This is a genomic window from Haladaptatus sp. HS23, from assembly GCF_056892285.1.
The window spans coordinates 1-57,671 of sequence record NZ_JBXGLH010000019.1 but is presented as its reverse complement, the minus strand read 5'-3'; the positions used below and the strand labels follow the sequence as shown (position 1 = coordinate 57,671).

The 57,671-nt window shown below is 55.7% G+C and carries 40 protein-coding genes (1 of these 40 running past the window's edge); 12 read left to right on the top strand and 28 right to left on the bottom strand.

The features are described from left to right. Window positions 1-678, bottom strand: partial view of a ParA family protein gene (locus AC1XDK_RS27485; protein ID WP_483353206.1) — the 5' portion only. The gene continues 123 nt to the left of window position 1, outside the view; the window shows 678 of its 801 coding nt (coding positions 1-678); its start codon is at window positions 676-678; its stop codon lies beyond the left edge, outside the window. Between the two features lie 518 nt (window positions 679-1,196). Beyond that, a complete protein-coding gene (locus tag AC1XDK_RS27480) occupies window positions 1,197-2,432 on the bottom strand; it encodes an orc1/cdc6 family replication initiation protein (protein ID WP_483353205.1) in 1,236 nt (411 codons plus the stop codon). A gap of 880 nt (window positions 2,433-3,312) precedes the next feature. Here AC1XDK_RS27480 and AC1XDK_RS27475 point away from each other — a divergent pair. Further along, on the top strand, window positions 3,313-3,549 hold the full coding sequence (locus AC1XDK_RS27475; RefSeq protein ID WP_483353204.1) for a hypothetical protein: 237 nt from the start codon (window positions 3,313-3,315) through the stop codon (window positions 3,547-3,549). A 57-nt stretch (window positions 3,550-3,606) separates the two neighbouring features. Here the strand turns inward: AC1XDK_RS27475 and AC1XDK_RS27470 are convergent, their stop codons facing one another. From AC1XDK_RS27470 to AC1XDK_RS27450, 5 genes are all read right to left on the bottom strand, one after another. After that, complete coding sequence (locus tag AC1XDK_RS27470; protein WP_483353213.1) at window positions 3,607-4,542, bottom strand: ImmA/IrrE family metallo-endopeptidase; 936 nt, start codon at window positions 4,540-4,542, stop codon at window positions 3,607-3,609. A 296-nt stretch (window positions 4,543-4,838) separates the two neighbouring features. Then, window positions 4,839-5,849 (bottom strand): DUF6610 family protein, encoded by a 1,011-nt coding sequence (locus tag AC1XDK_RS27465; protein WP_483353203.1) that lies wholly within the window; start codon window positions 5,847-5,849, stop codon window positions 4,839-4,841. Between the two features lie 232 nt (window positions 5,850-6,081). Continuing rightward, on the bottom strand, window positions 6,082-6,357 hold the full coding sequence (locus AC1XDK_RS27460; protein ID WP_423746988.1) for a DUF7389 domain-containing protein: 276 nt from the start codon (window positions 6,355-6,357) through the stop codon (window positions 6,082-6,084). A 168-nt stretch (window positions 6,358-6,525) separates the two neighbouring features. After that, window positions 6,526-7,017 carry a DUF7995 family protein gene (locus tag AC1XDK_RS27455; protein WP_483353202.1) on the bottom strand — a complete coding sequence of 164 codons (492 nt, stop codon included), beginning with the start codon at window positions 7,015-7,017 and terminating at the stop codon, window positions 6,526-6,528. 828 nt (window positions 7,018-7,845) lie between these two features. Then, window positions 7,846-8,022, bottom strand: a complete 177-nt coding sequence (locus tag AC1XDK_RS27450; RefSeq protein ID WP_483353201.1) for a hypothetical protein — start codon at window positions 8,020-8,022, stop codon at window positions 7,846-7,848. 138 nt (window positions 8,023-8,160) lie between these two features. Between AC1XDK_RS27450 and AC1XDK_RS27445 the strand changes: the two genes are divergently transcribed. Continuing rightward, on the top strand, window positions 8,161-8,850 hold the full coding sequence (locus tag AC1XDK_RS27445; RefSeq protein WP_483353200.1) for a hypothetical protein: 690 nt from the start codon (window positions 8,161-8,163) through the stop codon (window positions 8,848-8,850). Between the two features lie 459 nt (window positions 8,851-9,309). On the opposite strand, the gene AC1XDK_RS27440 is transcribed toward AC1XDK_RS27445, so the two are convergent. The 8 genes from AC1XDK_RS27440 to AC1XDK_RS27405 all read right to left on the bottom strand — a co-directional run bounded on the left by AC1XDK_RS27440 (window position 9,310) and on the right by AC1XDK_RS27405 (window position 17,979). Beyond that, window positions 9,310-10,059 (bottom strand): DUF6339 family protein, encoded by a 750-nt coding sequence (locus AC1XDK_RS27440; protein ID WP_483353199.1) that lies wholly within the window; start codon window positions 10,057-10,059, stop codon window positions 9,310-9,312. A 31-nt stretch (window positions 10,060-10,090) separates the two neighbouring features. Further along, window positions 10,091-11,161: a hypothetical protein gene (locus AC1XDK_RS27435; RefSeq protein WP_483353198.1), complete on the bottom strand. Its 1,071-nt coding sequence runs from the start codon at window positions 11,159-11,161 to the stop codon at window positions 10,091-10,093. Then, window positions 11,161-13,050 (bottom strand): hypothetical protein, encoded by a 1,890-nt coding sequence (locus tag AC1XDK_RS27430; RefSeq protein ID WP_483353197.1) that lies wholly within the window; start codon window positions 13,048-13,050, stop codon window positions 11,161-11,163. The genes AC1XDK_RS27435 and AC1XDK_RS27430 overlap by 1 nt, the downstream gene beginning before the upstream one ends. A gap of 138 nt (window positions 13,051-13,188) precedes the next feature. After that, on the bottom strand, window positions 13,189-14,712 hold the full coding sequence (locus AC1XDK_RS27425; protein WP_483353196.1) for a DUF8048 family protein: 1,524 nt from the start codon (window positions 14,710-14,712) through the stop codon (window positions 13,189-13,191). Further along, complete coding sequence (locus AC1XDK_RS27420; RefSeq protein WP_483353195.1) at window positions 14,709-15,485, bottom strand: hypothetical protein; 777 nt, start codon at window positions 15,483-15,485, stop codon at window positions 14,709-14,711. The genes AC1XDK_RS27425 and AC1XDK_RS27420 overlap by 4 nt, the downstream gene beginning before the upstream one ends. A gap of 278 nt (window positions 15,486-15,763) precedes the next feature. Next, the gene (locus tag AC1XDK_RS27415) at window positions 15,764-16,033 is read right to left on the bottom strand and encodes a DUF8139 family protein (RefSeq protein ID WP_483353194.1); all 270 of its coding nucleotides are present in this window, start codon (window positions 16,031-16,033) and stop codon (window positions 15,764-15,766) included. Between the two features lie 184 nt (window positions 16,034-16,217). After that, entirely contained in the window at window positions 16,218-16,853 is a 636-nt protein-coding gene (locus tag AC1XDK_RS27410) for an HhH-GPD family protein (protein ID WP_483353193.1), read from the bottom strand. A gap of 10 nt (window positions 16,854-16,863) precedes the next feature. Next, window positions 16,864-17,979, bottom strand: coding sequence for a DNA cytosine methyltransferase (locus AC1XDK_RS27405; protein WP_483353192.1), 1,116 nt, complete (start codon window positions 17,977-17,979; stop codon window positions 16,864-16,866). A 192-nt stretch (window positions 17,980-18,171) separates the two neighbouring features. Here AC1XDK_RS27405 and AC1XDK_RS27400 point away from each other — a divergent pair, with 192 nt between their 5' ends. From AC1XDK_RS27400 to AC1XDK_RS27390, 3 genes are read left to right on the top strand one after another with little or no spacing between them, the layout of a single operon-like run. Then, a complete protein-coding gene (locus AC1XDK_RS27400) occupies window positions 18,172-20,073 on the top strand; it encodes a hypothetical protein (RefSeq protein WP_483353191.1) in 1,902 nt (633 codons plus the stop codon). After that, complete coding sequence (locus AC1XDK_RS27395; protein WP_483353190.1) at window positions 20,070-21,107, top strand: hypothetical protein; 1,038 nt, start codon at window positions 20,070-20,072, stop codon at window positions 21,105-21,107. Before AC1XDK_RS27400 ends, AC1XDK_RS27395 begins: the two co-directional genes overlap by 4 nt. 1 nt (window position 21,108) lies before the next feature. Beyond that, window positions 21,109-21,798 (top strand): DUF6339 family protein, encoded by a 690-nt coding sequence (locus AC1XDK_RS27390; protein WP_483353189.1) that lies wholly within the window; start codon window positions 21,109-21,111, stop codon window positions 21,796-21,798. Here the strand turns inward: AC1XDK_RS27390 and AC1XDK_RS27385 are convergent. Next, the gene (locus AC1XDK_RS27385; RefSeq protein WP_483353188.1) at window positions 21,782-22,264 is read right to left on the bottom strand and encodes a DUF8169 family protein; all 483 of its coding nucleotides are present in this window, start codon (window positions 22,262-22,264) and stop codon (window positions 21,782-21,784) included. The genes AC1XDK_RS27390 and AC1XDK_RS27385 overlap by 17 nt on opposite strands. A 343-nt stretch (window positions 22,265-22,607) precedes the next feature. Between AC1XDK_RS27385 and AC1XDK_RS27380 the strand changes: the two genes are divergently transcribed. The 5 genes from AC1XDK_RS27380 to AC1XDK_RS27360 all read left to right on the top strand — a co-directional run bounded on the left by AC1XDK_RS27380 (window position 22,608) and on the right by AC1XDK_RS27360 (window position 27,809). Continuing rightward, window positions 22,608-24,485, top strand: a complete 1,878-nt coding sequence (locus AC1XDK_RS27380; RefSeq protein WP_483353187.1) for a hypothetical protein — start codon at window positions 22,608-22,610, stop codon at window positions 24,483-24,485. Window positions 24,486-24,487: 2 nt separating this feature from the next. After that, window positions 24,488-25,477: a hypothetical protein gene (locus AC1XDK_RS27375; RefSeq protein WP_483353186.1), complete on the top strand. Its 990-nt coding sequence runs from the start codon at window positions 24,488-24,490 to the stop codon at window positions 25,475-25,477. Beyond that, the gene (locus AC1XDK_RS27370; RefSeq protein WP_483353185.1) at window positions 25,474-26,193 is read left to right on the top strand and encodes a DUF6339 family protein; all 720 of its coding nucleotides are present in this window, start codon (window positions 25,474-25,476) and stop codon (window positions 26,191-26,193) included. Before AC1XDK_RS27375 ends, AC1XDK_RS27370 begins: the two co-directional genes overlap by 4 nt. A gap of 1 nt (window position 26,194) precedes the next feature. Further along, window positions 26,195-27,250, top strand: a complete 1,056-nt coding sequence (locus tag AC1XDK_RS27365; RefSeq protein ID WP_483353184.1) for a ribbon-helix-helix domain-containing protein — start codon at window positions 26,195-26,197, stop codon at window positions 27,248-27,250. Between the two features lie 136 nt (window positions 27,251-27,386). After that, window positions 27,387-27,809 carry a hypothetical protein gene (locus tag AC1XDK_RS27360; RefSeq protein ID WP_483353183.1) on the top strand — a complete coding sequence of 141 codons (423 nt, stop codon included), beginning with the start codon at window positions 27,387-27,389 and terminating at the stop codon, window positions 27,807-27,809. A 486-nt stretch (window positions 27,810-28,295) separates the two neighbouring features. Here AC1XDK_RS27360 and AC1XDK_RS27355 read toward each other — a convergent pair whose 3' ends face one another. From AC1XDK_RS27355 to AC1XDK_RS27335, 5 genes are all read right to left on the bottom strand, one after another. After that, window positions 28,296-28,739 carry a phospholipase D-like domain-containing protein gene (locus AC1XDK_RS27355; RefSeq protein WP_483353212.1) on the bottom strand — a complete coding sequence of 148 codons (444 nt, stop codon included), beginning with the start codon at window positions 28,737-28,739 and terminating at the stop codon, window positions 28,296-28,298. 440 nt (window positions 28,740-29,179) lie between these two features. Next, on the bottom strand, window positions 29,180-31,129 hold the full coding sequence (locus AC1XDK_RS27350) for a Zn-binding domain-containing protein (protein ID WP_483353182.1): 1,950 nt from the start codon (window positions 31,127-31,129) through the stop codon (window positions 29,180-29,182). Between the two features lie 2 nt (window positions 31,130-31,131). After that, on the bottom strand, window positions 31,132-34,839 hold the full coding sequence (locus AC1XDK_RS27345) for a helicase-related protein (RefSeq protein WP_483353181.1): 3,708 nt from the start codon (window positions 34,837-34,839) through the stop codon (window positions 31,132-31,134). 173 nt (window positions 34,840-35,012) lie between these two features. After that, a complete protein-coding gene (locus AC1XDK_RS27340) occupies window positions 35,013-37,502 on the bottom strand; it encodes a hypothetical protein (protein WP_483353180.1) in 2,490 nt (829 codons plus the stop codon). A gap of 344 nt (window positions 37,503-37,846) precedes the next feature. Further along, entirely contained in the window at window positions 37,847-38,704 is an 858-nt protein-coding gene (locus AC1XDK_RS27335) for a DNA-binding protein (protein ID WP_483353179.1), read from the bottom strand. A 649-nt stretch (window positions 38,705-39,353) separates the two neighbouring features. On the opposite strand from AC1XDK_RS27335, the gene AC1XDK_RS27330 reads away from it, so the two are divergent. Both AC1XDK_RS27330 and AC1XDK_RS27325 read left to right on the top strand, forming a co-directional pair. Then, on the top strand, window positions 39,354-40,655 hold the full coding sequence (locus tag AC1XDK_RS27330) for a metallophosphoesterase family protein (protein WP_483353178.1): 1,302 nt from the start codon (window positions 39,354-39,356) through the stop codon (window positions 40,653-40,655). Then, a complete protein-coding gene (locus AC1XDK_RS27325) occupies window positions 40,652-44,149 on the top strand; it encodes an AAA family ATPase (protein ID WP_483353177.1) in 3,498 nt (1,165 codons plus the stop codon). Before AC1XDK_RS27330 ends, AC1XDK_RS27325 begins: the two co-directional genes overlap by 4 nt. 927 nt (window positions 44,150-45,076) lie before the next feature. On the opposite strand, the gene AC1XDK_RS27320 is transcribed toward AC1XDK_RS27325, so the two are convergent. The 7 genes from AC1XDK_RS27320 to AC1XDK_RS27290 all read right to left on the bottom strand — a co-directional run bounded on the left by AC1XDK_RS27320 (window position 45,077) and on the right by AC1XDK_RS27290 (window position 56,816). After that, on the bottom strand, window positions 45,077-46,582 hold the full coding sequence (locus AC1XDK_RS27320) for a primase-associated protein (protein WP_483353176.1): 1,506 nt from the start codon (window positions 46,580-46,582) through the stop codon (window positions 45,077-45,079). Next, window positions 46,579-47,478: a bifunctional DNA primase/polymerase gene (locus AC1XDK_RS27315; protein ID WP_483353175.1), complete on the bottom strand. Its 900-nt coding sequence runs from the start codon at window positions 47,476-47,478 to the stop codon at window positions 46,579-46,581. Before AC1XDK_RS27315 ends, AC1XDK_RS27320 begins: the two co-directional genes overlap by 4 nt. After that, a complete protein-coding gene (locus AC1XDK_RS27310; protein WP_483353174.1) occupies window positions 47,475-51,449 on the bottom strand; it encodes an ATP-binding protein in 3,975 nt (1,324 codons plus the stop codon). Before AC1XDK_RS27310 ends, AC1XDK_RS27315 begins: the two co-directional genes overlap by 4 nt. A 272-nt stretch (window positions 51,450-51,721) precedes the next feature. After that, window positions 51,722-53,941 carry a VirB4 family type IV secretion system protein gene (locus AC1XDK_RS27305; protein WP_483353173.1) on the bottom strand — a complete coding sequence of 740 codons (2,220 nt, stop codon included), beginning with the start codon at window positions 53,939-53,941 and terminating at the stop codon, window positions 51,722-51,724. A 2-nt stretch (window positions 53,942-53,943) separates the two neighbouring features. After that, entirely contained in the window at window positions 53,944-54,750 is an 807-nt protein-coding gene (locus tag AC1XDK_RS27300) for a TraC-like domain-containing protein (protein ID WP_483353172.1), read from the bottom strand. A gap of 240 nt (window positions 54,751-54,990) precedes the next feature. Beyond that, entirely contained in the window at window positions 54,991-55,380 is a 390-nt protein-coding gene (locus tag AC1XDK_RS27295; protein ID WP_483353171.1) for a hypothetical protein, read from the bottom strand. A gap of 275 nt (window positions 55,381-55,655) precedes the next feature. Further along, a complete protein-coding gene (locus AC1XDK_RS27290; RefSeq protein ID WP_483353170.1) occupies window positions 55,656-56,816 on the bottom strand; it encodes a site-2 protease family protein in 1,161 nt (386 codons plus the stop codon). Between the last annotated feature and the right edge of the window lie 855 nt (window positions 56,817-57,671).

Genomic DNA, 57,671 nt, shown 5'->3' with positions numbered 1-57,671 from the left:
CCGCCGGATGGCTACGCGGTCAGGGACCTGGAAGACATCATGCGGAGCATCGTTAAAGAACTCAAGCATCTGAGCCGTGTCATTGTTCTTTGTACCCTCGACTGCGTTAATAACTATCCCCAAGATTTCGATCGAGTTGATTTGCCCAGGAAAGCTATTCATCAAATACGAGATTTCCTCGTTCATTTTCTCGACGGCTCTGATCGACCGACGAGTTGGTTCAACGGGGAGAAGTGCTTTTTCGGATGCAATAAGTGCATTATCAAGGATCTGACTGAGATCCGGCGGACAATCGATGAGAATGAAATCGTACTCGTGGTCAAGCGCATCAAATGCGATTTTAAGACGCATTTCGCTATTAGCAACCTGCGTGACGAGCATGTCCTTGAGTGCATCCATCGCCTTGTTTGCAGGGATGACGTCGAACTCCTGGTGTTCACGGATGATCTCGTTAATCTCGTCCGTCCGTGTTGGATCAACCATGACTTGATGAAGTGACGGGATCTTCTTATTATACAGATCTCGAAAACCGGTGCCTTCGGTAAGTGTTCCTTGTGGATCGGCATCAACAAGAAGAACATCAAACCCTCGATCGGCGAGCGCACCACCGACGTTAATTGTCGTTGTTGTTTTTCCAACGCCACCTGCTTGGTTGGAGACAGCGATTATTTGAGTCATGTATCTTCCGTATCTGATGTGACTGACGCCACTAATATAACGTTACGTCAGACATATCTGATGTATCTACCATATCTGGTGTATCTGTTGTATCTGATACTGCTGATGAGAATACTGATTCAGAAGTCGTGGAGAAGCCGAAAATGGTCGAAAACATCCTCACTGAATAGGTTACTGTCGATTTTCGTGATGAACGACCACCGACACCCTCCTTGGCTTCCTAAGCTTTCGTCGGGTCTAATCGCTCTATTCGGAGATTTGCATTAGGTAGGTAGCATCGGACATACTGGTCTTTCCATAGTTTTCACCCTCCGGTGCGTCCGAAGCTAACTTACAAATCAGTGCTATGGAGAAGAGAGGATTAGTATAGAACACACCACTAGGTCCGAAGCTATTGTGCAAATCAGTACACGAATCGACCACTCCACTGTGTCCGAAGCTATTTGGTTTGGATGTGGTACTCGAATTCGGAGAGGATCTATTCACGCGAAAGCCTCGGGGCTTGACCCCAAGTCAGTTTACCTCTCAAGTTTACTGTTGCTTCGTGCCTGCTGCTGCACAGCAGTAACGACGTTCTCAAAACGAGGCTCTTCCTCGAGAACATCGATGACACTGTTCAATGGAATCGAAAGCTCGTATTCGTGATATCGGCCAGCATTGAGCCCTTCATTCCGTTCATACACAGTGACAAGCCCTAACATTGACAGATCCGAAAGGTGAGCACGGACACGGCGCTCAACGATTGTATCCGCATCGATCTTATCAGTGATTGTATTATAGCGAGCGTAGAGGTCACGAGTACGTACTGGTGTCTCGCCTTTCGCCGCATGGCTCGCCAATGAGAGAAGAACGGCGTGCCCTTGCGTAGTGAGTTTCTGCATTCCTTCAATGACTTTTGACTGGTCGAGTTCCTCCTTCGCTCCCCGAACGTGATTTTCGGTGACTTCCTTTTCACTATTATCGGCAGCACGTTTGCCGGCGAGGTAGAGAAGACGGAGTGCTTGCCGAGCGCTGCCAGTATCCTGAGCAGCAAACGCCGAACAAAGAGGGACGACATCGTCATCGAGAACCTCGTCGTAAAACGCTTTATCGACACGAGGATAGAGAATACTATTGAGTTCGTTTGCATCATATGGTGGAAAGAGGATTTCCTCTTCACAGAGTGTGTCGCGTACTTTTGGTGAGAGATTTTCTTTGAACTGGAAATCATTTGAGATCCCGATAACGAGTGGATGGGCGTCTTCAACATACGTATTAGCCCGTGCTCGAGGAAGACCATAGAGGATGTCATCGTCCGAACCGATGTTATCAATCTCGTCGAGGATAATGAGAACCGTTCCACCAATACGATCGAGCTCGTTGTAGAGCATGTTAAAAACGGCTTGCTGACTGTATCCAGTCGTGCTGATTTGATTTTCCGGCGCACGAAATTCATTCACGAGCGCGACGGCAACCTGATATGACGAAGAAAGGTTCTCACAGCCGACCCAGGCAATCGAGAGTTCAACATCATCGTATCGTTCTGCATCTTCTTGGAGATGATCGAGTATATACCGAGTCGCGACGGTTTTCCCAGTTCCCGTCTTTCCATAGACGAAGATATTGGATAGAGGACGGTTGTCGATTATGGGCTGAAGTGCTTGGCGGTATTCTTCAAGTTCTTCCTCGCGCTCGCGAATTTCGTCCGGCTGATATTCCTCATCAAGAACCATCGCGTCGTCGAATACCGACGCGGTTCGCTCGAACATTCCCATGCATGTTGTCTCTCTTTCAGGCATTATAAACCTAAGCGTCCGGAGCGTCCAGTGCTCGTTTCTTTTAAATACACTCCCCCTCCACTACGTCCGATGTTTTTCGTATTACTAGGGGCACCCTTGAGAATGATGCCTTTAGAAGACGAAACATTTAACACTCAATCTATACAACCATACCCGTAATACAGCTAGGAGTTATGGAGATAAGGAGGTGACTCCTCCTTATCGAATTGCGATATGTTGTTGACGTTTCAATGCTTCTCGGTTGTAATCGTCTTAGAGAGGTGTCTGCGTCATTTCGTCACCACTGTTCTCGAAAAGCTCCGGACATAGTGGAGGGGGAGGGGTTTGTTCATACGATACTCATCCCCGTTTAGACAAGCTTCGGACGCGATGGTCCACTGATCAATCCATAGGTTTCGTCAACGAACCTCATCCTGTCACTGGAAAAGCTCCGGACGCAGTGGAGTGTGTCTGACGTGAACCTTGGTTAGCTTCGGACTCTTCGGAGGGGTCTGCCAGCTTTACTTAGATAATTTCGGTTCTTCACGAGGGAATACGAGAGATTAGCGAAATCGTTTGAGTAGTGCGTGTTTAGAAAGTGGCTATCGGTTAGTATATAATACTAACCGATGAGCGCATAGTACGTCGCAACTCGTCTTTGTGAGCCAGCGTTTCACTTCCGCACTATTTGGCTGAACTCTTTATTCATCGCCTTTGAAGAGGAATCTGCAGTCACTGTAACCTAGTGTACGGCGTGGCTCCTGTGCCCCTACCCATCCTGCCACGCCGTTTGTTCCCCTTGTATTCACCACCAACGAGGCGAGTGTCATTTTGTCCCAAGGCTTTACGTCGGTAGTTCCTGTCTTTGATTGTATCGATGATTTCGAATCGGCGATCGCCACTCACACCACTTGCGCAAGAATCGCTTGAGACACTCGCAAACGCATTGCCGAGTGACGGAGAACTCACGTACGAGCAAGCGTACGCAACCCTCAAGGATCGTGAAGAGCTTGAGCAGCCAGCGGCCGAAGATATCATCGAACGACTCTACATGCGGGGCCACATCTACGAAGTCGAAGGAAAGATCCGGCTGACGGATTACCGACCTGAATAGCGAGGATGTCCTCGGTCGCAAAGTCATATTCGGCACTCCAATTCGACGGTGCCAAACTCACTCCCTTCTCTGTTCGACTACCTCAATAATCGTCGCTGCCGTCGTCCGGATTCGTCCAAGTCGATCTTGAATCGCGTCCGAATCATCGTCCTGCCATGCTGCGAGGTAGAATGCTGAGCCACTCGTATCTAATCCGACGTACCGACCGACGATGTACGCGACGGCTTCTGCTTCGACCTCACGTTTCGATCGCTCACACTTATCCTCAACATCGAAGTGCAGCAGTGCGTGCGCGTATTCATGAATCAGTGTCACCGCGAGATCCGCCTGATTTACCCGATCTTTCACTTCGACGATGGGCTGGAGGTCGTACAGACTCCGCTGTTTGCAGACGCCCTTCGCCTTTCCGTGTTCCCAGTCGTCAGCGTCGACGATACGAACCGTCACATCGAGCTCATCAGCTGCATCTTGGAGGGGGGACACGAGATTTTCGGCATTTCCGGTTGCTTCGGTCTCGAGCTCAGGAAGTGGTTCACCCTCTGTTTGAGACACATCGAATACGGCCGTGGGTTTGAATCCGACTAGTCCTTTCGACCACGCTTCAGGTGGTGTCTCATCATATTCACACTCACTTTGCTCGTGGTAGCTCGGTGAGTTCTCGCAGTTGGGACACTGCTTTGTGATGATCGGCGCCCAGATCCAGATTCCGTTCTCGCCTTCCTTCACATGGCGGTCGAACTCAGATCGCCACGTATTGTACCCAGCGACTTTCGTCGCGTTTGGACACTGGAGCGTGATCAAGAGCGTATTCCGATGGGAGTAGTCATGGAATTCCGACTGGACATCTAGCCACTCTTGGAACTGTTGACTCGCTCTTGCCTCGTCAGTCAATGTAGTGAGGTCGTCGATCCAGAGTTCGATCGTGCTGTGCATCTCGTCACGTCGGGTGTCGTAGTCGTCGAACGACACCGCTGAGAAGTCACTCGTCGCCATGAGTTCGTACTGGAGCACTCCACTTCGGACTGCCCCGCACCCTTTCGGGGCCAAAAAACTGCTGTGTCCGAACGAGATACATCGGGCTTCGATCGCTTCTTCAGCACAGACGTGCGTCGGGTTTACAGAAGTCATCCGCCGATTCGGCGCCGCTGTTCGCCGGGAGAATCTACTCAGTGATACGCAATTCGTCGTCGACGGCGTAAAGATATCCGCGGAGCAACAACATTTCGAGCAGATCGTCAGCCTGCCTACTCAAGTGAGTGGCTGGTAGACAGGACACCCCACTCATCGCGTCACCCGGGTGGGAAATACACGCTCTGGTCACCGGCGACCTCCTCCAACTGGTTTCGATGCCGATGCGTGAAGTAACAGTCGTAGCTGCAGTACCCACAAATCATTCCCGTATCGTATTCGGCGACGAACGGCCCACGCTCGGTTGTCCAGACATTCGTCCCGCAGTCGGTACAAGCTGAGTTCTCGAGATCATCCGGTGTCGGTCCATGATAGTCGAGGGCAAATCCATCCGCCTCTGGCGTCGACTCAGGCCAGATGCCGTGTGCTTGCCAGAAATCACGAACACGACTAAGGCTATGGCGGACGGTCTTTCGGATCGTCACATGATCGGCGTTGCGACCACTGTCGTCCCAGCCATCGGACGTCCAGAACTCGCCGAACTGCGCACCTCGATGCAACCCGTTCCAATCCATGCCGACGATGTCAGCCGGTGGATCGCCCGATAGCGTCGGTTGCGTGAGTTGGTCGATGACGGCCAACTGTTTGGGTGGGCTTCCGCCAAGGATGTGGATACGGCGGCCCCGCCAGTCGACCGGATCGGAGAACTCGTGAGCGAGTTTGTCAGCATATCCACGCGAGTAGCCGAGGACAATATCATCTGGAATTGCGTCGATTGCCGCTCGGCATTTCGGGACGATGACGAACTCCGTGTTGGGAACGCTCGCTTCGAGCTCTCGAATCGTGCGAACGTACGTCCGTGCTTCCGCAGCGTCGTAGGCATCGCCGATGACGCCAACCGTGGGTTCGTACTCGAAGACACGGTTGATGTATCGGTCGATATCTGGATTTCGAAAATCGTTGTCGAGCATCCCTATTGGACACTCAAGGACGTCGAATTGCGATTGTTGGTACGTACAGTCCTCGCGAAAGCCAGGGAGGAATCCGAGATGTAATGCGTCCAGTGCGAACGGTACGCGGTGGAGAAATGCTACGTACTCTGCCTGGCGAGCGTCGGTGTACGTTTTTGTAGCACTGTTGCTGGTCGTCGCTAAGGTTTCGTGAATCGACACAGGAGGTCACCTGCGGGACAAGTGCGCCCCGCAGCTCTCACGGGGCGAAAAAACGGGGTCTGTGACTCTTAACCAACACAGGCTAGAGAATTGGCAGAATGTTGGTTAATTCTCGCACAGGCGACGGTCTTCGCGAACAGTTTCGACTGGTCGCTGACTGCCGATTGTTCTCCGTCTGGCCGGACAACAACGCCGAACTGATTTCCCTTCGAAAAATCGGCTCTCGGGGACGCTATTCGGGCTCGTCCGGTTGAATCTGCCGCACGTCATCGGCAAGCTCGTGAACGTACGCTCGAAGCGTCTCCATGTCTTCACGCGCTTCGTCCAACGTTCTTGCCTTTACTTTGGCCGTGATCTTGTCCTGATCTCGCGTGCCAGTTCCACGAGAGAGCTTCACCGTGAGTGAAACACCGACGTCAGTCCGTTCAACGTACTCTGTCTCTGGTGATCGCTGGCAATTTGGATTCGATTCGACGTCTGTCTCAGGTACTGGGTTGGTCTCAGTCATGTGTACTCCGCGAGGGTCTTTGTCTGCCCTCGCTCCCTTTTAGGGGGTGAAAACCGTTCTTTTCGCTTGACTCGTAAAGGAGGACAGTTGCTCGACTTAACCAACGTCGCTCATAATAGAACCGCACTGTTGGTTAATTTCTGAATGAGGAGTGTAGCTGCTGGTTGCTTAATAGTGGACGTCTGCCGGGATGATCCACACCTGCTCATCAGCACTGAGTACATGATCGAGGTGTTCACGATTTCGAATCGCATCGCCAAATTCGGTGTATAGATAGAGCGACGGGCCACGATATGCGCCGAGATTGTAGCAGGCATGGCGGGCGAGGTCTTTGTCGTGCATGAGTTCCTCATCACTGAACTCGGTGACCGCCGTTCTCACCCGCTCGAGATTCCGTTCGAACTCTTGTCTGGTGGCCTCCCAGCCACGCTCAAGGAGTTTCTCGCCGTCGTCTGAGTTGACTGGTGCGACGACCGGAAGGTCGCCCCACCGAGCCTTCCCTGCGACGGACGACCGCTCGTCATCGAACAAAACATAGTAATCAAAGATGGCAGCATTGTCGGGGCCAGCTCCGACAAGCCGGTCAAACGCTGATTTTCCGCATGCAAGTGCAGTATCTTCTGTCGATGCCTCTACGAGTGCGTAAATTACCTGGTGCATATCGGTCACCTCGCCGACGCATTGATTCGACACAACGCTATCACACAACACTTCATCTGTGCGCCGGCACCCATCGCCGGCGCCAATACAATCCTCCTGCAAGAAGCGCAGATTCACACGTGATTCGCACTACTTTTCCGGGAGATCGCGACGCCCGGATCGTACACAAGGCCAACACGGAAACCCACCAAACCCATCACAGTCACAGTCAGCTGGCTGGTCCGTGTCACTATCTTCTACATGGGTTTCAGATTCCTTCTCGATTTGTGTCCCGCCGTCTGCAACGAGGGAGTGGTCTGTTGCCGCTTGTAGGAGTGGCGTTCGAATTGCGACGCCAACCCGATGTTTGCATGCACCGTCGTACCGTGCATCCGCAGGACACTCACAGGCAATGGGTATCCCGTCGCGAACGGTGACCAGATATTCGTGATCGGTTGGATTCGCGTGACTCGTATTTCGAACACGAACACCCCTCGTTGTGAGTGAAAATTCGAGGGCTTCGTACTGGGCGCGCTTTGCAACTCGTTTCGTGAACGTCAAGTGGGATAGGACGTTGTTACTGGACATACTCGCTCCACGAGGTACATCTGCTGTGCCCCGCACCCCTCGGGGGCAACAAAAACACGTTTTCGACGTGTACAGAATGGAATTTCTCGTAATAAGGGCTGATAGGAGACTGGGTCGGTCAATCGAATCGGTAAATTGCAATCCCGTCGTGGTCGCATTCTGGACACGCGCGTGTTTCGACCTCGACTGTGGTTCCACACTGCCGACACTCAGCGATGACAGTGCTATGTGACCGGCCAGTGAGCTGCGTCAGAAGGTCTTTCATGCGAACTCCGGCCTGTGATTAGTCTGTTGGTCGTCGATGACGTGGTTACAGTCCTCGCAGATTGTTTCAATTACGTTGGTGGTGACCAGGCCGCCGCATCTGGGGCACTGGTTGGGTAGTTCGCTCGGTACGTCTTCGTCGAAACCGGTTGCGTAGCTGTCGCTGAGTCTCATCGAAATCATTCCTCATCGAGACGCTCACACTGGAACGCCCCGCACCCATCAGGGGGGCGAAAAAACTCCATGCGGTCGAAGCACATTGAACGCCAGAAGTCAGCATCTAGTAGTACATCGCTAATAGTGAGTCAGCACATGGTAGCACGAAAAATCCCGAAACCAAGAAGGGCGGTTTTTGTCATTCCAGTCGGTGTGGCATGCATTCTGATTATATGGTTTGGGCTTGGATGGAATCTCGGGAACGTGATTCAGGGAATAGGACTTGCTATCGACGTCGTCGGTGTGATCGTAATAGCGATCCCAGATATACCGACGCTCCACAAACGATTCTTTTCTGGAAGGCTGAAGACAGCTCTCAATCACCTACAATTCGAGAATGAAGGGACTGCGGCAAACATACTGGCTGAACCAAATACACAGAACCGGTTGCTTGATGCGCTCTACGTCGTTGAACATGCTAAAAACAGCACAGTCGATGAATATCTTCAGACTATTAACGTCGTCAGGGGACGGACGCCTTCGACGGATGGATTCTACGAATTGCGAGAAGCTTTCAGAGATATCGATGATAAAATGCCAGATTCATGGGACGATGTCTACGGCTTCAAGACGTTCGAACAATCACGTGGCATCCAATCGATCATAATGAGGGAAGACAGTGGGGCACCAAAGAAACGGAGAGAAGGACCGTATCATATGGTTCTTGGCCCAATTGAGCGGCGAGTTGCTGAATATGAAACGAGAATCAGACTCTTCGGTTTAGCGTTTTTGCTGATTGGATTTCTATTTCAGTTTTCGTCTCTTTTCTTCACACAGTCAGGGTAATCAGATCCCGAGCTGTGCTTGTGTCTGTGGAAACCACTTTACCACCAACAAGGTAGATAAGTTGGATCTCATCTCTGACCACATACGCGGTGGCCGGTACCCGCTCTCCTCTTCCCGCTAGTCTGTAGCCGATAGCCGCCGATACAACTGCCGTACTTACGAGTAGCCGTCCGATGTCTGTCCCGAACTATGTCAATTCGGAATTCAATTCTGCGTTCGTGGAAGGATTCGTGTTAGATGTGCTACCATCTCGGCTTTCAGCTACGCCGCGAACTGTTTCGCAAATCTGGCCGAAAAGCACTCAGACGTGCTATCAAAGCGACTCTCTGAAACCAACGATGTGCGACACAAGGGCGTCCGCCGTTTAATTCGACTCCGATTGAATCGCTCTTCTACGCCATCGTCTGTAAACCGGAGTCAAGCTCGCCCGTCATGGCTTCGGTCGAAATGAGTCCCGCGCTACGACCAGCCCGCCTTTAGACGCATCACGTCGTCACGGAGGTTCTCTATCGTCTCTACAATGTCGTCTTCCTCCATCATCTCCACACGTCGAACCGTCAGTTCCTCCCGGAGTAGTGTCGTCGTCCGGCTTACGATGTTACTGTTAGACGGTGGGTCGTTGTACGCATCTTCTTCCTTGATATCGTTCAGTGTGTCGTGACAGAGGAGATCACCGCATGCATGCGTAACGGGGACGTACCGTGCAAAGTCGTGGTCCAGGATATCGTTGGCGAGCTCTTGGAAACCGAGGACTTGCTTCGTTCTACTGTAGTCTCGTTCCCCGGGCTCTCCCGTTTCACCTTCCTCGTAGGTGAGCTCAGCACCCCACCAGATACGGTGAAGTGCATTGGAGTAGGCATCGGTCCCAGCCTTCAGGAACTTCTCCTCCATGTTACCCGGACTTTCCGGATTGAAAACGTGATCCCATCGGTAGTGAACGAACTCCGGGAACCGAACGACACAGAGGTAGTGCCACAACCCGGCGTCTGCCGCCTCATTCCGTGTCAGATCGAGAGTGCGGTGGAGTGTCGGCGCTAGCTCGGCGTCTATAAGCGAGTCCTGGGCCTCGATATCGTCGTCAGCACGGATCTCCTCAATCCGCTCGTCAACCGGGCTCAGGTCTATGGAACGACCCAGCGGCTGTAAGTACGGGCGGAGGTCGTCCTCCGTGAGATCGCGCTCGCCCGCGAGGAATCGATTGTCGATCATCGGATGGGCTGCACTCTGAAGGTGGTAAAGCTCAGTCGCCACTTTGGATCGCCTCCTCAATCAGGTTCGTCGTGTCGGATGGGATGTTGTACTGCTGATGCACCGCGCGTTCGATTCGCTGAACGAGGTCTGGGATATCGACGTGGCTCCGAACGTCCACGGCGAGTTGGATTGCTGCCTCGTCATCATCGAGATCCGGGTACAAATCGTCCAAGAAGATGTCTAAGACGTCTTCCTGCCAGCCGTACTCCGGTTCCCCCGTGTCGGGACTCGTGTCGTGTGCCGTCTGCATCAGTAGCTGCGTCCAGACGGAGTGCTCAATGTAGTCGTAGAGTACGTCGCGTAACCGCGGTGGCCCACCCGTAGCTCCCGTGTTTTTAAGCACTTCAACCACCTGTGGGTGTTCCCTGTTCAAATATAACTGCGGGTTCCGAGGTGCCTCCAGACTGAGATAGTGGATGTGGTTCTCGTTAGGGAAGCTGTCGTAATCGCTGAAGTCCTCAATGATCGGCATAAGAAGACTCCCTCCATCGTCCCTCTCGTCAAGTCGAATGATCCACGAGAGTCCGTCAGTGACTCGTGCACCGACTTTGGAAGCATGTTTCGACCCACTGGAGCCGCCTTTCTCAGTTCTTGTAAGGAACGGCTTGATCTTCACTCGTCCACGGTGGTCGTCACGGTTGATACACAAGGTGAACTCGTGAGTTCCCCCATCCAGCGGTGAGTCGGCGAGGACCTGCCGGTCTCGACTCATTGCGAGAGGGTTCTCCTTCACCAGTGCAAGACGACCCGGCGTCTCTTCCCACTCGTCGAACGGGAAAACTTCCTCAACAGTATCCTGATCGATAGTAACGGTACCTTCCAGTTCCAGCGTCTCCCAATTACCCTCATCTACCAGTGACAGAAACTGGTCGTCCTCGTCAAGGTCTCCTCTATCACCGAGGGGAGCGCCATCCAGATGGAATGATTCGACATCGAATTCGAGCGCCTCTTTTCGATACTCGTGCGGCAGGGATTGGCTGACTAAACTGCCCGTCTGGACGTTTTCTTCCTCTTCTTCGTCCGGTTCAGCCCCTTCGACTTCCCCGGTGACGGTCGCCATCACTCGTCCCTCCGTTCTGACACGTCAACCGATACTTTCATTCTAGTCTCTACTTGTCTGTGATCTTCTGTCGACACGCCCTCGAAGGATACCTTCGATGTGCCTGGAGCTGGCTCTAGACGTCCCACTTGGACTCCCTTTTGCTCCGGGAGCGATATCGAAACCCCAGCCGTATCTGACGAGATATTCTGGACGGGCAAGCGATCCGAGGTCGCCCTCTCCTCTGCCATCCGGATTAGTGAGACAGTGACCGCCCGTATCTCGTTACCGTCGCTCAAAGGCACCACCTCGCCGTTGAACGACCAGTGTGTGTACACCTCGTCGAACGAGATGTTCGTGTCTCCGGTGACACGCTGACTACTAGGTGACTCGCGCTCAGCACTCCCCCCTCGTGATTCGTTCCCGATCTTGAACCGGTTTCCCAGACGCTGAGGTCCGGTTGCGCCTCGATCCACGTTGGGCGCGACGAGTCCGCGTAAGGTTTCCGTCACGTCAGACTTGATACCCTCTACCGCGGTTCGGAACCCCAGAGAGTAGGTATTCGCCAGTGTCTCGGTTCGCACCCACTCGTCGTGCTGAGGAGGCTCTGCAGCGGTAAGGAATTCCTCTACGATAGCTTCTGCCTCCTCTGAACTTTCATCAGTTCCCCACGGCCGCGCGCGTCCACCGAGTAGAACGGCGTGGAAGTCCTGGTTCCCTACGACGACTCGGTCTCGGTCGTAATACTCAACGACCATCCCGGCACCTCGGACGAACGCCACCTCGTTCCGATGCTGATACTCCCCCGTGTCTGCACGTCGAACCAGCAGATCAAGTTGACCATCTGCACCGCCACTACCGGCGCTCTTCTCGGGTACGTCAAGCGATATCGCCGCCTGCGCGACATCCTCGGGGTCCTCCAGCTGGCTGACCGAGTTACCACGGTCGTCCAAGCAGCTCGTGAAGGGCTTGTACTGAGGGTACTCTTCGATACTCGCTTGCTTCGTCTCACCGTTCACTTCGACTGCTACCTCTAAATCACCGCGATAAACCGCCGGCCAGAACCACTCAATTGCCATCTCCGTGATCTGGTCTGCTAACTCCTCGTCGTCTAGTCGCTCTTCCGCTGTAGGTACACGGAAGTCCACGACTTGGATGCTGGTTCCTGGTGCGTCCGGACGGCTCAACTGGAGGCCGTCCGCTATCGATTCGGCTTCGTCTCCCCAGATGGACTCTGGCCTCGCACCCTCCGCGTCCTCGTTCAGACTACCGTACCAACCGTGTCCTTGGTAGACCGTGTCGCCGTCCTCCGACTTGTGCGTCGGCAAGCGCGTCCGACCGATCAACCGAGGGGACTGGTCTGTTGGGTCGGATTCGCTCAGCGTCGAATTGAACATAACGAGTGATAGGCCCGAGTACAGCCAGAGGACGGCTTTCCCCAGACCGTAACTCCCACCAGCGGTGTCTCCCGACTTACTGCTGAATAGCACGTCACGGACCAGCGCGGTGAAGTTCGATTCGTCAGCGTTCTCCTCACCGAGGAGACCCTCTGTGTTCTCGTCTTCGACAGTCAGAATACGGATATCCTCGTCGTCCTTTATTCGCTTGATCGCCTCAGCGATGTGTTTCCCACTCTTCGTGTCTGTGGCGAAATTGGCGTGCTCGGACCACGTCTCGATATCGAGCGCTCTGAGGTACTCTATTGCCTCGTCGCCCTGTAAAGATTCTAGCTTGAACGTCACCCGTGCTGGTTGATCGTTTTCCAACCGCGCGTCGTTCGAGTTCTGCAATACCTCCCGAACGAAGGTCTTCAGCCCAGGTTCTCCGTGCGACATCGCGTACTTTGCGACGTCGTCACCGTATCGAGCATCGGTCGGTCGAGAGGTCGTGAATCCCCACTTACCGCTCATCACGCCATCTCACCGACACTAGCGAATGTGACCACAGATGTATTAGAGAAGTGTGCGCTACGGTTCATAATTGACACAAATCTCCCCCGCCGACATAAATGTGTGCAGTTTGTTGTCGGCGTAGTCACCTGATTGACTTCAGAACTGTGTCTTTGGGGGAGTACCAGTGGCCAAGTAGTGTGCGCCGACGAGGTCGTGACGGACTTCGCTGAGTTCACGCGACCGACGGTGGGTGTCAGAGCTTACCCCGTTGAGAGAGACGACAGAGAAACGCATGTCGTCTCCATACTCGCTCTGCAGTTTGAAGAGGCGACTCGATATCGAGCCGGTCGTACCCATTTCTTGGGCTGTTTGACCCCACCGTTCCCCTGTTTCCTCCTGCCACAGTCGAAATGCATGTACTCCACTCCTGTCTATCACGTCTCGCTCGGAGAGCAGGCGGCTCTCAGTCCAGTCAAGTCCCAACCAGTGTGGGGCGGTCACGTCGCGCCAAGGCAGCCACGATGGAACGGTATACGAGAACCGTTCTGCGATGTTCTTTAGTTCTTGATGCAACTTACCGTGGGGGCCGCTCACGTGCTCAGCCGGGTCTCGGTTCAGTTGGACCATAGGAGTCCAGCCGACCTCTCGCCGACAGATGGCCACCAAGGCCGCTTCAATTCCACGTCGGTGTTTCCGGTTCGACGATATTGGAGGTGTCGTGACAGAAACCTCTATCTTACCCCCCATAATCTCAGTGATTTGTCGAAGGCCGTGGGCAGCGCCGTGTTTGTCTCCAGTCTGTCGATCCGATTCGTTCACCCCGGCTGATAGGCCAACCCCTACGCGCTGTCGAACGCCTCCTTCCGATCCCGACTCTCCGATGTACATTAAACCCGAAAGTTCTGAGTGGCGAACTCGGTAGAGGCCTGGGCGGCGTGGCAGCTCTTTACAGAGCGTTTTACGATCTCGAAGGTCGAACCACCTCGACCAATCGAGTCCCATCCACGTCGGGGACTGAGGTTCCGGATCCAGACGGGTGAGCGGTCCAGGGACGTCAAGAGTTCGGGTCTCAACCACACTGTGCCGCGTAGTCCGATCAACGGTAGCAAGTTCCGACTGAGCGATTGATTCGGGGATCGAGAGTATACGGGCGATTGCGTCACTACCTGGGACGTGCTGTGAGAGGATCCATATCGTCGCCTGTCGATTCGTCAGTCTGGTCCTGTCCGCCACCGCTACGATGTCGTCAATAGCGTCTACAGGAAACTCCGAACACGAGATGACGAACCCACGACTGTCTCTCTCTTCTCTGCCTCCAACCACTTTTTCGACCTGCCGGTCGTGAGCGGTCGCTGCGGCGTCACGACCGTCTTCAGTGAGTCCGATTCGACCGGCGGCAGCATCCCAACATCCGTCCGCCTCAGCCAGCACGTACAACAGCCCGTCGTCACTTCGTCCTACGGGAAGGGGATCGAACCCCGTGAAGAGGGCCTCAACGTCAATCACCGACGTGTTTCGTACTTCTCGCAGCGCTCGGGCGAGCGAATCGGCCTCGATGGAATACTGAGTAGCGACGGATTCGACGACCTCGCGGGACACGGGCACCCCCACGAACGGATCTCCAACGTACGACGTGTTGGACTCCCGATCCAGATACACGTGACGCTCGTTGTCGCTCATCGGAACTCGTCTAACTGGCGGTTATCATCACTTCTGCGCTTAGTGTCCATCCGCTCGTCGTAGTCGGAGTAGTCCACGCGTCCCTCGGAGATTCCCTGCTCATCCTCGTACGTCATCAACCACTGCCGAACCAAGTAGTAGATGAATGGTGCGGGTATCGCGTTCTTTGCCAGGTGACTCTTCGGATACGGCCTCGGTGAGTAGTTCTTGACCGCCGCCCACCACTCTCTTGACCGCTCGGAGAAGAAAAACGACGAGGTCTCGGCTTTTTTTGACGAGCCATCTGTCGTCAAGAACCGCCGCTCACGAGGTGGCTGTGGTACTTTGAACGAAGTCTCGAAAGCTCGCTCGTACTCAATCGGCATCCCGAACATCCGTCCGCTCAGGACGACAGGATCGTTGAGCGGTGCGCGCGGGACGTTTTCGATGATGTGGTGATCGCAGTACTTCTCCGCGAGTATCCGTGCACTCGGGATCATGTTCTCGTGCTCGTCGGGATCCCCCGAGATACTCGTCGTCGCGGCCCACCGTGAGCAGACCGGGTGGAACAGCCCGAGATCGAACGTGACGCCGTCCTTGATCGGGAAGTCCCACTCCTTGTCCTCGATGTGAGCGTCTGCTTTGATCGGCGAACTTTCGTTCGTGTCCTTGGGGTCGATTCCGACACGAATTACGTTCCCAAAGTCGTTGAGAACCTCCGATTCGGTCCCGTAGTCCGCGAAACAGTGGAGGATGAGCGGCTCTTCGCGTGTCGATTCATAGTCCGAAGTCATGCGAGATCACCTGATACATACTCAGCGTCCTGGGTGCGACTGAGAGAACTCCGTGCATAGCACATCCGTGTAAAGTCCGCGTAGATTGTCACTGTTGTGCGCTTAGACGTTGACTCATTTTAAAGGCTCCATCTGTAATCGGTACTCAAGCATGATCTGGCTCACGCGGCTCCGTCAAAATACAATATAGTGATAATGTTCAGCGAGATGTACTGGACACGTAGCACGTATTCAACACCAGAATGGAATACTACCTGCTTGAAAAGGGACACAAACGGTTATTCTTGAACCGGCCATTCGGCCACGGGAACAAGATCCTCATGTCGAAATGAAAGTGTAAGTTCGTCTTCGGTGTCAATTCGGCGAAGACGATAGTGATGGCTATCGACATCTCGTCCCGTTAATTCACCCAGACCATCTGGTTCGTCTGCGATAACTTCGCAGACAAGTCCGTGATATTGTGAGTCAACGTCCTCGTCGCTCAGATAAATGCGGACTCGTTGCCCAACTTTATATGGTGAGTCCGATGGCTGAGGGATGTTCTCCATATCGGTGAGAAGAGTTCCACTATACAAAATTCTTCATACTGGATTTGTGTCCCTATTCAGCCCGTCTGTCCTGCCTGTCGTTGGGAGCTCCAACAGGTCCACTCACGCTGCGTCTAATTATTGCGGTTAAGGCAACCAAGAGACATGCTCCATTCCGAGAACCGCTGCCAGCGATTTTGTAGCACTAAGAATGCCTTGCAAATTCTTGATAGTAGACACAATACTCGTTGGCGAAACACTGCTCACACAGCGGTTCTGTCTGACAGACTAACGAGCCGAAATCAAGCAGAGCGAAATTGTACGTACGGGCCTCGTCGGGTACCAATCTCTGCGTGAAAGCCAGCTGATCTGCTTCTTTCTCGGGCCAGGTGTCTCGAAATACCCGACTATACACCCTCTCAACGTTCCTGTCGAGAACCGGCAACTGGTCATCACGGGCGAAGCACAACGTGGCGTTCGCCACGTATCGGCCCACTCGCGGGAGTTCCATCAACGATTCTGGGTTGGTGGGGAGGTAGTTGTGTGTCGAGGCGATCTGCTTCAATGCCCTTGCGCGCATGTTTTGGAATCCGAGAGGCTCGATAGCTTCGACGAGTTTATTCTCACTGGCCTCCGCAATCTCGTCCAGCGTGGGGAACCGTTCTAAGAACCTCGGATAGGCCGCTGCGACGTTGTCAGCCGGTGTCTGAGTCAGGAAGAACTCCGCTACGAACACCTCGTACAGTGTTCGATTCGGTTCCCGCCACGGGTACTCGCGGCGGTTCTCTTCCCCCCATTCTAGCAGGTCTGCCCGAAACCGGCACTCCTCCTCAGACGACATAATGTCTCTCTCAGTCGTCAGCGACAGTGGACTCGACAGACGGTACTGCCGCATCGACGTGCGAGAGGATTGCCTGCCCCATGTATTCACCGAGCTTCGGGGGAACCGCGTTACCGATCAGTCGGCCCAGGTTCGACACGCCGACGTCCTCCCACTCGTCGTAGAAATCGTAGTCTTCCGGGAACGTCTGAAGCAGTGCTCCCTCAAGGAGCGAGAGTGCCCGATTCTGGTCTGTATCGTAGTGTCCGAAGCGACCACTGCCGTAGTTGTAGAACTGCGTCGTGATTGTCGGAGAGGGTTCGGCGGGCCGCATCCTGCTGTAGGGTGCCTTGTACGACTGTCCACTCGCCTTCCGGTGACAGTTTGCAAGGAGGTGGTTAAGGTCTGGCTCTTCCCAGAGAGTCCAATCTCCGCCGGGCACCATGTTGTCAATACGCTCCCGGTTCTTTTTCGAGAGAGAACGGGCTCTATGCACGTCGTTCACGTCACTAACTTCACCTGCTTCGATTGGTGGCAGGTGATCAATCGTGTCTTTGACCGTCGGGTAGTTATTCTCGTTTTGAATCGGGGGAGTGGGCAGAGAGAGGGGTCCCCGCTTGGACGCCATGACCACCCACCGCTTCCGCTTCTGTGGTATCCCGTATTCGGGACAGTAGACGTTCTTGTTATCGTCGCTGTTGACGTGGTAACCTTGGGATTTGAGGCTCTCAACGAACGCGTCGTAGACGCCATCCTCTTGTTTCACTTGGAGTACGTTTTCCGTGACGACCACGTCCGGTTCAACGTACTTTACGATCCGTGATACCTCGTTTAACAGCCCCCATTTTTGATGATCCTCGTGGCCTTTCCCCTTCGAATGTCCCATCGTAGAGTACGGTTGACAAGGCGCGCATGCTGCGAGGACCTTTAGGTCCGCATCCCACGGATACATCTGTGCGATTGGTTCTGGATCCTGTGCTAACGCGTGGACATCTGCTCGTACGTATTTGCCGTCTATGTTCTGTTCGTACGGGTACTTACAGTCTGGGTCCTGATCAATCCCTGCGACGACCGAGATACCGGCTTGTTGGAGGCCATAACTGAGTCCACCGGCCCCGCAAAACAAATCCACTGCAGCTACCTTCATAACCTTCTTTCCTGCGTATCGTCACATAAACGTTCGGCAACGACATCGTACCGACTGCTTCCTGCCACGTGATGAGTACGGCGATGTCCCCCGATTAGAATCTCTGCCCGTTCCAACTAACGGAACTCATCGACGCGTAACAGTAATACTAACTAGGTGGTCGCAGTTCCGTACAAACAAACGGTTTATCATATGAATCAGGAACAGATTCAAATCAGCGAAGTAGCCAAGTGGTTCTTCTTCAGTGGTGGGCCAGGAGCACCACGCTACGGCGACGATCCAACTAAACACGCCGTAGATCACGATTCAGAGGCGTTCGTCCGTGAGGTTCTTCAAAACGCGAACGACCAGGGCCTCCAGACTAATGATCCAGTCAAAGTGACATTCCGTTTCGTCACGCTCACGGGTGACGCGAAAGAGGAGTTCCTCAACGGACTTGACTGGGACGATGGACTCAGTGAACGGATGCGAGCGGTCGCAGACACACATAATGGCCATCGATACGAACGGGTCGTCGAACGAGTCAACGACCCCGATGCCGAACTCCGCCTCCTCATCGTCGAAGACAAAAACACAACCGGGTTGACCGGAAGCTGGGACGGAGATTCCAACTACGCCGCGCTCGTGCGCGACGAACTCTACAGCAGCAAGCAAGACGACACTGCGGGCGGCTCGTACGGTCTCGGTAAGTCTGTACTCTGGACGTTCTCGGGGGCTTCGACAGTCGTTTTCAATTCGCACCTCGCAGGTGAGCGTGAAGACGACTCGCCCCGTCTCATCGCCCGTTCTAAGTTCCCCACACACCAACTCCAAGGAGACGATACGACGTACCAAGGTGCGGGGTGGCTCTGCCAGCTAATCGAGACTGACGACGGCCCCCGCCCCGAGTCCTTCTGGGGAGAGCGCGCGTCGCGGCACGCAGAGCAACTGCACGTGGAACGACCCGCTGTCAGCGGAACGAGCGCAATGGTCGTTGAGTTCCAGGACCCGACGCGGGACGAGCGACCGGACGTCGAAGACCTCGCACAGGAGTTCGTTGACGCCTCTGTCAAGTACTTCTGGCCAGCCATCTATCGGGGTGATCTCGAAGTCACGGTCGAAACACCCGACGATACACTGACGGCCGACGTCGAGAGCGTCCCGGCGATCCGACCGTTCGTTGAGGCTTACGAGGAGAGAACTACGGACGATCAGACGTTGGTGAACCCTGGGGACGTTGCTGGACTCGATATCCCGATCAACCTCCCGCCTCGTGCCGACGGAACTGAGACTCCCGATGGCTCGGTTCGGTTGTCGGCTCGCCTCGCATCCCCTGCGGACGACGATACGTATCTAAATAACGTCGCACTGTTCCGGGGGGCGGGGATGGTGGTCAAGTACTACGACCAGAGTCGTGTCGCCTACGGTGACCGGAACTTCTTCGGTGTATTAGCCGCTGGCGAAGCGCGGTCGGAAGGAGTTCCCTCGGATAGTGATCTAGAGAACGACCGGTTCCTGCGATTCGCCGAGCCGCCTGAGCACGACGAGTGGGAGTCTACTGAGAACCTTCGTGAACAGTATCAACGTGGATTCCGAATGGCACTTGACGATATGTTCAGAACGCTGCGTGACGGCCTCCGTCACTTGATCTCGAAGGGCAGTAACGGCGACTCTCTCTCCGACAACGTTCTGAATCGGTTTCCGATCCACGGGAGCGGGAATCCCCGATCCACGATGTCGCCCGCCGATCCCGTTTTCGAAATCGACAGCTCGTCTCGCTTCGACGGCGACGCGTGGGAGATTTCTGGTCGAATTAAAGCACTGCCAGAGGAGTTCGAGGGATGGAGTACCGATATCTCACTAACTGGTGTTGGTGAGGACGGATCCCGTTACGACGACATTCCCATCGACTACGTCGAAATCGAACAATGCGGCGTAACTGTGTCATACAACAATGGATGTGTTCACCTCGTCGCCGACGAAAACGTCGATGAACTCACGTTCTCTGGTCGTTCTCATTCCGATGAACCTGCTGACTTAGTGCACGGTGACGTCGGCGCAACACAACTAGAGATACTCGCAGAGTTACAGACCCCCGAGGAGGATCAAGCGTGACCAAACACTCGCAGCGATATCGTACCACGACACTTCCGTTCAGCTACTGTGATAAGGGAGTAGACTTCAAGTTGGACTCGTTCACCGTTGACGATGGAAATCAAACAGCACTTGAACTGAACCCGGCACAGACAGAGATTGACCTCGCATCGGCAGTGTCGTCATCTGACAGTAATGACGAGCCGGATTGGAACACCATTACTCTCCATGGGAAACTTCACCTACCCGAGGAGACAGTACAGGCAGTCTTTCCAGAAGACGAACGGGCAGAGCCGCCAGCCAAACTCTACGTCACCATTCGCTGTCACGAGACGATCTATCGTGACCGGGAGGTCATCTCCGAAACTCCTACGACGCCCGGTGAATACGATGTCACTCTAGAGGTTCCTAAGAACACTGTCCGAGGGACCGTCGAACTGCGTCCGTATCTCGTTCGCACCGAAGCTCGTCCAGGAGAAGAACCAAACCATTACGCCGACCAGAAGAACTTCCGCGTCGCCAGTGGGACGCTGTACTACGTCGTCATTGACCGCTACGAGGAAGAAGAGCGAGCCGCCATCGATGGTGAGCGAGTCCGGTTCTCACAAAATGCACACCTCCCAGATGGGAACAAGCTATACTACCTCGACTTCCGGAACGAGAGTCGTCCTAAATTGTGGATCAACTCCGACCACCCCCGTATTGCCGAGGTTCTACAGAGTAGAGGATCTGTCGGGGCCGAGGCTCGGATGCGCGACGTGATACTTGACCAGGTGAGCTACGGTGTGTGGGTACAACTGCTCGTTCGTGCTGGAAGTGCTGTAGACGTAGAGGGCGAGGTTGAACACGAGTGGCAGGAGATGGTGCTCCAAACGTTTGCTCGGAACCTCTACGATACTAATGATGTATCAGAATCGACTCACCGTCTCAGGGATGATCTCTCTGATCCACAGACCCTACCCCATGTGATACAGCGGATCGATAGTGAACTTCAGGAGTACATCAACCCCCGCGAGCAACTGATCCATCTCATGGAGGAGGGCCTTCAGATCTAACATGACCGAGACAGAATTACACCGACTGACCGAAGATGGACGGCGCCTCGTTGGTCAATCGTTCATGAAAGGCGTGGCAACGCTCACCGACGAACAGCTGAATGAGTACGTAGAGCCCATGCCGGGTCATCCGACAGCCGACCTCAATAGGATCGATTCGGCGGTAAAGCAGGTGCTTGAGGAGTATCCGGAGTACGACACAGCTATAGATGGCTCACTCGCCGAAGAAATTCACCGTGCTCTCGACATCACGAGACGAACTGCCGGTGACCCCGGCCTCTGGCACTGGCTAGCAGTCGTCCAATATCCCAATCTCGTCCGGCACCGTTGGGAGTATCGTTCCGAGGAAGCGATGAGGGAGAAGTTCCTCGGTGCGGGCTCCGACTTGTACTCGAACGCCATCCACCGACTTTGGTGGATCGCGGAACTCACTTCGCGTGGCGACAATTATTCGACGACTGACGCGGTCTTTGCCAACCAGACGATGGTCAACAAGGTGTTTGACCGCTGGTTCGCGCGCTACCAACCCGCCGTTCGAGCCATGTGTGACGAACTCGCAGACGAACCGTCGCGTGTCATAGACGAGACGACACGGCGGTTCAATCACGCACTGACAAACGTTCAGCTCGAAGGGTTGTCAGAGAACGAGGCACGCGAGATGATTAGACAGATCATCACTGAGTCTCGGTAAGAGCCTTTCCCCCTGCCTCAATAGTGAGAAAATCCTCTATGGAGAGAATCTGTAACGCCGAGCCAGTATCGTAGCGGCTCACTATCTGGTCGTTGATTCGTTCCGGTACGGACTTATTCTCTGAGCCCAAGAAATCCGCGAAGGAATCGGGGAGACCATCACCGCTCTTATCCGCTTCACCACCTTCTACAGTACTTCCTGTATGCTCGTTGCTTCCCAAGAGGTCTTCAGTGTCTTCAGTGAGGAAGGTACCCGATCCGCCGTTTCGGCTCCACACGGCTGCATCACAGAGGACTCTGATATCGGCCTCGTTCTTGACGACACCACGCAGCAGGCCAACCAGTTGAGCGTCAATTCCATCAAGGGCTAGGATGGTGAGGACGGTAATCAGTACAATCACGAGCTGATCGGGCGGCTTCGAGAAGAGATTAAGCCATCCAAGTGACGGCAACATTGGCGCCGTCATCAGTCCATGTGTGCATTGTGTGTGGGGGCTTCCGTGATCATGATGTCTCGGTCGAAGACGAATCTACTCCCACACCACGATCACACCCCTCAACACCCCTTTGGAGATGGGGATGTCCGGTCGACACCGGAGACGGCGTACGTACACATCGGGTTAAGTAGCCCCCACCGAAGGAAGAAGATTGAGCGAGCTGACACGGACAAGGACCCGGTTAAACGTCCAGAATGGCCGCTCAAGGCCCAACTAAGGACATATTTGACGGACGAAAATTTAGAGTAGACGTTTTCTGTGGGTAACACTTATGTACGGATTGACTCATACACACATCGTACACAGATAAATTATGATCACACACAAACTACACGCGTCGTTCAAGGAGTTGGACTCCGAGGACACCTTCGTGGGTCTGCCTCAGACAGACTTCGCGCTCGACTCCGTCCTAGAGACGCTCTCGCGAGAGCTCCCCCAGAACACCTACGACGCACGCGAAGACGGCGAAATACCGCACATCAACTTCTTCTTTGAGTGCCTACGGCGTGGTGAGGGCCTTGAAGAGTTTAAGCAGGCCATCGACTGGGACGAACTCGAACCGCACCTCAAGGCTGTCGCCGAGGACGACGAGAAGCTGGGTGTCCAGAAGGTACTGGACCAGATTCGTGACGGCGAGCTGTACCTCCTTGGGGTCGAAGACTACAACGCGGTTGGTCTCTCGGGCGACGAAGACAGCCGCGAGACGAACTACGCCTCCCTCGTGAAGGACTTCGCGGACACGACCAAGAATGAAGGTGGTGGCGTCCACGGCGTCGGGGCGTCCGTGCTGTGGGCTTTTTCGGGATTCAAGCTCGTCCTCTTCCACAGCGTACCCGAAGATGAGGATGAACCGAAACTCGTGGGCCGTCTGGACCTGCCCGATCACGAGATCGGCGGACAGGAGTTCAAAGGCGGCGGGTGGATCGGTGTCGACGATGGGACCCACGAACGAATGGTCGCGCTCCGTGACGTTCCCGACGACCTGGCAGAGACCCTCCACCTGACCCGAGCCGACGGGAACGGTACGACGACGCTGGTTGTCGGGTTCAGAGAACCCACGCGACGGACACGCGCGCCCGAGAAGATCGTGGAGGGCCTCTACGAAGCCGCCGCGATGTACTACTGGCCGCTCATCGTCGACGACGGCATCAAGGTCACGGTCCAGGGACCATCGGATGCGTCACCACGGACGGTCGAGCCCAACACGGTCGACCGCGTCGCCCCCTACGTCAAGGCATACGACTCCTGGGTGGACCCGGACGACGAGTTCGGCGACCCCGGCTCTGTGGCCGTCAAGGAAGTAGAGTTCGAAGTCCCGCCGACGAAAACCGAGCCCGCTCAGACCGGGAAGTTGGCGCTCGTCGTTCGACTCGCGGACGACGAGACCGACCTCGACAAGTACCGTAACGACGTCGCCATGTTCCGAGGCGCCCGGCACGTCGTCAAGTACCGGAACTACGGAGCGGCCTCCCGCACGACCGGACAAGACTTCCACGCGCTCCTCATCGCAGGCGGGGCCAAGCACGACGCCGGACTGGCAGTAGCCGACCTCCCCGACGACGACGGGTCTATTGAGTCGTTCTTCCGGGACGCCGAGCCGGAAGCCCACGACACCTGGGAGAAGCCAACGCAGAAGCTAGCCCAGTCGTACGACGACGACAACCCCTCGAAGCGTATCACCTCGTTCCTCAAGTCCGACGTCAAGACGGCTCTCCAGCAGATTCTCGGTGGTGCTCAGACCGACGACGACGACCGAGTCGACACGCTCGGCGAAGAATTCCCGTTCTTCGAAGACGACCACGGTGGCGGGAAACCGGGATCAGGACCGGGACCTAACCCCGGCCTCTCCCCGTTCGACGAGGTGTGGGTTGAGGGCAGTTTCGACCGGGCTCACGAGTACGAGGGTGGGCTCACTCTGGAGTCGTCGCCAAGTAATTCATGGACCGTTACGCTGTCTATCGACGAGGTTGACGGGTCCAACCGGACGATTGACCAGATCGATATCGCCGACTGGGATTCCCCGCAGGCGGTCGACGAGGTTATCGAAGACGGAGCCGTGACGTTCACGTTCGACTCGAGCACCACCAATGTCGAGTTCGAGCTGACTTCCGTCTTCGTCGGTGACGAGGTCCTGGCTGGTCAGACACGGGTCGATTTCGACTACGACCTCACTGGGGGTGGTGGGTCGTGAGTTTGAGCCGGCGAGAGGGAAGCACTCGTCTCGACGCGTACCCATATCGGTACGCCAGAGATCCTCTGGGGTTCGAGTACGTCTCCTACACGCTGGACGGTGGGACGAGTCAGACACCCGACGACACGCTCACGCTGGACCTCTCCGAAGAGGAAGACGGGAGCTGGGACGTGGCTACTCTTACCATCCGTGTGACAGTCACCGACGAGATCTTAGACCGGGTTATTCCGCCCGGCGCCTCGCATGACGCCGCACTCGTGGTCGAGGGGTATTGCCCAACCAACCACCACCGGTTCCTAAGCGTCGTCAAGAACAGTCCGCTCTCTGCTGGTGAGCATGAGGGCCCCATCGAACTGGAGTACGAGATGCTCCGTGGTCGGGTCCAGCTAACCCCGTTACTGGTTCGAACAGAGCCACTCGGTGGGCAACCATCAGGACACACGGGGGCACCGTTCGCCGAGCAGGTTGGTAAGAAGCTCGCACACGGTCCTCGTGGGGTCGTGGACGTTGACGAGCCGCTCGGTGGAACGTCCAGCAACCTGCCGACCATTCCAAAGTCGTTCGACGACCCGACCATCCCGGCCGACAACGGGAACATGTGGTATCTCGATCTGACGGACGAGGCCTCCCCCAAGCTGTACATCAACTCCGACCACGGGTACCTTGAGCCGCTCTTCGAGGACAAGGGTCCCCACGGTCGGGGGAGAGTCCGACAGCTGGTCATCGATCTGTTCGGCACCCAGATCATGACCCAGTTCGTCCTGGAGGCGGCCGAACTCTTCGTTATCCACGGCGAGACGAAGTACCCGTGGCAGGAGAAGATGCTCTCTGACGTCTGTGGTAGCCTCTTCGCGTCGAATTCACCGGACGAGGTAGAGGAGATGCTACAGCCGGGGGAGCTCTCCGAGACGCTCAACCAGGTCGCCACAACCGTCCAACGACGACGGGCACCGCACGAATCACTCGAACGCGTACTGGACCTCAGTATATGACCGAAGACACACTTTACAGACTCGACAGCAACGCTTCGATCCTCGTCACCGAGGACCTGATGACCGGCGACACGGAGCGCTACTCGGAGTCGCGACTCCGTGAGTGCCGGACCGAAACCGACCTGACGGCCAACCTCACAGCTCTCGACCAGGTTATCGATTTCGTGATGAACGAGTCCGACGACTTCAAGGAGGGCGACGAGGGCAACGAGTCTATCGACGCGGCCGTCGGCCCGGCCGTCCGGAAGTACATCGACATCCCGCTTCGGGATGCGGGCGACCAGCGCATCTGGCACTACCTCGCCATCGGTCGGTACCCGGAGTTCGTCCGGTATCGCTGGCCGCGTGAAGCGACCGACCGGACACACAAATCCATGAAGGAGAAGTTCCTCGGGTCCACGCAAGACCTCTACACCAACGCGTTCTCACGCTTGTGGTTCATGGCCGAGCTCAGTCGCGACGGGGACGACTACACCGAGACCGAGGGTGTTCTCGCGCAGACATACCGGTCGAACCGGATCTTCGACCGGATGGACCTCCGACGACCGCGCACGGGTCGAGCCCTCTCGAAGATCGCCAACCGAGAGCCAGATGAAACTGTCCTTGAGGAGACTGCCAAGGCCGTCAGCCACCAGTGGTCGGTGACGAGTGAGGGGTTCCTGCTGCAAGGCGAATTAAAAGAGTTGATAGACGACATCCACGGGGAAGTATCGTAGTATGCGCGTTGTCGTCGACATCCCACCCGAACTCGTAGACGAAATTCGCTCGGCCGTGCGAAGCGGCGGCTACGAGGACCCCGAGGAGTTCCTCGTGCGGGCGCTGCGGACGCAGTTGGAGCTGGAATCGGGCGAGCAACAGACACTGATGTCGTTCAGCAAGGCCATTGAGGCTGACGAGTCACCCCCCCGGGACCGAGCGTCGAACGAGCGGACGAGCCAGTCGTCGCCGCATCGAGGTACGGTTTGTCGGGAGGACCTAACGGAGTTATCCCGTCAGGAATTCGACACTCGCACCGTCGCCCCACCGGCCCCAGCGCGAATCGACACGGGGCCACTGTGGGGACAGTACAACCGTATCTTCCCGATGAAGCTGTCGCTCCGACACCTGGTGATCTGGTTGGACGGCGAGAGCACAGACGGCGCCCCATACAAGCAGTTCCGTGATGAGACCGCGCAAGTCGCGCGCGAATACGGGTTCTGGTTGGAGCAGCTAGACGACCGGATGGGCCGCGGCCGCGGTGAAAAGTTCTCGGCCGCTCTGCCCACTGGCGAAAAAGTCGAGCGTTCGCTTGACCGGTTCAAGACGCACTTCGTTGGCCAGATTGACTCCGAAGGGAACCTCACGGGGGCGCCCCCCGACTTACAGCTCATTGATATCGACCCCGAAACCCGGGAGTTCGGGATCACTGAGGCCGGTCTCGAGTTCGCATGTCTGATCAACCCGCTCCTTGACGAGCAAGACGAGACTGTAGAGCACTCCCTGTCCGATGCTGAGCGACGATTCTATCTCGATCACGTCGATGCCGAGCACCCCGAAGAGGCCAGAGCGATGCGAGTCGTGGCCGCAGCGATTGCCGAGGGAATCGACCGACCCGACCCGCTGAGCGAACGGGTCGGCGAGTTCTCGGATAATTGGTCGGCGGCCCAGGCCAGCACCATCCGCTCCGGGCTTGTCGGTCGGCTCTACGAGCTGGGGTTGGTCACGCGTGAACGCGTAGGTGCGCGCGGGATCCGATACGAACTGACCGGTCGAGGTGAGGGAGAGTTGCTATGAGTAGCGTACGACGCGGCCGAGGACTGCTACGTGCCTCGACACGCGGTCACTGGACCACCGGGATACACGCCGAGGGGCGTGCTATCTCGGTAGCTCTCGAAGCCGCCTCGCGTCCGAATGAACAAGCCAGATAATCATGACCTCAAGTGACAACGATGGATCGGGAGAACTCCGAATCGCCTACTGTTTCGCGGACTACAGCGTGGAGGCAGAGACGCTCTCGACGATCGGCGAGGTCCACTGTTTCACCATTGATCCCAAGGACAACCCCTGGTATACTACGACACGAGAAGTCGACCTGATGGAGGAGACGCCCGAGAGATACTTCGACCTCTGGTTCGGCCACCCCATGTGCACTCGGTACTCGGACATGCCCGGCGTTGACCCCGGAAGGGCACGTCAACCAGATCCCTCGATCCCGGGAGCTCGCTCACCAGATGGCCGACCATTACGTGATCGAGAACAAGCCTTGAGCACCGCTCAAGTCGCCGACTTACCTCACGGGCCAGATGTTCAACCTCCCGATCGCGTACGAGCGCGCGTTCGAGATCTCGTTTGACCTCCGGCAACCACCGCGACAAGCCACGTTCGACTCCGAAGAGAGCCAGACGTCGCCGTTCATCTACAGTGAGTGTTCACCAGCTTGGTGGAGGACGGTAAAAGGGTATCCGCGGGGAGTATCCGAAAGAACATGTCGCGAAGAACGTCCTCCCCTTGGTCTACGTCGACTACACCACCCGCAACTATTTGGAACAGACGGGGGGTGCGGCAGGGATCAGGGACTACTCGAACTACGACAAGGAGATTGACACACGCCGTGCGCTTAATGAAAACTCCACGCTGGACGAATTCCTCTGAAACCGAACGTAACTCTCGATCGCGTTCGTGACGCCACAGTGGCTGTCAAGAATCTCCAAGCCGTGACCGATACGCGCTTTGTATTCCGCACGACTACTGAAATATATCTCTTCCTGAGAGTTTAAACAAGACAGACAAAATCGAAGACAAATAGCCGGTAAATCCGCAACACGAGCAGTATTATCACCTATATCGGCAGATCAACTGGGTACGAGTACTCGAACACTTCGTCAAACACCGTAGTGGCTTCCTTAACGATGTCACCTTCAACGACGACACCGAACTCGAAATTGGTTGAAAGACTTGTATCAGTCAGGTTCGCGCTTCCGACGTAGCAGACCCTATCGTCCACGATTACGATCTTCGCGTGAGTCGCAAACGCCTGAGACCCCTGTCTCTCGTCCCATCGGTAGAGGTCTCTCACCTCGAAGTTGTCACGATGTTCCTCGTCGATCAAGTTCCACATCTTGTTGAGCGTCGTTCTTGTATCGCCTTCCTCGTCTGCGGTTTCTCGGGTCAATAGTCGTGTCTCGACACCCCGTTGAGGGAGACTCGCAAGGTCGGACACGAGTTCAAGTGATGGATCGAAGTACGGATTGGCAATCCGTACCGACGAATCGGCGTCGAACACCTGATTGCGGATCGTAGAAGCGATGTTGGGGATCGAACGGACTCGTGCGGAGGTCGGTTCGAATCCCCCCGGAAGTGTGGCCACGAACTTGACGACGTCGTCCTGGCTCGTCTGGGGGGAACGACGGTCTGCTGCAATCACTGCGGCTTGCTGGGTTAGTACTCGGTCTACTTCGAGAGGATCGACTTCGAAAGTGTAGGCCGCAAAACCCCGTTCATCGGTCGCCGATTGAGTTGCTGCTCCGTTCTTCTGAAGACAGGTGAAGAGGGCAGCCGCTTCCCGGGTGGTTAGCGGTGTTCCTAATCCACGATCTACGTCGGCCCGAGTTACATCTCTGCTGTCCAGGGACAAGATGGTGTCTCGGATAGCGACGACACGGCCATGGTCGTCGAACTGGCGGACCACCGCGAAATTCGTACAAATCGCATCGTGGTCGTCGGTCACACGTACTCTGACTCCCAGAACGCGGGTATTCGACCTCTGTCGTTGCCGACTAGATAGCGTCGGTCGAGGTTCCCGTTGGCACTCTCGCAAGCGACTTCACTCATGTGGAGGCACGCGTGGCAGGCACCGTCCTCGTGCTCACACACTGGGTCGTACACGCACTGCTGGACGTCCGCGATAGTCTCATCCACCCAGGGGTGAATCCTCGTCTTGAACAGTGTATGCATCCCTCCTAGAGAGAAGTGTTCGGTGCTGCTCGCGTAGAGGAAAATCGCCGGGATGCTCGGCATCACGTACTCCGAGATGCTGTTGCTGTCGAGACCACACTGTCCGCTCGCCGTCCGCATCAGCGCGTGGCTCATCGAGTGGAGGAGCGTGTACACTTCCCGTGTGAGGTCGTCTTCGATGGGCGAGTAGTGGTCACGGAGTTCGTTGGTGTCCACGTTCTCCAAGAACCACTCTTTAAGGTCACTTTCGTCGTCTGTATCGGGACGTTCGACACCACGCAGTGATCCCTTCTCGTCCAGCCACTCGATGATCGCGGATCGTTTCACTTGGAGGACGATGGCCTCAGAGGGTGTTTGGTCAACGTATACGGGGGTGCTGTCCTCACCCCGGGGATGTGGGAACGGCTGTAGATCCGTCCGCGACCGTTCGGGGCGGTCGCGTGTGAACCCGAACGTGTAGTTCAGCAGGGGGAGATTGTCCACGACCCACGCCGACTTGATGTTCACTTTCTGGAGTTTTTCCGGATATACCTCTGCCTCCGGGTTCGATTCGAGGAAATCTTCCTGCTCCAAGAGACCGTCTAGGGACAGAGGAGTGGGTTGCCGCTCCATTCCCTCCGTCGTGTCTATGTTCCCTTCGTATCCCTGAGTAGAGCGAAGGAAAGTGAAGAGTTCATGAGAGAGCGTTGAGTACGCCTGATCTACGTCGCTATCGCCGCCTCGCTGAGAGGGGAGCTCGACACGTTCGCGGTTCTCTTCGACGACCTCCTCTCGCGTCGATCCCTTTATCGTGTCCTCCGCTACGTCGAAGACATCTCCGAGATCCACACCACTCTCGATCATCTTTTCAACCTGTTCTGCGCCCACTTTCTCCTTCAGCTCCTCTATCTGCTTCTCCCGGCGTTTTGCGTCGCGTTCGTCCGTCGTCATCCGGCCGAGTTCTTCGTAGGTCTTCCCCTCCTCTTCGACGACGTTGTCAAGGTCACCGAGGTGAGCGGACATCAGTATACGGGCCCAGCTCTCCCCGTATTCGATGTCGCCGCTGTATCGCTGATCGATTGGGAGATTGACGAGGACGTCGCCCTGGGAGTAGTAGACGGAGTTGCTCGCTATCGGACGGAAGTACACTCGTTCCTTGTGGCATTTGGTACACCGCTTCGACATGTTCCCACAGAAGTCGCCACACTCACCACAGTAGAAGTGCCACGAGAGGGGGTCGTTGATGTTCTGCTTGTTGAGGTAGATGTGGTCGTATCCGTGATTCGGGTTGCTGCAGGGTTGCGGGTTGATCGACATCATGTTCCCGCAGTCGTGTACGAGGACGAAGGCGAGTTGACGGAGTTCACCGCCACACTCGGGACACTCCCCGTTGGTGTAGACGAAGTGACTGGGCTCCTTCTTACTCACGACCCGGTGGCAACTCCGGTTCTGACAGTACATCGTCAGGGGATAGAGCGATCCGACGACGCGGTTCGGTCGGCGGAAATCCACGTCGTCCACCGCGAGGTCTACCCAGGGGTCCTCGTCATCGTTCCGGAAGCTGGATGCGTGAGTGGCGATCTGTTCCGCGACGTAGTTCGTGTCGAGCGAGCTGACCTTGTCGGTCTCCCACCGGGACACTTTCATCGACAATCCTCGTCGCCCGTAGTCAAACAACGACTTGGGGCCGAATCGATACATCACCTGCGCCAGACCGCGTTTCATCTCTGAATCTGTCATCGTCACTGCCTCCTATCGAACATATTTAGCACCTGTGCGGTACCCGTATCGACGTCAATCGGAAGCTGCTCGTCAATGTCCCGTAGACTCCGCATCGGTCCTCGGTCGTCCTCACTACGCTTGATCATGTTCCCGATCCACCCCTGGTAGCCGTCCTTCGGGTGGCCGGACATGCACCGTTCCCAGATGTTGTCGAACTCCCGCTCAACTTTCCGCTCGTAGAGATCAACCGTCCGGTCCTCCGCCCACTCGGGGCGCTGGTCGGACGTGACACAGTAGGATCGTTTCACGAATTCGAGGAGCTCGTCCTTGTCGAGATCGCCTGCACGCTGCGCCTCGCGGAACGAGTCGTAGAGGTACACACGCCCGATGGAGGATTCAAGTTGCTCGTCGTAGTACTGGAGGAGCATCGCAGCGAAGATACCCGGCATCGTGCAGCTCACCGCGAACTCGGCCCACCGTTCCAGCGGGGTCGCTTCGACGAGGAGGTCTTGGAAGTCGTGGTACCGGTCAAACCGGGTGTAGTGTGAGCGGTCACGGACGTGGACCGGGTTGAACAGATCGAAGACGGTACCCGTAACGTGGCGGCCGACACGAGAGTACGCCTGAATGTACTCCGCCGTCTGTCGTGGCATCCCGAAGAACGAGATGAAGTTCAGCGTGTCCACGTCAACGCCGTGGGATATCATACTCGTCGCGTTCACGATGTCCACGGGGTCGTCAGGATCGTCCGATTCGAGACGTTCTAACACGTCTCGAACGACATCGAAACCCGTCTCACCGCTCATCACCACGGAGTTCAGCGCGTCGCGCTCTTCGTCCCGTGTCTCTAGCCACGGGTTGATCATGGAGGGGACGGCACGCTGGAGACGGTCGCTGTCTACCTTTTGGATGTTGTACGCGATCTGCGTATCGTAATACTCCAAGATGTCCAGGACAGCGCTCTGTCTCCCTGAATCTCCGTCTGGGAGGCCGAGGTCAACGACTTCCCCGTACGGTGTCGTCCGGTGGTGTTCCCGTTCTAACGCCGCTGAGAGTTTGTCTGGGTTCCGCTGGTAGTGCTGGACGACATCGGCGTACTCACGGAGCACCTCAACTAGTGCGTACGTCCGTGACACGTTGTGGGGGACCGAACCGACGATACGACGACCGAGTTGGTGAGGGTCTTCGTACGCGTAGAACGACTGTTTGAGAAGCGGGCCCGGAGATGGGTAGGTGTTCACGTCCTTCCAGTAGAGGGCGTGGACCTGGTTTTCGGCCCCCTTGATCGTCGCCGTCGCGGTGACGTTCTTGATATCCCAGCCGTCACCGACACGGTTCGCCCACTCCTGGAGGAACGTCTCGTAGTGGGAGTCGAACGCACCGAACTCCTCACGGAGGAGGTGGAGTTCGTCTTGAATCAGGATAGAGGGTGGATCCACTGGGTCAACGTCTTCCACGTCTTCGTCGCAGCTGTACCGTGAGTACCCTCGGTTCGCCACCAAACATCGGTTCTCTCCCGAGAACCCGTGCTTCGGACAGCGTTTCTTCAACCGCCCAAAGATGGTGCGGAAACGACGTTGCATTCCGACGACCGCGATTTTGTCGATCGTACTCACCACGAAGGTCGGAGCGTACCGATAGACCTCTCGGTCCGTCACGTAGAGGGGGAGCTCTTCTTCGTCGCAGTCGTCGTTCGTGCAGATGTGGAGGAGGCGCATCCGGTCGTAGTCGCCGTCCAATTCAACGGCGTCCTCGCCACAGAACGGACACGTCGTCACGATTTTCCACTTCTCGGCGTATCGACTGTCTTCCTCTTTCACTAGACTGATGTTGTCGGTGAGGTTACCGTCCTCGTCCGTCTCCATCAGTTGGTTCGGAGTGTTCCCACTCCCGACGAAGTACCCGAGGCTGAACTCGTCGGTGTCAGAGCACTCACGACGGCGGATCAGCTCCGCTTGTGCGAAGACGTCCGCAATACGCTGGAGTTGCTGCAGGGAGAGCAGCCGGAGGGGGAACTTCGTGAGCGCCGTCGTCCCGTGAGCCTTCCCCCGGAATCGGTCTCGGAACGCGGTGAAGACTACGAGGCCGAGGTACGCCTCGGTCTTCCCACCACCGGTAGGGAAGTAGATCACGTCAACCTCGTCCAAGCAGTGGTCCTCTGCGTCGATGTCTTCGGTTTGAGCCACCACGTCCGGGATGGCCATGACGATGTAGATGATCTGGAAGAGGTACCACTCCTCGTACTTCTCCCCCATCTGGTCGAACGTCTGGTTCATGAACTTGAACGCCGCTCGACTGTGGCCTACGTCGTCCCGGATGAGTTTCCGGCCCTGGTCGAAACGCTGTCGTTCCTTCTCGAACGCCTCCAAGTTTTCGTCGAATTTCTCGCGTGCTTCGTCACTCCGACCGTCCCGGACTTCGGAGCGCATCGACTCGTACTGTTCTCGGGCTTCCTCCATCTCCCGAGAGATGCGGTCTAAGTGGGTCTCGATAGTGCCTCCCGCGAAGTCGCTGAACGGAGCCGAGAGCGTCTCTCGACTACGATACTTCCGCTGTTCGTGAATCGGGACGGTCACCGTCTCTATCGTGGTGGGATCGGTTCGTTCGACGCTACAGTTGCGTCCGAGGCCATCCATCTCGGGGTCGTAGTGGTACTCGTTCCTGATCTCGTCGGAGACGAACGGCTCAATCGGAGTTTCCTTGACGGAAACGTCGGAGTTGACGTCGAAGAAGAACGCCCGCCACTCCTCGCCTTTCGGGTCAAGCGCGTCGGGGTACTCGACACCGTGTTTGTTCACGAAAGAGACGGAGACGATGATGGCGTCCTCGTCGTATTGGGCCGTAAGTGATATCTCGAAATTCCACACCGGCGTCGGCGTGTCTCCACTGAATCGTTGTTCTAAGAATGTCTCGAAGGTTTTCTCGTCTTCGAGAGCGGTTTCCGGAATCTTTTCCGCGTCACGCTTATCTACCTCTTCCGGCGGGTCCGGCTCCCGGTACCGGCGCTCGTCTTGACAATAGGCTTCTATCGCATGCTGCAGCGCATCGTCGGCCTTAAGGGGAGATAGCTCACCGTCGGACTGCGCTGCACGCTTCAGTTCCCCCGCGGTGACGGTAAGAGGACCCGCATCGATCTGAACTCGTTCGTACACCGGTCGGAGCTCTTCCAGCGACGCGTCGTCTCCAGCGTACCCACCGGAGTCGTCGTCCTCTACGTCTTCTCCCTCAGAGTCCTCACCTCCTTCGGAGGGCGTGAGCGCGTCGTCCTCAGCGATTTCTGGATCGAATCCGACGGGCCCACCAAACTCCTGTTGCTCCTCGTAGGTTGGGAGGCGGCGATAGAACACCTTCGCGGACGGATTGATCGTCACCGTCTCGTTATCCGGAACAGACCCCGGGAGTTTGAACTGGAGCCCCATAGTGAAGGGCGCGACTCGCGTTGCGATGTTCCCGAACGCGTCGTCGGACTCTTGAGCTTCGCGGTACTGGTATTGGCTCGCAAGTGCGCCCGCGAAGAACTGATCCTTCGGGTTAACGTCGTAGACGGTCTGACCGTAGTCGCCTCGTCCCGTGATTCGTTCGACAAGTCGTTCCAGTAGAACGTTGTTGACGGCTTGATGCTGTTGATACTCCTTGTCGTCTGCGTCTATCTCGTACGCGTCGTCCGGTGGTCGAACGTACCTACGAGAGTCAGATTGTGGTGGAATTTCACGCGGCCCAAGGCCCATATGCTCTCGTCGTAGCAGGGTATCATAAATTTAGGGAGATAGACTGGTTCGAGATGACAAATCTAGCTAGGGAGCAAAGTAAGTTACTCGTTCCAGTCGTCGTCTGACGGCTTCGGACTAGAGGAGCGCAGTAGCAGGAACCAGGACGGCACATTTCATTCAGACAAATATTTCTAATCAGAAACTATACGAAGTGGTTGGAGCCCACGTAATCGTCCTATCTGTGAACTCTTGGCCTCAACACCCTCCTCTATCGATTGGACGTTGAGTCGGAAGAGATACTTCCCGATATCGAAGTCGCTGAGACGGATGTCCGGACTCTCCGACAGCATCACGTCGTCTAGTGTTCCGTCGGCGGCAGATCGAAGTGCTGTCTGTCGGAGTGCTCTCTTTAGACGACTGTATATCGTCTCCATCTCCTGGACAGCGTTCCACACCTGGTTAAAGTTCTCTTTCACACCTTCGAGATCGTACGCATCGGTGATGGCCCAGAAGCTCTTCTTCGACCGCGTCCGGTGGACTTTCATCTCGTACCACCGCTTGTAGGTGCCGCGGCCCTTGTCGAGACCCTGTTGCTCCATCTTCTCCACGAAGTCGTCGAGGTCGTCACTGGTCTCCTCCAAGGCGGCTTCAAGGTTGACTTTCCACAGATTCGCGTAGTAGTACAGTCCGACGTCTCCCCGTTCACGAATCAACGCGTACAGTTGGTCACGCATCTCGTCGGTGTCCTCCAGGTGGACGACGACATCGTGTTTCTTGAGACGGGAGGCGTTCTTCTTGAACAGTTTGTCGTGTCCTTCGCGCACGATGAACACATCAGTGTCCTTGCGGAGGTACATGGACAGGCCGTCGTCGAAGTGGACGTCGAGACAGTCGGTCTCGGTCCGTCCACCAGAGGCGGTCGTCTGTTGCGTAGAGGATGTCTCGAACTCGGTAGGGTCGAAGTCTTCACCGTCCTCGTAATCTGTCTCGTACCCTCGAACGATTTCACCCAGGTCTTCTCCTTCGCCCTCGTCTACGGAGATGTCCTCACCGAGATCACTCGTACTGGGTTCCTTGTACTCAGGGAGGTCGATGTTCACACGTTCGACGTCCGCGGGTTCGTCCGTAGCAATACGGGTCAGCTTGTCGATCACGTTCCAGAACGTTGTGTCCGCAATCGACTCGAAGGAATCGTCCAAGGCGTCAACTTGTGAGTGGAGGAGACCCATTTCGATGGGATACGCCAGGACGATAGCGTCTGTTGCGACGTCGGTGCGGAGGAGATCACGGTCACCCCACCGGAGTGCCCCGTAGAGGACGACGTGGTCCGTCGGGTCGGCCGAGCGAACACTGTGAGTGTCGTGTATTGAGAGGTCGTCACCCAGATCACGGTAAAGAGCAGCGTGCTCGGACTGGAGGAACGTCGTGAGTGCCTGCTGTTGACTCTCTGTCGCAGTGACGACGGAAATCGAGTCCCCCCTGTCGAGTGCACCGTAGAGCAGGTTGTCGACTAGCACGCCCTCTTTCTTGTCGCTCGCAGGCACATCGTCCCAAAGTTCTTCTAGCTCTTCGAGAGCCGAGACTACGCCCCGGAACGTGCCGGTTGCGGGACTAGCCTCGGGATCGGACGCGATGCGGCCCGCGAACCGACCAAGTTGTGCGAGCCGGCTTGATATGGTTGTCCGCCGGGCATGAAAGTCGGCCACGTCAAGGGGGGCCAAGAGTTCGCGGAAACTCCCTAGAGCGTACCGCACGAGCTGCTGGCCTCGCTTGAGGATGTCGGCGTCCAGCTCTCGCGCCAAGTACTCGAACCTCGCTCTACGGTCGTTCGCCCGTTTCAGGGCCGTGAGGAGATCTCCGTCGCCGCACGTATGGACGTCGATAGAAAGCCCCGAAACGCGGTTCAGCTCCCGTCTAGCGACGACTTGGGCACGGCGGGTTGTCGGGCTCACTTCCTCGTCGGTACGTATCCACTCGTGCCCACGATCTCGGTCACTCTTGGTTACGGCAGACAGCAGCCGAGGTGGCCACGTCCACACGAATGCCCGTTTCCGTAGTTTCTCCACTAGGTCTGACGTCGGATTGCTCGTGAAGTAGACTATCGCGGGCACGTCATTCCGTTGTTTCCAGTTCAATAATCGGAGGAGACGTTCTTCGTCGTACTTCACAGAGTCGTCGTAGATCACACATCGAACTCGATCCCCGACATCGTCCGAAGGAATACGCGTGCTCGTGTACGAGAAGAGAAACCGCGCAGGCTTGTCGGGATGGTTCAGGTTCTTCGTTACTGTCGCTAGGGATCCGTCTTTCGTCACATTCGCTATTGGGGTCTCCTCACGCGCGTAGCGAGACTTGTCGTGTGGTGGCCGTATCGACGTCGGGGCGAGCTGCCGGAACCGCTCGCGGAATTCCGTGTTGGAGCTGAGCAGGAAGACCGCGTTACGGCCATCTACCTTGGGCCCGAAGAGTGCTTCGAGGGCGTGGAGGTGCAGAAATTCGGCTCTGTCGGACGGCGTCACGACGATGAGGTCCTTGCCACGCTCTACCATCGCGTTGAGGAGGCCTGCATGTAATCTCGTCGTGGCCGGGAAGTGGGCTAGTCGCTCTTCGTCAGCGAGATTTCCGGATGAGATGAACGGTGACTTAACCGCTGGCGTGTCGAAGAGTGCGCTGAGCAGCACAATTCTGACAAAACAATCAGGGCTAGAAATATTTTACTAAAGATTACACGATTCAGGTGCGTCTGTTGAATGAAACTATAGAGAAGTCTCGAAATCTATACCCAGACTACTGACTCACGGAAGACAGTCCATTGGCCGCAACCAGTCCAGTTCACCCTTATCGCAGCATACTGGACAGTCGCTCGGCATTCTCCGGATTTGGCTATCTCCTGCTATTGCAGAGCGCAACGAACTATTACGTCGGTCGTGGCTGCGCGCACAGCGTAGCGAGCACGGAGCGGAGGGTGGGGCGGCGGGGGCTGGGTCGGTCCGGCACACAATAAAAAGAAACCGATACTACCCAACTACTCCCACCAGCGACCGCGCTCAGGACTGTGAATACAGCTCCAGCCAGTTACCGCCACCGAGACACGCCCCTCGTACCAATTCTTTGCAACTGACCGCAACTGCACTCTCTCACCCTCTCGAACCATCGTCTTTTGCGATGCTCGCCACACGGTGAATTTGATGCGACCACTGTCGTCTTCGATCAGTCCAACTTGCTGGATTTTCGGACTGCCAGGAGTCCACAGCTGGGTTACCGTCCCTTCGATGCTCACCTCCTTCCGATTCACGTCCTGCACATCCGCGATCGGAATCACCTGCCCGGGGGCCGTCCGCAATTCTTCATACACACCCACAACTGCACCCATTATGCCTGTCTCATCCACGACGCGTTCAGCTAACCGCCGACTGATCGCTGCTCTTGACCATCCTTCAAGCTTTTCCGCTAACCGCATCGCCTGCTTGTTCACTGCCGCTAACTTCTCCTGAGCTAACTCCTCGCGGGGATCCCCTCTCTCCGGGTCACACCACGGATCTACACTTGCCGCTCGCTCCTGGAACGCACAGCGCCGCTCTCGACTCACTGCTTTCGATGCTCGCCGACACTGCACTTCCCGTTTCGAATCTTGTGATCGATCCCATCGCTCACGCGTTCGATTGATTTCTGTTTCTCGTGCCACCATCCGCTCTTCTGCCGCTAACGTCAGTCCACGCCCAACCCCATCCGGATGATTCGTATCCACCTTCCCTTGGATCGTCTGCTCAACCGACGGCCGCAGCTCAGGTGTCTCCTCAACACTCTCGATTTCTGCTTCGTCACATTCAATCGCCTGTTCATCGACCGAAACTATTTGACCGATCGTCTGTTTACTACTCATTGGGATTCTTTCCTAAAGGCGCGTCCACTACCGCGTCTTTTCCGACACTCGCCACTACACGAGTCACATCTCTACAGTACACAACTCATCCGTCTCCTCCGCGCGCTCGCTTGCGCCTTCGCGAGCGTCCTCTGGGCGCGAAGCGAGCGCGCCATAGAAGGGTACACAAACGAGAACGCGCGCCGTCCCGGTCGGGCCGAGTGGCCAGCGGAGTTAGTCTGTCGCCGAACGGAGTGAGGGCAGTTCCGAGCACCGACGGCGCGCAGGAACCGACCGACTAACCCGATGGCGGTCCGGGAGGGAGCGAACGACGGCCCGGCCGAAGTGGACGGCGAGCGGGCGTACACTGCGCACACACAGAGACGACATCGCGAAAAGTAGACCGACCAGTCCACAGGGCGGGATTGAAAGGGGCCGTCCGCTCGCGTTAGCCGTGGTCGTCTCGGCGATCTCTATCGCAGAGCGGGCGGTGCGGAGAGAGTCGCGATATGTTGCCGAGCGGCCGCGAGCGGACGGGGGCTTTCGACGTCATCACGGTGCACCACTACTCCTTCTTCTCCCTGCAGAACTCCTCAAAACCGAAGACACTACGAGTCATCTACAATTTTATATAGTGTTAATACAATATCGTATCTGGAAATATGCCAGCATGAGCGATGATGATATTACTATTCTTTGTACCGGCGACCTTCATCTAGGCCGCCACCCCAGTCGGATTCCCGAGCGATTAGATGGCCCGGAGTTTTCTCCGAAAGCCGTTTGGCGTGAAACGGTCCAACGGGCTATCGACCGTGACGTTGACGCGGTCGTCGTCACTGGTGATGTCGCTGACCGGGAGAACCGATACTTCGAAGCATACGGTGCCTTTGAGGACGGCGCTATCCGCCTCGATGAGTCCGAGATTCCGACGATTACTATCGCTGGAAACCACGATTTCGACGTGTTGCCACGGATTGTGAAGGACTTAGACCTCGAGAATCTCCATTTGCTCGGTGAAAACGGAACGTGGGAACGGTGGGCACTCGAACGGGAGGGCGACCCCATCGTGAATTTTGATGGCTGGTCGTTCCCGGACGAACACGTATACGACTCTCCGTTCGACGAGTACGACCTACCCGAGGGGGACATTCCCTGTATTGGCGTGCTTCACGCAGAGTTAGATTCCCGTGGGAGTCAGTACGCCCCGGTCCAATCGAGCGAGCTTCGAAACACCCACGCGATTGCGTGGTTGCTCGGCCATATTCACAGTCCAGGCATTCGGATCGACTCTGACCCAGTAACACTCTATCCGGGATCACCACAGGCGTTAGACCCTGGCGAATCCGGTCGGCATGGCCCGTGGATACTCACCGTAGATGCTGACGGGACTATCGCGCTCGAACAGATTCCACTGGCGAGCGTCCGATACGACCAACTCGAGGTAGACGTAACTGGCGTGAATGACCCACAGGCTGTTGCACCACTGCTGTCGGATGAAATCCACGAGCATATCCAGTCCACGTCCAGTGTCGGGGCACTGGACCTCTTCCTCGCCCGAGTTCGCCTCACTGGCCGAACGAATGCACATACAGCCCTTATCGAGCAACGCCAGACGATACGAGAGCAACTCGGAACCAAAACAGGTTCCGTCGACGTTCGCATCGAATCAATCGACATCGAGACTCAGCCTGAAGTCGATCTCGAAACGCGAGCGGAAGGCGACGACGCAGTCGCGTACGTAGCGAACCTACTGTTGGAACTCGAAAATGGAGCACCGAGTGACGAATACGAGCCACTCATAAAGGACTCGCTGGACGCGATGCGCCAGACACATCGAACGAACGCGTACAACATCCTTCGGCGAGAATCAGACATCGACCAACCAAATCGAGACGATGCTGTTTCAGTACTCAAACGGGAGGCCCAGGTCTTGCTTGATACATTAGTGAATCAGAAGGAGGCCGAACGATGACGGACGACCCAATCGGCGTCGAAGAGCTGACCATTCGCCGGGCACCTGGCTTCGAATCCGAGGGATTCGCTGTCGAGGACATTTGTTCGGGGATCAATATCGTCCACGGCCCGAATGCGACCGGAAAAACGACGGTCGCCAAGTCGATAGAGCGGTTATTTTGGCCAGAGGCCACCGAGGGTCATGCCGAACTTGTCGGCCGTCTCTCAGTCAATGGAGATGCGTGGCGAGTAGAGTTGAACGGCAGTCGTACAAGCTATCAGCAGGATGGAAAGGATGTCGGTCGGCCGAATCTACCGCCTGTCGACCAACGCGACCGCTACCGACTCTCACTTCACACCCTCCTCCAGCAAGAAACCCGAAACGCGACCTTTGCAGAGACTGTCGAACGGGAATCCGCTGGCGGGTATGACCTTGCTGCAGCACGCGACGAACTCGGATACGATGACTCCACAATCACCCGTGGGAAAGGGGTTGTCAAGGACGCCGAACAGGCCGTTGAGGACCTGCGTAACGCACAAAGCAACGTTAGCGAGTTACGACGGAAGCAAGATCGACTTGCGAGGCTTCGTGACGATCTGGAGGACGCCAGACGAGCCAAGGAGCGAGTCGAGCTGCTTGAACAGGCGATCAGTTACGTCGACGCTCGGGACGAGCTCGAAGCCGCCGAAACAGATCTGGAGGAGTTCCCGGACGTCTTGGAGCGAGTAGACGGCAATGAAGCGGATGAGGTTGCGAAGCTCGAAGTCCAACTCCAGGAGTGGCAAGAGAAGAAAACCGATGCCGAAGATGCGAAAGACGAAGCCGAGCAGGAACTCGAAGACGCTGGCCTCTCAGAGGATGGTCTCCCCGATGGGAGGCTCCAACAGCTGAAAGGGCTCCAAGATAAATTGGAGTCGTTCGAGACCCGATCAGATAGCCTCGAAAGCGAACTCACCGGTGCAAAAGGGAAGAGGGCTAATGCGCGCAACGACATCCCGCTTGACGTCACCAGGAATGACTTAAGTGAACTTGACCCGGTGAGCTGGAAAGATGTCTCGAAATTCGCTCGGAAGGCAGAAAAAGTACGAGCGAAACGGGAGTCTCGGACGGCCGTCGAAGAACTACTGGAAAACGACGAAGAGCTCGAACAGGATCTTCAAACGCTGCAACGAGGAAGTCAGTCGCTCGAAGAATGGTTGGCAACGGCTTCACCGAATACTTCGAACGGAGGTGACGCGGCATTCAGGGTCGCTCTCGTTTCTGCTGCACTGCTCTCGGCGGCAGGTCTCGCACTCGGAGTGCTAGTCAATCCTGCCCTCTTGGTGACGCTCCTTGCTGCTGCTGGCGTGCTCCTGTATGGTCATCGATCTCGTACGTCGACTGATGAGGAGAGTGATCCGCGGAAGCCACATCGAGACTCCTTCGAGCAGACGGGGTTGGGGTCACCGGATTCGTGGACGGTAGATGGAGTGCGAGCCCGCCTCACCGAACTCTACGACTCGATTGCACAGCAGCAACTCGCAGCGGAACGCGACCAGCGACGTGAAGCTCTCACAGCGAACGGAGACCAACTTGAAGAAGACAAGCGATCACTCGAAGCGACGCGGGCAGAACTACGTGAGAGCTTGGGTGCGGCCCCAGACACGACTGACGTCGAACTCACCGTAATTACGAAACGGGTGCTGGAGTGGCAGAAGGCCCACGACGAGGTGGTGAGACTCCAAGACGAACGTAATGCTGTCGAGGAACAACTCGATTCGGCGAAGAACGAACTTCAATCGAAACTACAGCCGTACGGGTACGAGGATGTCGAGAATGCGCCAGCCGCAAAAGAAGCTATCCGGAATCTTGAACAGCGGAACAGCCAGCACGAGACTGCACAAAGCGACCTTGAACGCGCCAAGCAGACGATATCAGAGGCCGATGAAAAAATCGAGCAGTTGCGCTCGGACCGAGACCGGATTTTTACTACGCTCGACCTCACTCCGGGAGACCACGACGAACTGCAAGCTCTCTGTGAGCAGATTGAGGACTTCGAAGACACAAAAACTACGGTCGAAACAGCGAGCGCTCTCGCAGAAAATGAGGCAGAAAAGCTCGAGAACCTCCCAGGGTACGAGCATGACCTCAAAGAGCGAGCCATTCCCGAACTCAGAGAGGAACAACGTCAAGCAGAAGAGACAGCGGCAGGCTACGACGACACTCAGACCGAAATCACCGAGATAGAGACGAGAATAGACGACGCAAAGACTGACGATGCGGTCGAGAACGCGATCACCCAGAAAAAACGAGCGTTGGACGCTCTTAAAGAGCAATTCGACGACGATTATTCTTCGACAGTCGGTGATGTACTCGTCGACCACGTTCAGGAGACGACGATGGACGCGAGCAGACCGGCGGTGTTTCAACGTGCTCGTGAAATCCTAACGACGATTACAGGGGGGCGCTATCGGTTGGATCTCGACGAGGAAGAGACGACGTTCCGAGCCTTCGACACGGCCAAACAGAAGGGGTTTACACTGGACGAACTTTCGAGTGCGACTCGAGTGCAGGTGCTGCTGGCCGTCCGAATTGCGTTCATCGAACAACAAGAGCAGGGCATCAAGCTCCCGCTCCTGCTCGATGAGACATTAGCGAATACCGACGACCACAGGGCCACTGTGATTATCGAGTCGATGATAGAGCTTGCTCGAGACGGGCGACAGGTATTCTATTTCACCGCACAAGGCGATGAGGTGGCAAAGTGGCTCAATGCACTGGAAGAGACAGCGAGCATCGATCACAACGTAACCGACTTGGCAAACGCACGAGGACTCGAGAAAGCGGTCCAAATTCCGGACGTAGACGGCGCGGTCACCCTGACGCCTGAACTCCCCAGTCCTGATGCCCACGACCACGCCTCATATAGAGACGCGCTCGGCGTGGAACCGTTTGATCCCCATCAGGGGGTTGGCACAGCACACCTCTGGTACGTCCTTGAGGACGTCGAGTTGTTACACCAACTGCTAGAGCTCGGGATCGAGCGATGGGGACCACTAAATAATCTCCTCGAACGCGGGAGTGAGGGGATTGTAGTAGAGGAGACAGATCGTTTAAAGCCAGTCCGGCAGAACGCAGAGGCGCTTGATGCGTTCGTAGCAGCGTGGAAAGTCGGCCGTGGGAAACCGGTCGACAGACAAGTCCTCGAATCGTCAGGTGCCGTCAGCAGTAGGTTCATCGATGAAGTGGTAGCACTCGCCGAGTCTGTAGGGAACGATGGCGAGCGAGTTATCGACGCACTACGAGATGGGGAAGTCGATCAATTCCTAACTAGGAAGATCAACGATCTCGAGACGTATTTCGAAGACCGTGGCTACATTGAGCCGTCGGATTCACTCGATGGAGATCAGATTCGCATTCGAGTGATAGAAGGATTTGTCGACGCTGGCGTTTCCCGAGAATGTGCAAACGAGAAGGCTACGACGCTGCTCACGCGACTGAGCGAAACGACGACAGTCGAAGCAATCGAGTAGGTGAGCGACGTTTAAGCTCGAAGGTTTTTAACTCTCACAGACGGTATCGAGCGTTTTCCCGGAGCGAGTGGACCAATTCGGCGTCCTCAAGAGAGCCACCGTCCATATCTCATACCAGTCCAACTACAAAGAATACCGTCTCGCTTGTTGGTGTAAATAGACCTCCTCAGTATGATATGGGATTGATATATAACGACCAAAGCCGGCGATTGTACTGCTCACGATACTGGGGTACCACTCGATTCAAGCCATGGTAGTATGTCCTCACTTGACCGACGACGAATGCACGCACTCTACTCAAAATATACAATTGTTGAAACAATCGGTTGGTAGTGACTGCGACCTCATTTACGCGTGACTCGTCCATTGGTTGACCCCCCATTGTTGTTCCTCTCTGTCGGATCGCCACCCTTCTTTGTACGGTTCCAATTGCTCGACTTTCTTTGTTCCCTGATATTGACATTTCCGTGATTGTCGCGATCTTCGCCCTCCCTCGTAATTCAGCACTTACATCCTCTCCACCTGCACCCCTGTACCCCACTATTACTTTGGAAGATTTTGGAGGTACAGGTCGGCCTCTGGCAGTTTTAAAATTGCCTAGAGGGTCGTAGGGCTGGTTTCCGGCCGTAAAATCCAGCCTTAGGATTGTCTAGAGCGATTCTAAATTGTAAATGCAGCCTTACAGCGTCTCAAACCGCTAATAACACCACTTTTCGATCTGCTATCCAATTATGTAAACCATCCAACCTTAGGCCTCAGATTTCTTGTTACTATTCCAACCTTAGGATTTGGAGGTCAAAACCGCTGAGAAGCCGAAAATCCTTGCATAGAAGAGCTAAATCCAGCCTTAGGTTTGCAGCATTGTCGCCAACTGGAAAACAATGACTGGCATTTGACTATTTTGTGGTAGAGTAGTCCATTTCCGGTTCAATTAGTTCCCGATGTCGATTGACTATCGAGCTGTTTATACAGTTCATCTGGGAACGGAAGACTCCCATAGATTGAGTATGGACACTGATCGCGCCCGATACAGTAGCGTTGCATATCATCGTTCGAACAATTCATTGGAAGGGGAATCTCGCCGTCGATCTCGTTCTCAAGTTCGTATCGAATCTGGTACTCCGTCGTCTCTTCATCGTACCAGGACCACCGGGAAAACAGGTCTTTCACATCACTGATGAATTCTGCTGTGCTTGCGTCTCGATACTGGGGCAACCACCATGCCATCCGCACGAGATTGAACAGATCTTTTCGAACGGGCTTTTTCTCCTGGAGCCGTTCGTCCATCGCCGCCAGGCAGGGAAGTTCGAAGAGATCCTCGAGATCGTCAATATGAATCGGTTGTGCGCCATCGCTGTACTCGGTGAGCGTATAGCGATTTTGCCATGCCTGTTCGACAGTTACGCTCGCGTGATTTTGCATCGCGGAGAGGATGTTCCCGAGGCTTCGTGGGGTCGAAATCGCGTCACAAGCGTGTTGTTCCCACAGTTGATCGGGCTCATAGGCGTCCAATGCATCATAGAGTTCTCGTGCTGTCTGCGATTTGCCCAGCTGCACCGTGTCAGCGTCCGCAGCTTTGACAGCGTTGATGATCGTCAGCAAATCCCGCTTCTGTCGGCTCCAGTTCTTCCAAAGGCGATGAGTTTGCCCGGCAGCGAAAAACCGGTCGATCCGTTCGGTGATCGCCGACTCGTTCGCAGTTAGCCAACTGCGTTGCTCGGGCGTGAGCGCTTCTTCTTGAGCTGCGAGGAGTCGTCCAAACGCATCTTCGGCATACGACCGATACTTCGTCATAAAATCAGAGACGGGCACATAGAGGTGATTGTCTGCGACGTGTGCCTGGATTTCGCCCTGTTGGTCGCCGTCACGATCTGTCCGTGCCAAGCATTTCCGCGAGGCAGCGACGAGTGGAATCTCAAGATAGTATCCGTCACCGAACGCAGGGCGTGTCGTGATGTCTGTACAGACGCGTCCAGAGTGAGGGCCGTCTTCACCCGGCTCTTTCGCATAGAGAATTTCGGCGATCTCCTGATGCAGGGCGAAGTCATCATACTCACGAATGAGCGAGCCGATGTTGTTCACATACAGTTCGCGCAGATCACCGAGCAGAGCGAGACGCCGAGGCGGTGTATCTTCGAGTTTGGGATGATCCATGATACAGACAGCACCGAGGGTCGTGAGTACTGCGAGCATTCCTGGATCATCAACATAGGGTCGCTCTGCAGCCTTCCGACGTGTGCTTGGCGCAAATGCATCACACGTGAACTGCTCAACATCCGCGAGCAACTTCTCTGTTTCTTGTGTATCATCAACCATCCAGCGCTGATACCCACGTTCAAACAACTGTGTCAACTGGTACTGACCTTCATCACGGGGCAGTGCCGCCACTCGATACGCCATGTATTCGTCGTTTAGCGGTGTTGTTCGGTTCATGCTTCGAGAAAACTGGGAGCGGCTTCGGTTCGGAAGTCGAAATTCGGGCTCTCGATCGGTTGGACGACCCGCGAGGCATCGGCGTGCAGCGAGTATGGCAGTCGCAGGACACGGCGGCGGTCGGCCGTGACAACCGGATCGATGGGGATCTCGTATTCTTCGAGCAGCAGGTCGTTGATCACTTCCCGACTCTGTTCGTCGTAGCGGTGCTTGCGGTCGGTATCAAGCAGATAGACGTGACATCCCTGGCCCGAGTAGACGACCATCGTTTCCGTGGCTGCAAAGTCGTCCTCGAAAATCTCCTGAACAGCAAACCCGTATTCGAGAGCGTGCTCGATATCCGCAAACGTATAGGGATAGCCCTCGGGTGCGCTGTCAAGAATGCCGGCATCGCGAAGCTGGTCAGATCCGACTGGTTCCGTGGACTCGGCGGTCGTTTCCATCTGGGACGCTGCTCGCCGTGCTGCAATGTCTTTGGCGTCGATATCGACGGCAAGGACCCACGGACGCTCCCAGTGGTCAAGCGCATAATAGACCGCGTCGGGTCGCGGTTCCGAACGTTCGAGAAGATCCGGATCGGCAAGCGCGTAATCACTTCCGTGGAACGGATCGTGCCGAGCTGGATACTGGATGAACTCGATCAGCTCGTCTAGTGAGTCGAAGTGTTGTGCAATTCGATCACCTGAGTCGCTTGTCTGCCACGTCTCCCGCCGGATGAACGTTCGATCGGGTGTATTCTGCTTTCGAACTGGGTATGGTTCACTGAACGCGAGAGCGTACTCCTTCGGCCCTTCGACGGTAATGAACGACGGCAATACGTCGGTTTTCCCTGGAAATGACTCCGTGTAGTAGGTATGAAGCTCGTCGCGAGTTGCTTCGCGCCACGTCGCCGTCATCGCTCGGTGTCAACCTCCGTTTTGAGACTCCGGAATGTATTCACAGCGGTCATGCCGGGGATTGCGGTTTGGCTGAGAGCGGCGCGAAGCGCACTGACCGTCTGTTTCTGGGTTGCAGTCAGCGAGAGATCGAGCGGACCGGTCTCAATGAGCGTGTCGATCACGTCGATCGCGCACCCTCGGTCTTCGAATGCCCACGCAGCGTTTGCATCGGCCTTCGCGAGCTTTTCGTAATCAGCGACCACGGCGTCCGTGTTATGACTCGTCGTTTCAACTTCGCCGACCCAACAGAGGTCGCCTGAAGCGTCAAATCCTGCAACATCGAAAACAGTCCCCGAGTCGTGCTGATAGTAGCGTTCAGTTCGGTCGACATCGTGGTACTGGACAAGCCATTGTTCAAGGAATATGACACCGGCTTTGTGCGGGGTTTTCTCGCCAAGATCGCCCACCCCCGGGTTCACAGCCAGTGATCGGTCGAGGAAGCTTCGCCCGGCTGGCAACACGGTGTAGTACGTCTGCCGGAAGGCGCGATGCTTCTCGAGGAACCCCTTCTGTATGAGTGTCTCTACGTCGAGATTGGCAAACGGCTCGTCGAAATCGGCCATACTCTCTGTGAGCGAGTACTCCTCAAGCTGGTGGTTCATCGCATCAAGCACGAGACCGAGGAATGCTGCTTCATCGCGTGTCACACCCTCTGCTCGAAGCGTTGTATCGGGAATATCCGTCGTCGCGTCGCTGAAACGACCTGCTGCCGTCGTATCTGGTGCTTGTGTTTGTTCGGGTTCTGGACGTGGCTCTGACGTCTCTTCCTCCGACGAGCCGGATTCATTAGCAGGTGCATCGAGCGATGCAAACTCCTGGAGAGAGATTTCAATGCCGTAGTCTTCAGCATGGGCTGCGATTTTCCGGAGTCGATCAAGGAGGTTACTCGTGGAGTCAGTCGTCTTGTGCGCCCGCCGAGCGGCAACGAACACCTCGTCTTTCGACGCGAACTGACAGCAGGCGCTTGCTCGTCGCTCCTCAGACACCGTATACTCGGTACCACAGAGAGCACAGACGTAGCCGTCAACATCTACATCGTAGTGGACGTGCTCGGAGAGTGCAGCATCATCGGGTCCGTCTCCCGTGTTATTCGTATCTGACGTCTCTTCACCTGCGTCTGTGGTATTCTCCTCTCCTTCGCTACTAGGTCCATTCTGGGTACCCGTTTCTGTCTGCTCGGACGATGTGGAGTTCGGTGAGCCTTCGGGTGGTGACTGCTCCGTCGTCGGAGCGCCGAACATGGAAGCATCTCCGAAATTCTGTTCGTCACTCGGTCGGTCGCTCGCTGGTGTGTCTTCTGTGTCCGATTCGACCTCGCCGTCTTCAGCTGTGTCTGTGGCGTCACTCACACCATCTGCACCGAAGAAGGGTGTCTCGGTTGGAGTGCCACCGTCGGCAGCTTCAGCGTCGGCTGTGTGCTCTTGAGATCCGTCTGTCTCTGCGGTGCTCTCCTCACCCATCTCTTCAAGCGTATCCCGTGCATCCCCATGCCCGATCTTGCTCGGACGATTGGGGATACTGCATTCAGTCTGAGTTCGTCGTCTGACCTGTGGACGGGCCATCTCTTCAAAGAGGTGGAGTGCGTCATCGGCGAGTGGCTCATCACTTTCCGGATGTCCCTCTGGAATGGGTAATGGTGCGAGTGAGAATGTCGTCGGATCTGTTTTGCCAAACCCGGGACTCGGAAGTTGCACGACCCACTCGCCAGACGGCAACCGTTGTATCCGCTTGCTGAGATCTTGTTTGGATAAATTCTCATGGGCCATCGATTTCGCGAGCTCATCGTCAACCTCGATGTTCCCGATGATTTTCGTCTTCACGTTGTTCAAGATCTCTTTATACGGTCGATTCGACCGACTGTGATCGTTCACTTGATCGGGGTACTGCATGATCAGGCCAAGGCTCACCCCGAAGCCCCTACCTTGGGGCAAAAATTCCTCATAAACGAGTTCAGAGGTCGCAACTGCTGCTGCCTCTTCAATAATAACGTTCGCAATTGTCTCGTCACTGGCCATTGGTTCTCCTCCATCTGCTGTGTTCTCATCGGACCATCCCTGCGCCGCATCCCAGAGGTTACTCAATAGGACCATCGTCAATGCGTTGCGCGAGTCGGTACGCAAGTCACCGATGTCGAACAGAATCACCGCATCTTCATCGAGGAAGTGCCGAAAGTCGAAGACGTTCTCAGTGTATTCGTTGGCTTCATCATCCCACTCGGGAACATGATTGAAGATTTGATAGAGGTGTTCGAGTTCGACCAGTTTGTTCAATCGATTCGCAGCCCCACCCATCGACTGCTGGAATTGCGCCTCGTCTAACTCACATTGCTGGAGTAGTGCCCGCTCGATGTGCGAATTCTCTGCACAAATTTCCGGGATGATGCGTTCATGGCGCATCTGATAGACAGCCTCAATGAGTGTATCGAGGCTGAACGCATCCTGACCGTATTCCTTGTCAAATAATGCTTTGATCAAGAACGTCAGGATCTCGTTCGCAACGAACGCTCGATCGTGCGTTTCTTTCCCGAGAATCAGCCGCATGACTTCGTGGAAGTGCTCGACGGTATCCTGGATCGCGTCTTCGCGGCGTCGACCCATCGCAAGCTTGGGACGAATATCGAAAAAAGAGAAGGCTGGCAACATCTCCGGCGCATCGAAGTGATAAACGTTGTCCAGCGTGCCGAATTTCGCATAATGCGCTTTCAGATAGTTTTCAACCATTGCATCGCCTTTCGATTCGAGCAACACTGTTGGACCGCCGACGTGCTCACTCAGTGTCAGCATGTCATTCTGGACGCTTTTTGACTTGCCCGAGCCGGTCGAAGCAGCGCGAATGTAGTGTGTGACGAGTGTCGATATGTGAACGTACACCGCGTCATCAAGTGGTTGGTCTCGATCTTTGAGCGGCAGACCAATCGCCATTCCGGGTGCTGATAATCGGTCCAGCATCTCCGGTGCTGGGAGTGACAACGGCTGGCGGAGCCGCTCTTTGCCACGGGTGCCACGAGCACCCTCAGTAGTCAATGTATGGGCACTCGGTACAGTCACGAAATTGGCGAGTTCGTCTGCATTCAAAATGAGCTGCGGGCGCTTTCGTCCTTGGCGTGAAATCTTGAGTGACCGATCGAGCAGCCGTTTGAGCTCTTTCTTTGCTGGGTCACGAAGATTGGTCAGTCCTTTCGTGAGACGGTTCCCGTCGAGTTCATAGTACGCCCCATCGAGATGGTTGAACGCGTTCGCAAGCGCGTCGACGTCATTTTCTATCGTTCCGATCGTCGGATCGTCTGCATCAGCAGGTGGCACCCCCGCTGCACGCATGTTTACCAGAAATGTCTGGGACGGGTTTTTCTGGTCGATGAGTGTTTGCCGGGAGGCAGCTCCTCCACTTGTGGCGTTTGGTGATTGGCCGATATTCTCCCCGATCTGTGGCGCGTCTCGGCCACGTCGTCGATCGCGAATCTCTTCTTCGTCATACCCCCGAAGCATATCTCTGAAGTTGGTTTTCGTGGTCTGGACGAACCCATCACGTTTCGTCTGAATATTCTCCTTGCGAGTGTTGGCAACCTTCTCCCAGTCCGCATACCGAGTGAATAACACTTGCAAAACGGTGGGGGCACTCGCGTTCGCAAGCCGCTCGACTGCCGTTGCAAGCGGGGCCTTTGCCGATGCACTATCGCCATTCTGTGTCGCGTGGAGCTGTGAATACTGTGTGAGCGGCGTCATCCAGTCGTCAGTGCGCGCTGCCACGCCCTGCCACCGAGCCGCGATTGGTGTTCGGTTCAACAGTTCCGATCGCGCATCATCGATAGACTGGGACTCGACAGTATCTTCGTCCGTATCGGTGTTCTCTGTGGACGGCCCGAGAAGTTCCTCTGGGAGCGTGAGTTCTTCCTCTGACAGGTTGTAACTCGCCGGATAGGCGGTGGTCAACTCCGAGCGGACTGTCGACAACAGCGATTCGTCAGTGGCACCGAGATAGAAGCGCACCGGCGTTTGGTTCCCTTGGGTAAGTGCGAGGAATTCGAACGTGGGTGCATTTTTCAAAGGATGGTATTTGACCTTCCAGCCAGACTTCAGTTTGCGTAGGCCGGCGAGGCGAGAGATGATATCGGAGGGTGTGACACGTTCGTGGGCTGGTTCGATTCGAATGTAGCGACGAGTGGTTGTCATGGGCGGTGAATTGATTCCTGTAATTTCGTGTGTTAGCTGGTCGGTGCAGTGGATTCGCGAGCCTGTTCGAGCAGTGATTGAGGAATGTCGTACTCTGCGGCGCGTCCGTCCGCAAGCAAATAGGAAACATCGCTCGTGTCGAGCGCATTCTGCTCGATCAAGTACTCCCACGGATCGAGGTCTTCGTCGAGCACGTGGACAGCAAACTCATCAACATGCAGTTGAATGCGCTTTTTCCAGTCATTGACGAGCAACAAACTCTCCGAGTGAGTTCCGTCTTCGCCGGTCTGTGCAGAAGCGATGAACCGCTGTTCGTTGTGGGTAAGATCGTGGGCAGCGATCATCTCCTCGCTCACTGATTCGTGCCGGAAGATCTGCTTGATATTGCAGAGATTGTAGATCTCGCGAGCTTTCTCGAGCGCGTCTGCAGACTGTTCGGTGGATTCAACGAGGAACTCATCCACCGTCTGAGAGATCAGCGTCAGTCCGGTGTTGAAGTGGCGACTATGCCGGATGAACAGGTCGATCAAATCCGTCGTGGCGGCTCGGCGTAACAGATAGTGTGCCTCATCGATCGTCACCTGCGTCCGCCGATCGCTGCTTTGGGCTCGCTGGTAGATCCAGTCGAACATGACGTGCATAAACAGCGGGGCTTGGCCTGTATCGGAGAACATGGACATGTCGATCGTCACCAGCCGATTGTCGAGTTCGACGTTCGTCCGGCCGTTCAGATTCGCGTTCTCGCCGCCCTCCTGGAAGGCCTCGAGTCCGAGCAACAACTGATAGGCAAGCCGCTCATCCGTTTCTCGGAACCGATCGGCGATATCCTGGACTTTCGGAGCAACTCGTCGCTTGTCGGCGTCAGGATGATAGTCAAGGAACTCAGTGGGATCATCGCCATCGGTGATGTGTTCGAGGATATCGATGATATCTCCGATAATCGGGCTCGTGTTTTCGTGGGTTACTGGATCTTCGGTGATTCCATACTGGTAATAGGACAGCAAGACGGCACGCCGCAGAATCCCCTCTTGCTCATTTGAGAGGGCCTGCCCGTCACCCGAAGCAAAATGCAGTCGGAACAACTCCATCACCGACCGGTACTTCTTGAGGAACGGATCTTCGACGACGTCGTCGATGCCACGACGAATCTCGAGTGGGTTGATCGTGTTCTCGCCACCAAAGCGGATGACCTGCCCGCCAAGATCTTCGGCAAAGTCGACGAAATCCGCGAGTGGATCCAGGACGAGAAGTTCGATTTCGGGATCCATCATCATCCGATGAAACATCTCGTACTTCTCGGCGAACGTCTTCCCCGAGCCCATCTCTCCTGCAATCACTTTCGAATATGAGGAGAACCGATAGCGATCCAGAAGAACAGGTGTATGTGTCCCGTCGAATCCGTAGTAAACACCTTCGTCATCGGCCAGTGCAGGCTCAATGAATGGGAACATAGTGCCGACAGCCGTCTCTTGCATCAATTGGGTCGCCTTGATCGGGTCATTCCCGAGCGGTGCAAGAGCGTCCTGTGACTCGACTTGGCGCTTCTCGAGTGGGACTGCCTCGGTATTCGCTTTGGCGATGATCTCAAGTGCACGCTCAGTCGCCTCGTTCAATTCCTGCTTTGAATCGGCGATGATCTCGAAATAGATCGCGAAGGTGAACAGCTTCGTCTCGCCCCGGATGATATCCCAAATGAGATCCGAGACGGCTTCATGATCGGATTCGAGTTCGTGGGTATCACTTTGATTCTTTTCGTCCTTCCGATAGAGACGGGCACGAAGTTGTGTGAGTCGATTGCGAAGTTTCCGCAGAATCTCGTGTGAATCACGCGGCCGGATGTGCTGTGTCACCCGGATGTTGTCGTGCGTCGTATAGAGGTCGTCAAGCCACCCGAGTGGAACACGCTCCGGATAGCCATGGATCGTCATCGTGCGCACGTACTGACCACCCCGGACCATGTATCCTGACTCTAAGAGCCCTGATTCCTCGACGATCTCGTGTGGGGCGATGATGTCCCGGTCGGCGAGCGAGCGTTCTGTCTCATCTTGAAGTACACCGAGACGAATCTCACCGTCCTCGGCAGTTTCGAGTTCGAGGAGATGTTTCGCTTGGGCCTGGATGTTTTCCTTCGAGAGTTCGTCGCCATTCGCTTCGAGAATGGCAGTTGCCCGGTCGAAGACCTCATCATCGATCTCATCTAGTCCTGGTTCGCTCTTCAGGCCGGGAATGAGCGACCGGAGGCGAAACCCCATCGTTAGATCTCCCCCTTCGAGAATGTCGCGTGATCAAAGCGGTCGAACTCCGGTTTCACGTGATTGTAGTAGTGATACAGGATTTCCATCGTCTCCTGGCGAGTGTTGACTAATTCAGTCGTGACGTCTGTCCGTCCAAGTTTGTCGATGACGCGGCGCTGGCGATTGTGCACTTCGCGGATACACAGTTCGGTTTCTGCCTTCTCGTGGTTCTTGACCCATGGAAGGCGTTTGAGAATGTTCGCGCCAGCAGAGCCGATAAGCGGGAGCGTGCTTAGTTGATTGAGCACACTCCCAGTATCCAGGTTTGTCGTGACCTGTGCGGCGTTGACGCGGATGACGATGTAGTAGTCGCGTGTTTTGATCCCCGAGCCGTCGATGTTGTCCTGTGCCCACTGGATGTAGTAGCGCCGACCATACTGGAGAATCGGGGACTGGCCGCGTGCAGCGACACTTGTCCCACCGCGAATGAACTTGTTGTAGTGCTCACCGAGGTCGAACTCTCTCGGATAGCACGGAATGGCGATCGACCAATCAAGTGCCATCAGAAAAGAGATGTAATCACTCATGACCTGCCGACGTTGCTCATAGTTGAGCGTCAGCCAGTTCCGGGGTTTGACCTTCACGAGTCCGATATAGTCCTCACCGTCGACTGCGATGCCGTCATCACGCACATAGTCAAAGCCGAGTTGTGCCTGCGTCGTCGTTCTCTTGTTGAGTTTGTCTTCGAGGTGGAACTGGTCACGAGCTCGTGCTTCCTCACGAGCCGTTGGGAGGTCCGTGTCAATTGCTTCGAGGGCGGCATCCATTGCTCGGAGGACGTCCAAATCTGATTCAGGCCGTTTCGCATCGGTTTTGGATGCGTGATCGGCTATCCCTAGTGCTGTCCGTACAGTGGGACCGTCAGCGGATGGCTCTGTGGCTGATCCGTCGGTTGCAGTCGTAGAATCAGATTCGGTCGTCTCGGTTTCGGCTCCGTCTCGACTGGTTGACTGTCCAGTAGTGGCTGTCGAGGTGTCGGTAGCAGGCGGTGGTGAATCCATGGTTGTTTACTGATGGGAGTCGTGGTCGTCTTCCGCTTCAATCGTCTCGATGTCGAGGCCAGCGTGGCGGACGCCAACCACATCTTGGGTTTTCGTCGTTTCCGTGGCGGGTCGCGTCCGGCGATTTCGGTAGGTCGTGGTACCGAGGTAATAGTGAACACAGGCTCGTGCGTAGCTCAGTGGCCGCTGTGCAGCCGGCGTGATGAGGAGAATTACCACACCAAGAGCAAGCGCAAGACCGGTCGCAATGAGAAAGAGATCACCTGAGGCGCCGAGACTCTGGGCAATGCCAAGGCCGAGAAACGGAATGACGAGTGCTTCGCCAATGTCGCGGGCAGTCAGACCAAAGATGAGCTTTGTGTTGATGATCTGGCCGGCGATTGGGAACGTTTCCATTTGATATTATCTTATGCTGTGACTAGTTAATAATTACCCCACGTGTCGGCTTTTGTTTCAATTCTCATTAACACTAAGGTATTCTTCTAACCATGGTGTGTCCCACAAGAGCCGAAGTATTTCTATTCCGTATCGAACATCCACTGCCTCATGTTGCACTAAGCAGATGTGGACACACCACACTACGGTTGCATCTTCGACGCTTTGAATCACGTATTCATCAACCAGGTCGATACTCCGCCTTTGAGTTGAAACTCCCTCTCAATGAATCATACTCAGAGTTCGATTGTCGGTGAGGTGGCGGCCGTCGATTGACTGGTCTGAGTGATTTCGAGGACCGTCATCAGGTCTGTCCGCGAGATCAGACCCGCGAGCGAGCCATCGCCTTCGGTTACGAGAAGCCGACCGATATCCTCCTGCTGGAGGGTCGTGAGCGCATTCGCCGCCTCGCCGCCGGGTCGGACCGTCACCAGATCTGTCGACATGATGTCATCGACTGTCGCATCATCTCGGCGGTCGGATGCTCGTTCTTGGACGTCTTCGAGCGTGACGATGCCGACGAGGTCATCGCCATCGACGACCGGATACCCGGTGTGACGTTCGCGGACCATCCGATCAAGCAAGGTATCGATCGACGTCTCAGGTGCCACCGTATCGAGTTCGACCGCCGGCGTCATTATCTCCCTGACGGTCAGTCCCTCGAAGGCTGCCTGCATAACCTCCTGGTTGGTCTCGCTCGTTGCGGCGATATAGATGAAGAAGGCGATGAGGATCCAAAACAGGTTGAACGTAACGACCCCAGCGATTCCAAGTAGGAACGCGAATCCTTTCCCGACGGCAGCTGCGATGCGGGTTGCCCGCAAGCGCGACCGGTTGCGCGAGAGCACCGCGCGGAGGACTCGCCCACCATCCATCGGGAATCCCGGAAGCATATTGAACACCGCGAGCACCACATTGAGCACCGCTAAGTAGCCGATCACGAACCGAACTGCGGGGAGCCTGCCAGCGAGCAGTTCGAACAACCCGTAGAACAGGACTCCAAGTGCGACGCTAACGACCGGGCCGGCGATGGCGATTGCGAACTCCTGGCGCCAGTCGTCAGGCAACTCCGCAAACTGTGCGAGACCGCCTAAGAACCACAGCGTGATCGATTCAGTCTCAAGGCCGTACCGGCGTGCTACGAGTGAGTGGCCTAGTTCGTGCAAGAGAACGCTGGCGAAGAGGCCGAGTGCAGCACCCACTCCCAAGAGCCAGGGGAGCAACCCCGCGGTAAGCGGGTCAGGATCGAGTGGGGTCCTGAAGATCCCGTTGATTAGGTTCACTGTGAGGCCAACCTGCGAACCGATGAGGTAGGCCAGCAGTGGGAGGATCAACAAGAACGAAACGCCCAGTCTGATCGGGATGCCGAACAGCGAACCGAGACGGAGACTCGCCATGTGACTACTACAGGCTCAAGCCCTATCAGGTAATCCCCCAGATATCGAACGTTGTTGGTTCGGTCGGTATCACCCCCAGCAATTTCATCCGACGATGGCAACACTGTACTCGGCTACTATTGTCTCCAATCCTTGGAACGAATAGTCTCTGAATAAGACAGTGTTAAATCGAGAATAGGCCGTGAACCGCCTCGGGGTCAAGCCCCGAGGCACTCGGCCTGCTCCGCCTGTAGAAGGCACTGGGGAGATTCATCTCTGGTTTTTATTAAAATTCGTAGAGATCTGCTTAGACGGCCGATTCAGATTGTCTAAGCAAAAACTGATCATCACATCCGTCTGGCGATAATAAGGCAACGGTGACCATGGCGTGGACTTCATGGTCTCGGCAATACGGCCTCCAAATTCGATGTGAACTTCAGGACCCGTACCAGCAGGGAAAGCGATTTCTGAAGACGCACAGATAGATCGTGTATTGGTCACTCGATTAGGCTATCGAGGGGTCGCAACAGAGTACAGCTGTAGCTGCAAGAATGATGGGATAGCAGGTAATCATCAGAGGGTCACGTTCAGTTCCCGACAGTGGGATTGACCTGTAATGGATGTTAAAGTTGGAGACGCGAATTTCAACGAGTAACGAGTGTTATACAGGCGTTGGTGAGAGGCTGTAGTATTCGTGTTGTCAGGGCATGACGTGAACGATTGGGCTCTTTTTTCTACCTGGGATTTCGCTCTCGCTTCTTCTTGGTGCGCTTCTGGTGTCGGTGCAATTATCCATATCGCGGCTCTGGTGATTCACTAGACGGCGTCGGATTCGTCCGTTAATTCGAAGGAGTTGAAGCGGGAAATCGCCGATGC

What these genes read in the sequence shown, in the direction of transcription:
- AC1XDK_RS27440 (WP_483353199.1), bottom strand. Translation starts at nt 10,059, where the DNA reads ATGATCGACAATCGATTCCTCGCGGGCGAGCGCGATCTCACGGAGGAC.
- AC1XDK_RS27335 (WP_483353179.1), bottom strand. Translation starts at nt 38,704, where the DNA reads ATGAGTAGTAAACAGACGATCGGTCAAATAGTTTCGGTCGATGAACAG.
- AC1XDK_RS27400 (WP_483353191.1), top strand. Translation starts at nt 18,172, where the DNA reads ATGAATCAGGAACAGATTCAAATCAGCGAAGTAGCCAAGTGGTTCTTC.
- AC1XDK_RS27460 (WP_423746988.1), bottom strand. Translation starts at nt 6,357, where the DNA reads ATGACTGAGACCAACCCAGTACCTGAGACAGACGTCGAATCGAATCCA.
- AC1XDK_RS27450 (WP_483353201.1), bottom strand. Translation starts at nt 8,022, where the DNA reads ATGAGACTCAGCGACAGCTACGCAACCGGTTTCGACGAAGACGTACCG.
- AC1XDK_RS27325 (WP_483353177.1), top strand. Translation starts at nt 40,652, where the DNA reads ATGACGGACGACCCAATCGGCGTCGAAGAGCTGACCATTCGCCGGGCA.
- AC1XDK_RS27435 (WP_483353198.1), bottom strand. Translation starts at nt 11,161, where the DNA reads ATGGCGACCGTCACCGGGGAAGTCGAAGGGGCTGAACCGGACGAAGAA.
- AC1XDK_RS27345 (WP_483353181.1), bottom strand. Translation starts at nt 34,839, where the DNA reads ATGGGCCTTGGGCCGCGTGAAATTCCACCACAATCTGACTCTCGTAGG.
- AC1XDK_RS27295 (WP_483353171.1), bottom strand. Translation starts at nt 55,380, where the DNA reads ATGGAAACGTTCCCAATCGCCGGCCAGATCATCAACACAAAGCTCATC.
- AC1XDK_RS27405 (WP_483353192.1), bottom strand. Translation starts at nt 17,979, where the DNA reads ATGAAGGTAGCTGCAGTGGATTTGTTTTGCGGGGCCGGTGGACTCAGT.
- AC1XDK_RS27420 (WP_483353195.1), bottom strand. Translation starts at nt 15,485, where the DNA reads ATGACTTCGGACTATGAATCGACACGCGAAGAGCCGCTCATCCTCCAC.
- AC1XDK_RS27350 (WP_483353182.1), bottom strand. Translation starts at nt 31,129, where the DNA reads ATGACAGATTCAGAGATGAAACGCGGTCTGGCGCAGGTGATGTATCGA.
- AC1XDK_RS27305 (WP_483353173.1), bottom strand. Translation starts at nt 53,941, where the DNA reads ATGGGGTTTCGCCTCCGGTCGCTCATTCCCGGCCTGAAGAGCGAACCA.
- AC1XDK_RS27300 (WP_483353172.1), bottom strand. Translation starts at nt 54,750, where the DNA reads ATGGATGCCGCCCTCGAAGCAATTGACACGGACCTCCCAACGGCTCGT.
- AC1XDK_RS27290 (WP_483353170.1), bottom strand. Translation starts at nt 56,816, where the DNA reads ATGGCGAGTCTCCGTCTCGGTTCGCTGTTCGGCATCCCGATCAGACTG.
- AC1XDK_RS27430 (WP_483353197.1), bottom strand. Translation starts at nt 13,050, where the DNA reads ATGAGCGGTAAGTGGGGATTCACGACCTCTCGACCGACCGATGCTCGA.
- AC1XDK_RS27320 (WP_483353176.1), bottom strand. Translation starts at nt 46,582, where the DNA reads ATGAACCGAACAACACCGCTAAACGACGAATACATGGCGTATCGAGTG.
- AC1XDK_RS27370 (WP_483353185.1), top strand. Translation starts at nt 25,474, where the DNA reads ATGACCGAAGACACACTTTACAGACTCGACAGCAACGCTTCGATCCTC.
- AC1XDK_RS27380 (WP_483353187.1), top strand. Translation starts at nt 22,608, where the DNA reads ATGATCACACACAAACTACACGCGTCGTTCAAGGAGTTGGACTCCGAG.
- AC1XDK_RS27410 (WP_483353193.1), bottom strand. Translation starts at nt 16,853, where the DNA reads ATGTCGTCTGAGGAGGAGTGCCGGTTTCGGGCAGACCTGCTAGAATGG.
- AC1XDK_RS27475 (WP_483353204.1), top strand. Translation starts at nt 3,313, where the DNA reads ATGATTTCGAATCGGCGATCGCCACTCACACCACTTGCGCAAGAATCG.
- AC1XDK_RS27445 (WP_483353200.1), top strand. Translation starts at nt 8,161, where the DNA reads ATGGTAGCACGAAAAATCCCGAAACCAAGAAGGGCGGTTTTTGTCATT.
- AC1XDK_RS27385 (WP_483353188.1), bottom strand. Translation starts at nt 22,264, where the DNA reads ATGACGGCGCCAATGTTGCCGTCACTTGGATGGCTTAATCTCTTCTCG.
- AC1XDK_RS27360 (WP_483353183.1), top strand. Translation starts at nt 27,387, where the DNA reads ATGACCTCAAGTGACAACGATGGATCGGGAGAACTCCGAATCGCCTAC.
- AC1XDK_RS27480 (WP_483353205.1), bottom strand. Translation starts at nt 2,432, where the DNA reads ATGGGAATGTTCGAGCGAACCGCGTCGGTATTCGACGACGCGATGGTT.
- AC1XDK_RS27330 (WP_483353178.1), top strand. Translation starts at nt 39,354, where the DNA reads ATGAGCGATGATGATATTACTATTCTTTGTACCGGCGACCTTCATCTA.
- AC1XDK_RS27425 (WP_483353196.1), bottom strand. Translation starts at nt 14,712, where the DNA reads ATGAGCGACAACGAGCGTCACGTGTATCTGGATCGGGAGTCCAACACG.
- AC1XDK_RS27390 (WP_483353189.1), top strand. Translation starts at nt 21,109, where the DNA reads ATGACCGAGACAGAATTACACCGACTGACCGAAGATGGACGGCGCCTC.
- AC1XDK_RS27415 (WP_483353194.1), bottom strand. Translation starts at nt 16,033, where the DNA reads ATGGAGAACATCCCTCAGCCATCGGACTCACCATATAAAGTTGGGCAA.
- AC1XDK_RS27470 (WP_483353213.1), bottom strand. Translation starts at nt 4,542, where the DNA reads ATGGCGACGAGTGACTTCTCAGCGGTGTCGTTCGACGACTACGACACC.
- AC1XDK_RS27455 (WP_483353202.1), bottom strand. Translation starts at nt 7,017, where the DNA reads ATGCACCAGGTAATTTACGCACTCGTAGAGGCATCGACAGAAGATACT.
- AC1XDK_RS27315 (WP_483353175.1), bottom strand. Translation starts at nt 47,478, where the DNA reads ATGACGGCGACGTGGCGCGAAGCAACTCGCGACGAGCTTCATACCTAC.
- AC1XDK_RS27365 (WP_483353184.1), top strand. Translation starts at nt 26,195, where the DNA reads ATGCGCGTTGTCGTCGACATCCCACCCGAACTCGTAGACGAAATTCGC.